Genomic DNA, 57,671 nt, shown 5'->3' with positions numbered 1-57,671 from the left:
GAGAAGCGTAGCCATGGGGAAAAAGAGCTCTAATTCCCTTGGTAAACTCAGAACAACATAAACAGCCGCAAGAATGACATCGTATTCGCCTTCACCCAGCTTACGAAGTTGCTCTACAAATTTAATCAGTGCACTTAAGCCGATAAGCACTGATAACGTGACAGAGATTGTGCCAACCAGCGTTCTGGCGATATACCAGTCGAGTATTTTAAACATCACTTCTTCCTCAACAGCCAGGCACGAAATTCAGTGCCGGTCTTTCTGTCACGGAATATCAGGCCAATACCGATAACCAGCATGATGCCATGCACCCACCAGAGCCCCAGCTGAATAGGCATCTTGCCATCGGCCAGTACCCGGCGGCTGGCCAGTAGCAACAGGAAGTATCCCAGATACAATAAAATGGCCGGAAACATTTTACCGAAGCGGCCCTGACGTGGATCAACCGCTGCCAGAGGCACCGCAATCAGGGTCAAAAAGGGAATCGACAGCGGTATAGCGAAACGCCATTGCAACTCGGCCCTGGCTTCAATAGAGTCATCGCCCCACAGTTCAGACGTTGGCAATACACTGACTTTTCGCCGCGGTTCCTCCGCTGGCTCATCAGCAATCTGAATCTGATACTGGTCAAACTCAACTTTTCGGTAATTCAGGGCTTTTTGTTCGCCCTCGTATTGCACACCGTCCTGCAATACCAGGCTTCGGGTACCATCGTCATTATTTTGAATATAACCTTCATCAGCATAAACCACCCGTACTTCGGAGGTTTCATCGTCAGGCTGATTCTGCGATAAAAAGACTCGATCTAATCGGTCATTCTGACCAATATCGTGAACAAAAATGACGGCTTTCTCATTGCCGGTTTGCTGGAAACGCCCCGGTATAAGCGCGGAAATACCCGCTTCATTTCTGGCCTTTTCCCGCAATAAATATTCACTTTCTGCCGCAGAGGGAGCCAGGTAGAGAGTAATAAAGCCGGTAATACACATAATAAACAGCGACAGAAACAGCATCACTCTGGCGATATACCATTCGCTGATCCCGCAGGCGCGCATAATGGTCATTTCGCTATCAACATAAAAACGGCCGTGAGCCAGCATTATCCCCAGATAGGCACTGATTGGCAGTACCAGTGAAGAAAGGATAGGGGCATACAGACCTAAGAATCCCAACACCAGTCCGGCCGGGATGTCACCATCAGACGCATCACCCAAAACGCGTACAAAGCGTAATGTGATGAAAATTGCCATTAGGATGAGGAATATCGCCAGCTGAGATTTCAGCGTTTCCTTAATCAGGTAGCGAAATATGAGCATGTCTGTCCTACTGGAATAATTGGATTTATAGTGAAAGAGCGCACAATTTTGAGTAAACTAACCGTTTTTACAAGTTTTACCTGTATTTGTGTTACCTGTTTGCGTGGATTTTGACCATAATTATGGTAACAAAGAAACCTCAGCCACTTTGCGCCATCGGTGATAACCCTGCAAGTTTGGCTAAGTATTAAAACATAAATACGGCGTAAATCGTTATGTGATTTTGTATTTGTGCAATCACATCATGAAGAAAAGCGAGGTGTCATCGTGGAGTTTAGTGTAAAAAGTGGTAGCCCTGAAAAACAACGTAGCGCATGTATCGTCGTCGGGGTGTTTGAGCCACGACGCCTGACAGCGGTAGCTGAGCAACTGGATGAAATCAGTGACGGCTATATCAGCAATTTGCTGCGCCGTGGCGACTTGGAAGGTAAAGCCGGCCAGATGTTGCTGTTGCACCATGTGCCTAATGTCCTTAGTGAACGAGTTCTATTGGTAGGCTGCGGTAAAGAGCGCGAACTGGACGAGCGTCAGTATAAGCAGATTATTGCCAAAACCATCAAAACGCTGAATGAAACCGGTTCAATGGAAGCGGTTTGCTTTTTAACCGAACTGCACGTCAAAGGGCGTGATACCTACTGGAAAGTCCGCCAGGCGGTAGAAGCAACGCAGGATTCTCTGTATACCTTTTTGCATCTTAAAACCAAAAAAGGCGAGCCGCGCAGACCGCTTCGTAAAATTGTTTTCAATGTACCTACACGTCGCGAACTGACAGTGGGTGAAAAGGCGGTTGAACATGGCCTGGCGATCAGTGCCGGGGCTAAAACGACGCGTGACGTCGCTAACATGCCACCCAATATCTGTAATCCTGCCTACTTGTGGGAGCAGGCGCAGAAGCTGGCAACAGACTATGACTCTGTGTCAGCAGAAGTGGTCGATGAAGCGCAAATGGCCGAGCTGGGCATGCAGGCGTATCTGGCTGTTGGCCGGGGCTCCGCCAACGAATCGATGATGAGTATCATCCATCATCGCGGTGGGCCGGCAGATCAATCTCCGATTGTTCTGGTGGGCAAAGGCTTAACCTTTGACTCAGGCGGTATATCCATCAAGCCCGGTGAGTCAATGGATGAAATGAAGTATGACATGGGTGGCGCAGCCGGTGTGCTGGGGACCATGCACACTATTGCAGAGATGAACCTGCCGCTTAATGTTATCGGTGTGCTGGCCGGGTGTGAAAACATGCCTGATGCCAATGCATATCGCCCCGGCGACATTCTGACCACCATGTCAGGCCAGACTGTTGAAGTGCTTAACACTGATGCCGAAGGGCGTCTGGTCTTGTGTGATGCACTGACCTATGTTGAGCGTTTTGAACCTGAACTGGTTATTGATATCGCCACGTTGACTGGTGCGTGTATTATCGCGCTGGGTCACCATGCTTCGGCGATTATGAGTCAGCACAATCCACTGGCGCACGAATTGTTAAACGCATCGGAGCAAAGCTCAGACCGTGCTTGGCGCCTGCCGCTGTGGGATGAGTATCAGGAATTGCTGGAAAGCCCGTTCGCAGATATGACAAACCTTGGCGGTCGTGCCGCAGGCTCTATTACCGCTGGCTGCTTCCTGTCACGATTCACGAAAAAATATACCTGGGCACACATGGATATTGCCGGTACTGCATGGCGCAGCGGCAAAAATAAAGGTGCCACAGGCCGACCCGTTCCGATGCTGACGCAGTTTCTTATGAATCGCGCTGGTATCAACGACGAGGACTAACGCGGCATGCCGCAGGTCACTTTTTATCAATTACCGGATGCTCAGCAGGCAGGTCAGGAAGTGGCCTGCTCGCTGATTGCTGATGCCTATGCATCCAAACAGCGCGTGGTCGTGCTTTGTCAGGACAAAGCACAGGCTGAAGCGCTGGATGATTTGCTCTGGCAGCTACCGGCCAAACGCTTTGTTCCCCATAATATGAGTGGCGAGGGGCCACCTTCCGGTACCCCTGTAGAAATTTGCTGGGCGCCGACGCAGATCAGTCGTCGGCACCTGCTGGTAAATTTAAGCAACGCGATGCCTGATGCCATCGGGCATTATCAGTACATTATCGACTTTGTACCCGGTGAAGAAGACGCCAAACAGGCGGCACGAGTCCGTTATAAGCAATTCCAGCAGGCTGGTTGTCAAATGAAATTCCAGTCTGCACAATCTTGAGAGTAAGTATGGATAAAACCTTCGAACCCAAATCCATTGAACAGCAATGTTATCAGTCGTGGGAATCTTCCGGCATGTTTAAAGCATCCGGAGAGGGCGAGCCTTATTGTATTTTGCTTCCGCCGCCGAATGTTACCGGTAGCCTGCACATGGGGCATGGTTTTCAGCAGACCATTATGGATGTGCTGACCCGCTATCACCGGATGAAAGGTGATAACACACTGTGGCAGGTGGGAACCGACCATGCTGGTATTGCTACACAAATGGTGGTGGAACGTCAGTTAAACGCTCAGGGCAAAACGCGCCACGATCTGGGCCGTGAAGAATTTGTAGAAAAAATCTGGGACTGGAAAGCGCAGAGCGGTGGCACAATTACCCAGCAGATGCGCCGTATGGGTACCTCCCCGGACTGGGACCGTGAAGTGTTTACCATGGACGACAACCTTTCTGAGGCTGTCACCGAAGTATTCGTTAAGCTGCATGAAGAGGGGCTTATTTACCGCGGCAAGCGCCTGGTAAACTGGGATCCGGTACTGCATACCGCTGTTTCAGACCTGGAAGTACTTAACGAAGAAGAAGCCGGTTTCATGTGGCATATGCGCTATCCGCTGGCTGATGGCAGTGGTGAGCTGGTGGTAGCCACAACGCGCCCTGAAACGATGTTGGGTGATACCGCGGTTGCCGTGCACCCTGAAGATGAGCGCTACGCTGATCTGGTCGGCAAAGAAATCAGGCTACCCATTACCGGACGACTGATTCCTATCATCGCAGATGATTATGTTGATCCTGAATTCGGTACGGGCTGCGTGAAAATTACACCCGCGCATGATTTCAACGATTATGAAATGGGTAAACGTCACGACTTGCCGATGATTAACGTCCTTACGCCGGATGCCAAAATCAACGATGAGGCACCGGAAGCGTATCGCGGAATGGACCGGTTTGATGCGCGTAAGCAAATCGTCTCCGATCTTGACGATGCCGGATTACTGGTAAAAATCGACGATCATAAGTTAAAAGTGCCACGGGGCGATCGCACAGGGGCGGTTATCGAACCGTTTTTGACCGATCAGTGGTATGTGGCGGTTGAGTCTCTGGCTAAGCCTGCTATTGATGCTGTTGAATCCGGTGAGATCCGTTTTGTCCCTGAAAACTGGAACAAAACTTATTACCAGTGGATGCACAATATTCAGGACTGGTGTATTTCACGTCAGTTGTGGTGGGGACACCGTATTCCTGCCTGGTACGATAATGAAGGTAATGTTTTTGTCGGGCGTGATGAAGCAGAAGTCCGTGCTAAGCATGGCCTGGATGACAGCGTGGCTCTGACGCAGGATGATGATGTGCTGGATACCTGGTTTTCTTCAGCGCTCTGGCCTTTCGCGACACTGGGATGGCCGAAGGAAACCCCGGAACTGGAAACCTTTTTGCCCTCGTCTGTGTTGGTGACAGGTTTTGACATCATCTTCTTCTGGGTGGCCAGAATGATCATGATGACGAAAAAATTTACCGGCAAGATACCGTTTAAAGACATTTATATCACAGGACTTATTCGTGATGAGAGCGGTGATAAAATGTCAAAATCAAAAGGGAACGTGCTTGATCCCATTGATTTGATTGACGGCATCGACTTAGAAGATCTGGTCAATAAGCGTACCTCTGGCATGATGCAGCCGCAACTGGCAGAGAAAATCGCGAAGCGCACCCGCCAGCAATTCCCTGACGGTATTCAGGCTTATGGCACCGATGCACTTCGCTTCACGTTTGCAGCGATGGCATCAACCAGCCGTGATATCAATTTTGACATGGGTCGTGTAGAAGGGTATCGCAACTTCTGTAATAAAATCTGGAACGCGTCACGCTTTGTGCTGATGAACACAGAAACAGAAGACACCGGGCGCGACGGTGGCGAAATGACGCTTAGCCTGGCTGATAACTGGATCCTCGCCAAGTTCCAGCAAACGCTTAAAGAGTTTGAACAGGCGCTGGCTGATTACCGTTTCGATATTGCGGCGCAAACTGCGTACGAGTTTACCTGGAATCAGTTCTGCGACTGGTATCTGGAGCTTACCAAGCCGGTGCTTAACAATGAAGCAAGTACCGACGCGCAAAAACGCGGAACACGCCATACGCTGATCAATATGCTTGAAAGCATGTTGCGTCTGTTGCACCCGTTTATGCCTTTTATCACAGAAGAAATCTGGCAGAAAGTTGCGCCATTGAGTGCGGTTAAAGGCGAAACACAAAGCATCATGGTTCAGCCTTTCCCGGTACAGGATACCGCATTACAGGATGAGCAGGTACTGGCAGATATTGAGTGGGTAAAACGCTTTATTGTCGGTATCCGTAATATCCGCGGCGAGATGGACATTTCTCCGAATAAGCCATTGCAAGCCAAGCTTCGCAATGTGTCTGACGAAGACAAGCGTCGAATTGACAGTGCGCGGGTGTTCATCGACAGACTAGCGCGCCTGGAGTCTATCGATATTCTGGCACAGGGCGAACAAGCGCCGCCGAGTGCAACAGCAATTGTCGGCGATATGGAAATTCTTATCCCGATGGCTGGCCTTATTGATAAGGATGCAGAGCTAACCCGATTGACCAAAGCCATTGATAAAACGGAAAAAGACTTATCACGCGTACAGGGCAAACTGGCGAATGAAAAGTTTGTCAGCAATGCACCTGATGCGGTTATTGAAAAAGAGCGCAGTAAATTAGATGAGGCTGAAAAACAGCTGTCTAAACTTAAAGAGCAATATCAAACGATAAGTGCGCTTTAAGTCATCAACGACTAAAAAAGCCCTGCAGATAGTCTCTGCAGGGCTTTTTTGTTAAGAGTCAGGGAATAAGTCAAAACGCGTAAGACGTCACAGCTAAGTCACCTTAGCGCCTGATAACGAGCCGTGTCAGTAACAGCGAGGTACGATTTACCGCTGGCCCGAAAACAAACGATATGATTGCAGCCGCCGGCCATGCCTTTAGCCATGCCTGCATCCAGCGCTGCAGGAATGCATCAACAAATCCCAGATTCAGATAAGTTACCCATGCTGACATCAGAAAACTAAGTACCAGGGACATCAAAAAAGAAAATATTATGCGCTGAGTCATGCCTGTCACAAACGGGTGAATACGAGTTGAGGTAGTGTAGCGAGCGCGCCAGTATGCGCCAACTGCTTTGCGAATAACGTGTTACATTGCAGGGTGACTGACAATGACGTTAGCGTAAAATCTCGCTTGATGCTAATTCACAAGGTAACTGGCAATGGCACTGGCCAGCACTTCGCGCTTGACCGGTTTGGTTATATAACTGCTCATTCCTGCTTCCAGTGCCTGATTTTTATCTTCCTGCATGGCGTTGGCGGACAACCCAATGATCGGAATCGTATCAAAGCTTTTTTTCGTAACAGGCGGGTGGCTTCATAACCATCCATAACCGGCATTTGCACATCCATAAGAACCAGATCGTATTGCGGCGAGTTTTCAAACTTAGTTACCGCCTGTTTACCATCTTCGGCAACATCGTAGCTCAGTCCCAGTGAGCTGAGCATTTCTCCGGTCACAACCTGATTGATCGCATTATCTTCGACTAACAAGATATGACCATCAATGGCCGGTGGCTCATCGCGCTGGGTTTCGTCGGGCGAGAGTGTGGTACTGATACCGGTAAGCTCGCCAATAAAGGCTTCTAACTGTATCGGCGTAAATGGATGGCAAAGCAAGCCGTGCGGCCAACAGAACATCATTTTTTCAATAAGCTTGCCGGGTAGCGTATTTACCACCAGACCGGTTTTTATACCGCGGTTAACGCATTCATCAAGTCGGGGTAGCAGCGCTTTGAAGGTGCTGAAATCCTCAATATCCACCACCATACAGGGCGGAGCGCCAATATCTTCAGACAGCGCTTCTAGAGGGCGGGGCTGACTTTTTACACGAAGAAGCTGACGGTATTCGTCAGGGAGCAGCGCGTGATTGGTGTAATACATACTACCGGTTGGCAAGGCGGGTGTGTGTGAAAGAATCCCGGGGAGCGGTTGTTCAACGGGCTTAAGGGGAATGGCAGCATTAAAGACCGAACCACATCCCGGCGTAGAGCTGACGGCAAGCTCGCCACCCATTAAATCAATAAGCTGTCTGACAATAGCCAGTCCCAGTCCGGATCCGCCATATTTTCGGTTGGTCGCTTCATCAGCCTGCGAGAACGGTGAAAATACGCGTTTTAACTGCTCGTCGCTCATGCCGATACCGGTATCTTTCACTTCAATATTCAGAGTGAAATGTTCGCTTTTGGGATGAAATTCGCCGTCGAAGCGAATGACGACCTCGCCCTGTTCGGTAAACTTGATAGCATTACTACAAAGGTTCATCAGAACTTGTGAAATACGTAATGCATCCCCGACAGCCTGAGAAGGTAAACCAGGAGAGACAATCAGGCGAATACTGAGATTTTTTTCCTGTGCTTTGAGCGTGACGACGGAAAGCAGGTTGTTAAACAGCGAGTGCATAGAAAAGCTGGTTTCTTCTAATTCCAGTTTGCCCGCTTCTATCTTTGAAAAATCAAGCACATCATTTATAACGCTCATCAGTACTTGACTGGAATAGGCCGCTTTATCAAGATACCTTTTAAGCACGGATGACATAGGTTGTTGCTGCGCCAGTTCAATAAGCCCGACAATACCGTTGAGGGGCGTTCGCAACTCATGGCTCATATTTGCCAGAAAAATACTCTTGGATGCCGTCGCGCGCTCTGCTTTTTCTTTTGAGGCGGCAAGCTCGTCATTAAGTGCCCGCTGACGTTTGTTGAGATCGCGGGCCTCATCAAGCAGGGCACGGGTTTGCTGGTTTTTGTTATTAAACACCTGGGCGGCATTTGCAAGCTGGCCAATCTCATCTTCTCGTTTGAGACCGGGAATTTCACTGATATTTTCATCCCGTGCAAGCCGGCGAAAAACGTCGGTCAGTGTTTTGACCGGACTTAGGATACGGTAAATCGTGTAGCCTGCAGCCGCGATTGCAAGCAGAATGGCCAGAAAGGAAGCAATATTGAGACTCTGCTGAGCCTGCAACGCCTGCTCTTGCGTGGTTGAGCTAATGGTCGCGTACTGGTTATTCACCTGCTTGACCAACTCGTTACTTAAATACAGAAACTCATTTGCCGAACCGGCCATCACGACATTTACCAGAAACAGGTTGCCCTGAATCAGCTGTGTCAGTGTCAGGAAGCGCGCGCGGGTGTCGTCCAGTGCGTCCAGCAGCGGCGATGCATCCTCGGATGCAGCCTGCTCAACCATATTTCTGGCTTTTGAAATAGCAGTGATAAAAGCCTGACGGTGGATACTATCTGGCTGAAGCCGGTATTCTAAGGCAGCACTGCGTGCCTGACTGAGCTGGAGCCTTATTGCGTTTTCCTGCGCGCCGGACAACGAGGCAGGAATCAGGCGACTGTCTTCAAACTGATTGAAAAGTGATGCGGTGCTTAATGTATCATCACGTCGGGCCCGGGCATCGACGACATCTTTAAAATTATTTTGATACGCCTGGAGATGATGCCGCATACTGTTAAGCATCTCTCTGGTTTGCTGCATGGGCAGTCTGGCCAGCCGGGAGGATTCCAGATTCTCCAGTTTTTGTTCAATCGCCTGCATCAACCGTTCGAAGCGGCTGACCGCTGAATCACTGGCCGTCTCTCGGAAAATCAGTACATTTCGCTGCAAGTCGAGAATGTCACGCTGCAATGCACGGACCTGGCCGATATCAGTGATGGCCTGACCCGATGCACTGACACCTTCAAATAATACTGCCTGGTTGGCCCGAGCGATGACCCCCTGGAGCAACAGCAGGATAACCAACGCTGCCAGAACCAAAATGATTTGAGCGCGGATGGATGAGAGTGAGAAAAGCGAAGTATGGATTTTCATGAGGTGAGGAATTCATACCATTTTTGCAGGCTATACTCGTACGTTGGCATAACAGTATTCCACACAGCAACATTGCTGAATCTGTCTGTGTAACTGCCGCCTGTGCGCTGCTGACCCTGTTTCACGCTTATGCGCCCATCTGTACCTTTAAGGTCGATAGCCGCTGGCTTGCCCCGATACCAGTAGTCCCATTCCGCGTCGCTCAGGTAATTGGCAGATCGCTCAGGGTTGCTGATGTAATAACCCTGGCGCGCGATAAATGCACCAGGCCAGCCAGACAGCCACCAGTTCATATATTCGTAAGCTGCATCTTTCTGGCGCCCTGCTGTGGCAGAGGATAAACACATTACCCCATGCCAACCGCGGTAACCTTCCTTTGGTGCTGCAAAGGTGACCGGCACATTGCTGGCATTCAATGCAGAGACTGCCGGTGAAAACATGCTTTCCACCACACATCGTTCGTTTTGCATAAATTGAACAGATTCTGGAACGGACGTCCAGAATCCGGCAAAATGCCCCAGCTGTTTTAATTCGATAAGCATACCAAACAGCTCATCCAGTTCCTGCTTGGTGATGGCACCGATATCATTAAAACGCATTAGCCCTTTGGCCTGTGCCGCCAGCGCCAAATCGAACAGGCCGATGGTCGGGTCGTTGACGATAGCCACTTTACCAGACACGCGGGAATCCAGCAGCCAGCCCCAGCTTTCCTGTTCCTGCATTAATCCGGTATCAATCAGACTGCGATTATAGCCAAAAGAGTCGACATTGTGGACATAAGGTAAAAAGCTGATTTGTCCTGTGGGCTCACTGCCCAGTGTACCGTTTTGCTGGACATTAATAATTTTATAGGGGGCGTCACCAGCCCCGAGACTGGCGTGGGGTTGCAGGCGACCGGTTTTAGTCAGCGCATTGATCTCATCCCAGTATGTCAGCCGGTTTACCTCTATTGGCGCTATGGCCTTGGCTTGCCACAGTACGTTGATACTGTTCGACCACTGCTCATAAAGATCGAAGCTTTGCGGATTCATCGAAGCCTTTTGTAAGACTGCAGCAGAACCTCCAGGTGAGAAATGCAGACGGATGCCGAGATCTTCCATCGCACGCTGGCGCAGTGCCTCCTGCAACGTAACATGTGTGCCCATGACTCTGACAAGTGGCTTCTCGCGACCAATTGCAAACGGCGCGATCCCTGCAGTAAAGGTGGAGGCCAGCGCACCCTTCAGAAATTTTCGACGGCCAGATGATAAAGTGGCGTTATCCATTTATTTTTTACGCAAACTCTTGGCATCCATACATTTATTCTGCCTTATATTTGGTAAATAAACCAAATATATCCGCTTACTTATACTAAAGCTTAAGTCTGGTACATCTTCTGATTATCGCAACTAGTAGCAAAAATAATCCGACCACCCCGATACTTCCGCCATGTCGCGAGGAATCATGATGCGCGTCATGATAAGGCTGATCATTTGAACGACTTTCCAGACTGACTAAAGCCAGATCAGCATCATCAAACGCGTCATGAATGGCAACGCGTTCATCATTATGAGCATCATATAATTCAATGCGGATGTCGTAGTCATAGGGCATAAAGCCGCTTACCAGTTCAATATCCAGGGTCAGATAGTCATCACTGTTTTCGCCGAAAATGGTGAAAACAGACGTCACATAGACTGACTTATATTCCACAGCATCACCCAGATAGATAACCGCATAGAGCTCATGCGCCTGGAAAAATGTGTCAGCGTCAAACGATAGTGAAAATGACGAATAGTAGCCATCGTAGTCTTCATCGGTATTTAATGTCAGCCAGCTGTCGTAAATCCAGAAATCCTGATTCACCACTGAATTATGCTGATCTACTTTTTGAGAAGCAAAAGCCGACGTTGAGCGAGCCGGTCCCGGTTTATGTTTTTTAGTATCAGGCGGCAGATTCTGTGACTGGCTGACTGTTACCATCACCGGCTCGGTGGTCTGCGTCTGTGATGCAGCAAAAGTCGGCATGCTTAATAGTGGCAGCAGAAAAAGCATCGTGCGTTTCATAATGTTGCTCTTCATTTTCAATCAGGGTTACAGGATGAATCACAGAAAATGAACAAAAGCTGAAGCGAAAGTGAACTAACAAGAAGAACTGATTTAACTGTAACCGCCCAGAGAGACTGTTTTTCAAAAAACAAGGCAGCAGTAACAGGTATCAATAGAAATAACGGTGGCCCGTTTTGGCGGGAGACGGAGCTTCCCGGGCACGAACCTGAGATGACGGTGCATTTTCGTTACATTAATAAAAGGGCATCACACGGTAGGGTTACGGGTTTACTTTGCATAAGGGGGGATGATCGGAATTAAAAAAAGGCCGCAAATGCAGCCTTTGTTATTACTCGTCAAAATCTTCATCCGAAAATGCATCGGATTCTTCGCCCCGGGGCATGAAATACGTGCCCCAGCCGTCGTACACTACATCGTGTTTATCGGCGATTTGAAGCAGGGCCTCCACATCTTTATCCAGAAACTCCCGTTGTAGTTTTCTTTCCACAATGGCGTCGAAGCAAAACGCTGTGCTGCCATCATCGAGATAAACCTCTTCGGCATCAGACACTTCAAAGCCAGCTTTAAACGCGTCGACCGCCGCTTTTTCAAGCTGGTCAAAGTCCTGGCCGGCAAAATGGTGCTCGATAGAGTAGTCGGCGTCGGCCTGACTACCATCTTCCAACAGGGCATCCACTGTTTCCTGATTGAAAGCGTGCCATTCAGCTAACTCATCAATTTGTTTCATAGTTCAAGCTCTCAGCTACGTATTTGTGGCGAGTTTACCGCTTTTTATCCAGCTCAGCGACTTCAGTATCCAGTTCTTGCTTTCTTTTTTCCATCGCAGTGCGAAAGTATTCCGCCCATTCTCTGACACTTTTGCTCTGATCCACAGAAATGGGGCCGGAAATGTCTATCAACACCGTGCCGTTATTCCAACGATTCCACTTCACCTTGTTGTGGAGTTCGCTCGCTGTGACCATAACCACTGGCTCGTTAACAGCCTGAGCCAGTCTGAATGCACCCGATTTAAACGGCAGCATGCCACGACCATAACTGCGCGTTCCTTCAGGAAAAACCCATACGGAGGTACGACGCTCTCTGATTTTTTTGCCCGCTAACATTAACGTATCGCGCGCTTTACCGGTATTTTTCCGATCAATCATAATATTGCCGGACAACCAGTAAATCTGACCAAAAATCGGGATCCATTTGAGACTCTTTTTACCCACAGTGACGACACCGGGCATTGCTGCTTTACAGATTGTAATAATGTCAAAGCTGTTTTGATGGTTTGCAATATACACATATGGCGTGTCGATGCGGTGTGACGCATCAATGCGCATTTTCAGCTTTAGACCTACGATGGGCGCCATCAGTGCATAAGCACTACCGGCAAAATGCACATTGTTGCGATTAAATGGTCTTAGTATACAAACGGCGAAAACCACTAAATTGATAAGAACGAAGGCAAGAAACAGCAAAAAAATTCTTAAAATTGCGAGCACTTAGGATCCTGTAAAAGCATTTGCGGCGCAGTATAAATTATTCGCCGCCAGATAGATGTCCGATCAGTATATTATCCTAAATTTAATCTAAAGAACTAAAGCGCATCGGGGTTCAAACCGATAGCCTATTATGCGAATTCGCGCTTTTTCATGTATGTGGTACTGATTTGATGCAAACTTTTGTTCCCGAAGACCTTGAAGACGATATCCTCACCGATTTAATGGAGGAAATTAACGAATTGTACGAAGCCAGTGAGCAAACACTGATTGAGCTTGAGCTGCGCCCCCAGGATAACGAGTTGCAGCGCGCGCTATTCCGGTCCATTCATACCATTAAAGGTGACCTGGGACTGGTAAACTTCACGCCGATGATTCCGCTACTCCAGCATGTTGAAGATCTTCTCGATTTTCTCAGAAAAGGCCAGGTGCAGTACACCAGTACGATGAGCGATCTGGTGCTGTTAACCATGGATCGCGTTAAAGTGTTCGTGCAGGATGTGATGAATCAGGGGAAAACGCAGTACGATGAGGATTTACATCATAAGCTGGTGTTGGCCGTGTCACGCATTAGACCGGATAATCAGGCGGATCATGAGCGTTTATTACACGAGGCGGTACTGCTACTAAACCCTGCACTTGACGCGCTGATTGGCAGTGATGCACAGCATCGTGCTGAATTTTTGCCGGAAGGGCAGGCATTGCCAGCCACGCTTTCCAATACCGGTATTCCCAAAGCAATGAGCGCTGAGCGTCAGATGGACATGTTGTTCTTTCGTGAGCTGATGAAAACCATCGAACATCGTTCAAACTACTGGGCAGGAAGAGGCGACCGTATTGCCAAGCTGGCGCTTTATATTAATCACAAGGCAGGCAGCCCGATTGACGATGATCAGCTTGCTGTGGCCTGTTATGTTCACGACTTTGGTATGGCTTTTATGCCATTACACCTGTTGAATAAGACAGAGCCGCTAAGTGATAACGAATTTAATCTGATGCGGTCTCATGTGTATAAAAGCTCACGCCTTTTGGAGCATCTCGAGCAGTGGGACCACGCCCGCAAGATTGTGATGCAGCATCACGAACGCCCTGATGGCAGTGGCTACCCATTAGGCCTGAAAGATGCTGATATTTGTGATGGTGCTAAGCTACTGGCAATTCTGGATACCTACGATGCCATGACCCACTCCCGGGCCCATAATAAATCCTCACGCATTCCGAAAAAGCAGGCAGTAATAGAAATGAACCGGCAAGTAAAAGGCCAGTTCAGCCCGGAATGGATGCGTCATTTTAATGCCGTCATGACTGCATTGCTGACTAAACAAGGTGCTTAGATGTGCGCTTTAGCTAACAGCAATGCTGCCTGCTCTATCACCTGACGGGCAATGACATTATCGCGCTGGTTGTGTCGGGTCAGTGCGAAAAACTGCTCCTGCAGCGCATCGGCCTGGCCAATCCATTTCACCTGATACTGTTGCTCAACATGCCGGGCGATACAGGAGGGCGCGCAGAATACGCCAAAGCCTTCTGCGCCAAATAGTTTAAGTAGTGCACTGTCATCAAATTCTGCGATCTGCTGGGGAAATATCTGACGATCTTCAAGCCATGCACTCAGCCCGTAAGCAATACCAGAGCGTACGCCCGGCATCAGCATGGGTGTATGGCTTAACGATTCGGGGAAGCCGGCTTTCAGGGTATCCGCGATATCAGGGCTGGCAAAAAAGCTGACCGCGCTGGTCCCCAGTGACTGACTGACGGCGCTTACTGCAGCGCCGGGCGCTACTCCCCGGTCGGCCAGAACAATATCAATCCGGTTAACAGCCATTTCGCTGAGCAGGTCATCAAATAAACCTTCTTTAAATACAAAGCGTACCTTAGGATTAGATAGCATTGTCTGGTGCATGAAGTCATAAGCAAGCACTTTGGGTATGGCATCGGTCAGGCCAACGGTATAGTGACTGACCGCATGCTCAGTGCCTGCATTAAGCATCTCTGCCAGCTGGTTTCCTTTTTTAAAAATGTCCTGTGCATGCTGATATACCTGTTTACCCAGCGCATTAAGCTGTAACCGCTTGCCGGATCGATCAAACAAACGTTGACCGCACTGTGACTCAAAGGTACTCAGCAATCCGCTGACTGTCTGCGGCGTAACATGCATGGCTTTGGCTGCACTGGCGATACTGCCAAGTTTTGCCGTCATGTAAAAATAATAAAGGTGGCGATAATTGAGCTGCAGCATAGCTAAGGTTTTTTCGATGTTATATCTCGATATTATCAGTTTTACGCTGATGATAAAGATCGCTACACTCTGTTTTCACTTTTTATCTGCGATGACGTAATGGCTAAACACATAGCGCTTAAATCTGTTAGAAAAAAACTGTTTGCTCTGTTAAAGCCAGACCGGCAATTTTTCACGGCTGCCATTGTCTACGGCGTGGCCATTGGTCTGCTCACACTGGCAGTCCCCCTGGCGGTTCAAACGCTGATCAACAGCGTGGTGAATACTGCCTCCGTGCAGGCTGTCGTCACGTTAGGTGTGGTGTTATTCATTATCTTGCTCATATCCGGTATTTTCAGTGCGCTTCGCATGCGGGTTATGGAGTTTTATGAGCGGAAAGTCTATTCGCGCCTGACATCACAGCTAAGTCTGAAAACCATCTTTGCCCCGCATCGCTTTTTTGAAGGCAGACGAAACGTGGCCATCACCCAGCGTTATTTCGACATAATGACGCTACAAAAAAATATCCCATCACTGATGATTGACGGCTTTGCGCTGGTGTTACAGATGCTGGTGGGATTCACACTGGTAAGTTTTTATCACCCGGCATTCTTTGCATTTAACCTCTTTATTTTGTTGATTATGCTAGGGATCTGGAAGTTGTGGGGCAAGGGCGCGAAGCGCTCTGCGGTGCAGTTATCGCAGGCCAAGTATGATTCAGCAAAATGGCTTAACGACATTGCGTCTGCCCACGAGTTTTTCAAATCAAGCCGTCACTTGGATTATGCATCGAACAATACTCAAAAGCATATTGAGGGCTATCTGAGCGCTCACCGACAGCATTTCCGGTTCACCTTTACCCAGGCCGTTATGTTTTTACTGCTTTACGCTGCAGCCAGTGCGTTGTTATTGGGTATCGGTGGATACCTGGTGGTGAACGGGCAGTTGTCACTGGGACAACTGGTCGCCGCAGAACTTATTATGTCGGCTGTATTCATCGGTATCTCTCGGTTCTCAATTTATCTGAAGCTTTATTATGAGCTTTACGGGGCGGCAGAAAAACTCAGTGGCGCGCTGGAAATGCCACAGGAAGACATGGATCAGACGCAGCAGGCCGTGCCGGCATCCTCGGCCGTGCGATTTGACCAGATAGGCCTGCAACATAACCACATTGCCTACTCACTATCCTGGTCAGTCTCTCCGGGACAAAAATGCTATGTGATGACCACACACGGATGGATGCAAAAGCAACTGCTCAGTTTTATCAAACGCCATGAAAAGCCGTTGCACGGCGTTATCTTTCTGGGCGAAAAAGCGTTACAGGATTACGATATCTTCGAGCTTCGCCAGAGCATTACAACCCTGGACAGGGCGCTTATGGTTGAGTGCACAGTCAAAGAGTATTTCCGCATGGCAGCCCCCGATGCTGGTAGTGGCGACATCTACTCGGCACTGCGCGAAACCGGGTTGTATGACACCATCGAAGGCCTTCCACAGGGACTGGATACCACCTTATCCGTCATGGGGAGCCCCCTGCAGCCCATTGAGTTGCTCTTGCTGAAGCTGGCAGCCACACTGTTATCTAAACCGCGCATTGTTCTGATAAATCAACACTTTGATGCGATACCCGCGGCAACCCGAACCCGGTTGCTGAAAGTCATTGAGGGGCTGGATGCCACGGTGCTGTATTTCACCAATGCGCCAGACTCCCGTTATTTTGATCGGACCGTTACCCTTGAGGAGATTGCGGACAGGGTGCGGTCACCAGGAAGCGGAGCTGAACATGCATCATAATGAGTCACGCTATCTTGAAAAAATATCGGCCCTGAGAAATGATTATTTGCCCAGTGCTTATCGCATCCTTTGCTGGGTCGTACTGGTCCTGGTGTTGGTTTGTGCATCCATTCTGTGGTTTACGCCATGGATCCAGACAGCTTACGGAACAGGTTATGTGGACTCTCTGGATCCGTCTGAGCGCACACAGGCTATCTCCGCGCTGGTGTCGGGACAAATTAAACAGTGGCATGTGAAAGAAGGGATGCCGGTGGAAAAAGGCCAGCCAATTGTCACGTTGATAGATGTTGATGAGGAGCTGGTTACCAAACTTCAGGGGCAATTGGATGCCGCTCAGGCCGTGCATGCTGCAAACCAAAGCGCGGTCGCCAACGCCCGCAACAACCTGACACGACAACAGGCATTGCTTGAAGCGGGGGTGGCGTCAACCAAAACTGTGGAGGCGGCACAGATAAAATTGCAGGAGCTTATCGCAAAAGCAGCCAAGTCCCAGTCGGATATCAACAAAGCCAGTGTTGCGCTGTCGCGTCAGCGCACTCAGACCAAAGTCGCCCCTTCTGACGGTGTCATTGTACATCTTAAGTCCGGCGGACCATCTACCTATGTCAAAGCCGGTGAGGTGCTGGGCGAGTTTATTCCTCAGGTGGTGCGTCGCACGGTGCGGGTGATGGTCAGCGGTATGGATGCTCCACTTATTGAAAAGGGTAGAAAAGCGCGACTTCAGTTTGAGGGGTGGCCGGTGTTTCAGTTTAGTGGCTGGCCTGATGCCGCCATTGGTACCTTTGGCGGCGAAGTCATTTACGTTGAGCCGGTTGCGGATAATACCGGTAACTTCACCGTTTGGATTGCTCCGGATCCGGACGGCACGCCCTGGCCGCAAGAGCAGGTCGTGCGTTACGGCAGCCGGGTGAAAGCGTGGATTTTACTTGAAGAGGTACGACTGGGTTACGAGCTGTGGCGTCAGCTGAATAATTTCCCGCCAAAACCGGTGGTGGCTAAAGACAGCACGCAGGGCGGTGGCAAATGAGGACGCTGGTGATGTGTCTTTGCTTGTCACTGTTCAGCGGTGTTGCTCATGCCTCATCACTCACCCTGACGCAACTTCTTGAGCATGTGATGGTGTCACACCCATATCTGCAGGTTCTGGAGCAGCAGGGACGCCAGCAACAGTATGCACTGGAGAATGCCGATGCCGCTTTTGACCCGTATATCGCGCAAAGCGCGGATAGCCGCTTGTCCGGTTATTACTCAGGCGATGTAGCGACCAGTGAATTTGCGCAGCCATTACGGGATATGAACGGTGAAATTTATACCCGATACCGTATTGCCGATGGCGATTTTCCTGTGTATGACGGCCAGTACGATACGCTGTCAGCAGGGGAAGCGTCTATTGGAGTCAAGCTGTCCTTGCTGAAAGGGCGCGACACCGATAAACGACGCACGGCACTACGCAATGCGCGGCTTGATATTGAACGCTGGGAAACCGATTATCTGTTGGGAGTCAATAAGCTACTTTACTCTGCCAGTATGACGTTTTTGGATTGGTATGAAAGCTATCTGAAAATTGAGCGGCTGGAAGAGCTGCGCAGAACCCTGGAAAAGCAGGAGGCCGCACTGGCAAAGAAAGTCGAGCAGGGGGATGAAGCCAGGGTCACTTTACAGGCTTTTGAGGCAAACTTACTCGAGATTGATCTGCTTCATGCGGCAGAGCAGCAAAAGTTGCAGTCATCAACCACCAAGCTGTATTACTACGTGCCGCCTCAGTGGATAGCGCGCTTTAAACCGGCGCTGGCAAACGACAGCTGGCCATTTCAGGTAAATCCTACCCGCCTTACCGATTTAAAAGGTCAGCTGTCGCGTCATCCGCTTGCCAATGATCTCTCGCTGGCGCTTGAGCAACAAAGAAATAAACAGCGACTGGCCAGCAATAACTTGTTGCCTAAACTGGATGTGAAAGCGGAACTGGCCAGAGACATGGGTACCGGCCCTGATTCACTGGCGCAGACAGATACAAAAGTTGGCCTGAGCTTTTCTTATCCGCTTGGCAACCGTCAGGCCAGAGCCAAAGAAGCCAGTGCGCAGGCCAAGTACAAAGAGCTGGAATTCAAATTGCTGGATACAGAACAAAAGTTGAATCAGCAATTTGAAACCGCCGTCGCGCAGTGGCAGCAAAGCACGAAGCTCAGCACGCTGAATGCGCAGGCGGCCACGCTGGCCGATCGGCTACAGGCAGTAGAAAAAACACGTTTTGATGCGGGGGATACGGATATATTCGTACTTAATGCCCGTCAAATCGCATTTATAAAAGCACAGCTAAAGTTGATTGCTGCAAAAATTGATGAGCGCCGGGCACAGCTTTCTCTTTATTATGCGGTGGGCGCACTTCCGGTTTCTGTGGCTACACAGGCAAATTAATCAGACTGGTGATGGGCCGAAGGGCTAAAGTTCAGCAAGCAGCCGTTGAAGAAGTCCGCTAACTGGTGCGCTTCAAACAAGTCGCCGGTGCCGGGCTGATCAGGCGCAAGTCCCGGAAATGCACCGTAACCTGCCAGCAGACAGTGCCAGGAGGTCGCGCCGAAATGCGTTGCCTGTGACTTATCACTCAGAAAGCGGGCAAGATCCTCGCGCCGGTACCAGGTATCAAGAATTTGCAGCAGGTTTTCTGAAAGGTGCCTGTTATTGCGGTTGTCCCGCCAGTAGTCACTATCGTTACGGGTATTTAGTTTATAATGGGCAACGATATAGTCTCGCACGTTGCTGAAGTGTTCAGCGATTTTCAGGTTAAACGCCACCTGGTGCTGTGAGGTAAAATGCCCACTGATGTAGGCATCGCAGAAAAATCGGATGGATAGCTGAATCAGATGCAATGCGGTAGCTTCCAGCGGTTCAATAAATCCCTGAGAAAGGCCAAGCGCCAGACAATTCCGATGCCAGTGCTGCTCTACCTGACCAACTTTCATCGATAAAAAGCGAGCAGGCGTGTCGTTGTCCAGCATTCCCAGATGCGAGCGCAGTTCGGTTTCAGCCTGATCATCGTTAATATACTGACTGCTATACACATAACCATTCCCGGTTCGGTTCTGCAGCGGAATGGACCATGCCCAGCCGGCGCTAAGTGCCGTTGCCTGCGTTTCTACCGGCGCGCTCGTATCGGCTGGCGTTGGCAGCACAACTGCACGGTCATTGAAAAGGTTTTCGCTAAATGACGAAAATCGCACACCGAGCGCTTTTTGTAGCAGCAAGCTGTTAAAGCCTGTGCAATCGACAAACAGTTCGGCCTCAATCTGATTGCCTTGCGTATCGGTAACCGCGCGAATATCCCCGTTGGGGTGTAATGCCACATCCTGAATGTCACACACAGTATGCTGTACACCCAGCGACAGGGCATGCTCTTTTAAAAATTCGCCGAGCAAACCGGCATCAAAATGGTACCCGTACTCCATACGGAACGGGAAGTTAGCCGGTGTTAGCGGGCTTCGCTTATGCTCGGCCAGATAGCTGTTAAACAGAAACGCATCCGGGCGGGTGGTGACATCCAATCCCAGCCGGCGGGTTTGTGAGTTGACGTAAAATGCACGCTCACTGAAGGTATCAAGCTGCGAGATAAACGGATGGCGATAGCTCGAATTACCCGATGCAGGGCTCCAGCCGTTGAACTGAATGGCCACTTTATAGGTTGCCTGACAGCGCGGCATCCACTGCGAGTCCTCGATCTCCAGGTCACGAAAAAATTGTTTCAGTGACGGCGTTGAGCCTTCGCCAACGCCTACTGTGGGTACCTTATCCGACTCAACCAGCGTGACGGTGACCGGGTGCTTACTGAAGTGGTGGGCGATCAGATTCGCCGCCATCCAGCCAGCGGTACCACCTCCTACAATGACGATGCGATGCGGCTGGCTCATTGTATCTGGGTAAACCTGGCTAAAAAGTCATCATGGGAGAGCATCTGGCCGAGTGGTTTTTGCTTGGCCTCATAAATCTTATTCATGATATCAAGTATTGCCTGATCGCTGTGAACATCGGCTGAAGGATGATAGTCCTGTGGCATAATGCCTTGTCCCATCATGACCTGCACCCAGGACGCATCGCGGAAAATGTCATTTTGTTCATTAAAAATAGTGGCGGTGTCGCGAAAAGCATTTATCTTTTGCTCAAGGCGAACCGGTAGCGATAAGCGCTGCATATCCTGCCAGAAGTCAGAATCATCCCGTTCGTTCAGATAGTAGTGAAGAATGATGAAATCACGGATGGTTTCAAACTCGTCTTTGGACTCTGTGTTGTACAGCGCTTCCATCGAGGGGGTTACCGCACCATTAGGGAACATTTTCAGCAGCCTGACTATGCCTGACTGAATCAGGTGAATACTGGTGGACTCGAGCGGCTCCAGAAAGCCGCTTGAAAGACCAATACCCACAACATTTTTATGCCACTGCTTGTGCGCACGTCCGGTTTTAAAGCTGATTTTTCTGGGCTCATCCAATGCATCGGTGTCGAGGTTACCCATTAGCATATTGGTCGCTTTTTCATCATCCATGTACGATGAACTGTAAACAAGACCATTGCCGTTGCGATGAGTAAGAGGGATCCGCCATTGCCAGCCGACTTCGCGCGCGATGCTGCGTGTGTAGGGGGCCGTTTGCGCATGAGGCTGTGAGGGCACGGCCAGGGCAGAGTCTGCGGCCAGCCAGTGCGACCAGTCCTCATATTCAACGCCTAACGCTTTTTGCAGCAACAGCGCCCGCATCCCGGTGCAATCAATAAAAAAGTCACCGTTTATCTGGCGTCCGTCGGTTAACTGCAGCGCTTTTACAAAGCCGGATTCATTATCAACCGCCACATGTTCGATGGTCCCTTCGGTACGCTTAACGCCAGCCTGTTCGGCCAGACGGCGCAGAAACTGGCCATATAACGTGGAGTCAAAATGGTACGCATAGCCCATGGTGTAAACAGGGTTTTCAGTCTGAATTTTATTGAACTTACCGGCTTTACAGCTAAGGTAGTTTAAATCGAAGTCCCATAATGATTTTTCAAGCCCTGCTTTTTTCGCCCGCAGCCAATAATGCTGAAAGCCACAAAAGCCTAGCGTAGCGCCCGGCGCGCCGAAGGTGTGAAAGTAGCTCTCGCCCTGTTTACGCCAGTTTTCAAACGCAATTGCCAGCTTTATTGTACCGTTGGTTTCTCTTAAAAATGCTTTTTCATCCAGACCGAGAAACTGGTTGAATGTCTGAATGGGAGGGATAGTGGCTTCACCAACGCCGATAGTACCGATGTCTTTTGATTCAATCAGCTCTATATCGACCTGTGCCTGAAGGACTTTTTTCAGCAAAGCCGCCGCCATCCATCCTGCTGTACCGCCGCCGGCGATAATGACTTTGCGAACGGATTGTTGCATGGGCTAATCCTTATAGTTCAAACAATTTACTAAAAGGCTGACTCTAGTGAAAAAATACATAAAAGCAACAGATTAATGAAGCGGCCCTGCCAGAGCAAAGCCGCTTCACGGAGGGTTAGTAGAAATTGTAGTTGAAGTTAAGCATATACGATGGGCCAAACTCGCGACGCAGCGTGACCAACCCGTTACCATCGCGGGTCTCTTCATCCTCGTCGGTCAGGTTAGTGCCCTGTAGCGACACGCGCAGACCTTTCAGGTAATCAATACCACTGTCTGCAAAATCGTAGCTGATTTGTGCATCGACCTGCGTGATCCCGTCGCGTGTTGCCTGTTCAATTTTGTTTGAACCGCCGCGCTGATAGGTCAGATACTCAGAACGATCCGTTGCTGCAACCCGAACTTCAAAACCACCTGTTTCATAGTAGGCAGTTAGTGAGTATACGCGATCCGATTGTCCCGGTATTGCCGTGCCATCACTTAGCTCAGCGTCAATGATCGTTGCTGAACCGGCGATACCAAAGCCCTCGAGCATATCTGCCAGCATCGACAACGGTATTTGTGCGGTGAACTCAGCGCCTTTCACCTCACCTTCAAGGCCATCTTCGAAGAACGAGAAGGTGCCCAGATCCGGCGGCATCAGATAAGTACCCGGCGCGTATTGAGTGCCATCCGGACCTACCAGCCCATCAGCGCCCACAGTGCGATCGTGGAATCCGGGAATGAAGTAATTTGCGCCATCATTGGTTGGATCGTTAGTAAAGTCGATAGTCTGATTACCGTCTCTGGTCCAGTTCACCAGGTCTTTATAGAACAGGGCCAGTGACACATAACCTTCGTCTTTAAAGTAATTTTCAAAAGACAAATCGAAGTTATTAGCCTCTAAGGGACGCAGTGTCGGGTTACCCTGGAATTTAGACCACGGGGAGCCGTACTCCGCCACCGCTTCAGGTGTATTGGGTATGGCAATGAGGTTGATGTTCTGATCGAACTTCACAAAACCTGAGGCTTTCATCTGATCGATACGCGCGCGGCTGATCGTTTTAGACGCAGCAAAGCGCACATACTGATTTTCCGCAATTTCAACATTGATATTCAGGCTGGGCAGAAAATGAGAGTAATCATCTGAAATGCTTTGAACGCAAGATTCATCTACCTGGCCATCACCATCAGCATCACACACTTTGAACTTAGCGCCGACGATGCCGATATAACCGGTAGAGCTTTGATCCGTCTGCACATACTGCGCACCCACGTTACCCGTCACAAAGAAACCGGCCAGATCAGTTTCAAAGTCAAACTTGGCAAACAGAGTCGTCACTTCTTCATTAACTTCAAACGTGTCTCCAAGACGATCCGGCTCCAGTAAGCCTGCATCATTAAGTGTGTACTCACCATCGTTGTAAGGGGCAAAGCCGTCGTATGCCACAACCTGACCAAATCCCGCCCAGCTCAAATCAGCAAGGCCGTTGTAGAGGTATTGTTCAGGAATCGCTTCTGATTGAGGATAAGAAGACGCTGTGGCAAAGAAGCCTTTGTTATCTTTACTCTTATAGCGGTCAGAGTAAGCGATACCAACGTTTACTTTACTGATAATTCCCCAGTCGACTAAACCAAAGGTTTCCAGTCGCGCTGTAGTAAGCTCTTCCTCGAAGTCGGCGAAGTTAAGAAAGCCGTCCTGAGCATTGATATAATTGTACGTTTCACCATCGGCGCGTTGTACATCGGTGGCAAACTGATCGGCAAGACTTGCCATACCACCACCCCAGGGTTGTGGACCAGCCAGCTGCAACATTGATGGATCGGCAAATGCGCCAAGACCATTAGAACCGGTAAATACAATGCCGTCCGGACTCATAACGAAGTCGCGGGAACGCGCTTCAGCCGGCGCCAGTGCAGCACCATTTCGCGCCAGACCAGCATAGGATTCACCACGCAGATCGCGCTTGGACGATTCGCTGTCCGCCACATCCAGTTCAACAGACCAGCTGTCGTTCAGGTGGTAGGTAAGATTAATGCCGTAGGTAGAAAGCTCACCGTCTTTTTGCGCCGGGTCAGTACGCAGCACCGGATTGGCGTTTATTTGTGTACCTGTGGAGTTAGCGCCGCTACCGCTCAGCGAGGCCGCATCCAGCTCAAAGGGTTCGATAAACCCACGAATAACGCCCGAGTCAGAATAATCGATATCCAGTACATCGACCACGATGTCCCAGTTGTCACCCGGACGCCACTGAACAATACCTGAAATCGTGTCACGCTCCAGTACGCGACTGATAGCCTGGGTATCAAGACCGAAGGGTAACAGCGCGCCATTATTGTCACCGTAGCCCCATACTCCGTACTTACGTTCGTTACGTGGTGATTCGGTTGAGGCAATAGCCAGCGCAACACCGAGAGTATCGTCGGCGAGCTTTTCTACGAAAGACAATGCATAGCGGTGACCTTCGTTATCGAATTCTGGGTTGTCAGAGTCATTGCCACCACGCTCCAGTGTACCTGTTAGCGTCAGGGTTTCCTGTGCTGCCAGCGGACGTACTGTCTGCAAGTCAACGGTACCACCAATCCCCTGAACCAGCAGAGACGCATCGGTGGTTTTGTAAATCGTTGCACCCGTCATTATCTCAGAAGGATAAAGATCGTATTCAACGCCACGGTTGTCGCCGATACCAATAAGCTCGCGACCATTTAACGAGGTGCCGGTGAAGTCTTCTTTAAAGCCGCGAACCGATATACCGGAGGTTCGCCCGCCAACACGCTCACCGGCAAGGCCAGGCAAGCGGGCAAGTGATTCTGCGATAGACGAGTCGGGGAGTTTACCGATGTCTTCAGCAGAAATGGCTTCAACGATGGATGTGTTATCCATTTTTACTGCCTGAGCACGAATTAACGAGCCCCTGATACCTTTTACCGCAATGACTTCAACATCTTCATCAGGATTTGACGTGAGTGTGTCCTGAGAAAAGGCGTGAGCGGAATACATGGCCGAACTGACAGCAATTGACAGTAAGGCTGGTTTAAATAGTTGTTTTCTCATCATTTTTTGCGTGCCCTGTTGCGTCTTATAGTTTGTAACATTCGTTACATAGCATTAACAATAGACACAATTTAAAGTTTGCTCAAGAAAAAAACAAGAAAAAACTTAATTGATTAAGTTGTATTATAAATGGGGGTTATGAAAGGTTTATGTGGTGGTTGTGTTTTTTTACTTAATAGATAAAGACGCGGGCGCAATTGTAAATCGAATTCGCCCGCATTTATGGGGGTTAAAGAGAAATATCCAGCTCTTTGAGTTTCCTGGTCAGAGTATTACGTCCCCAGCCCAGTCGGCGTGCCGCATCTTGCTTATGCCCATGAGTAAAATGTAAGGCACGTTCAAGCATTATTTTTTCAAACGTATGCATAGCATCATTCAAAATATCGAATTGTCCGGCATTGAGCTGGGCATCTGTCCATCTTGCCAGTAATTCAGGCCAGTCACCGGCGTTTTTACCTTCGGCGTCGCGGCTTCCCTCGTTATGGATCTCGGGAGGTAAATCGTGAGGAAGCACCTCTTGCCCACTGGCCATCACCGTCAGCCAGCGGCAGACATTTTCCAGTTGCCTGACGTTTCCGGGCCAGGGCAGACGCGCCATCAATTTTTCAGTTTCTTTGCTCAGGGTTTTGGTTTCCACATCAAGTTCAATGGCGGCCTGGCGAAGAAAATGCTTGGCCAGTAAACCGATATCTTCACGGCGCTCTGCCAATGAGGGAAGGTGGATACGAATCACGTTGAGACGGTGAAACAAATCTTCGCGGAACTTGCCCTGTGCTACGCGCTGCTCAAGGTTTTGGTGTGTCGCCGCAATAATGCGAACGTCTACGGTAACAGACTGATGACCGCCAACCCGATAAAACTGCCCGTCTGCCAGGACACGCAAAAGGCGGGTTTGCACATCCAGCGGCATATCTCCGATTTCGTCAAGAAAAAGCGTACCGCCGTTAGCTTGTTCAAACCGGCCCTGGCGAGCATTTTGAGCGCCTGTAAATGCGCCCTTTTCATGGCCAAATAACTCCGACTCCACCAGATCGGCGGGGATGGCTGCCATGTTCAGTGCAATGAACGGATTGGCTGCCCGCGGGCTATGGCGATGTAACGCCTGGGCCACCAGCTCCTTACCGGTTCCTGACTGACCATTGATTAATACACTGATCGATGAGCGGGAAAGTCGTCCAATGGCACGAAATACTTCCTGCATCGCCGGCGCCTCGCCGATAATCTCAGTAGCTGATTCGACGGGCGGCGCTTCCTGGTGCCGCTTTTGCTCTCTGGCGTGAGCTAACGCTCGCTGGGTAAGGGTGACCGCCTCGTCAATATCGAAAGGTTTGGGCAGGTACTCAAAAGCACCGCTTTGGTAGGCATTGACTGCGCTATCCAAATCGGAGTGTGCCGTCATTATGATGACCGGTATCATTGTATTTACGTCGTGCACTTCCTGAAGCAGTGCCATACCGTCCATCTGAGGCATACGAATATCTGAAATGACGACCTCAGGAGACTGGCCACTGTGCAGCTGGCGTAACAGATCTTCCGGGTTTTCAAAGCAGATACAGCTGATGTTGGCAGCCTGAAGGGCTTTTTGAATGACCCAGCGAATAGAGCTGTCGTCGTCTACAATCCAGACGGATTCACTGTTCATCAATTAACTCCTTTCGGTCTATAGGAAGATAGAGGGCAAATTCGGTATATCCGGCATGACTATCAACATCGATGCGTCCGCCATGGTGATTAATCAAAGTCTGTGCAATGGATAATCCCAGCCCGCTGCCATGTTTCTTACTGCTTACCATGGGGTAAAACAGCGTATCTTTTATTTCATCCGGAATGCCCGGACCGTTATCAGCGATGATAATTTTAGCAACCAGCGGGTGGCGCTTTCCCTGTATTGTCATCTGCCGTTCTACACGCGTCTGCAAACGAATGCGCGGGTTCTCGATTGCTGCCTCCGTCAGCGCCTGTACACTGTTACGCAGAATATTCAGTACGGCCTGCTGTATCATGTCCTGATCGACATGAATATCCGGAATGCTCGGATCATAGTCACGAATAATTGTGATGGGGTTGTCTGAGTCCATCCGCATCAGACTACGGACTTTCTCCAGCGCCTGATGGAGATTACTCCATTGTAAGCGGGGCAGGGCGTTAGGCCCAAGCAGCCGATCCACCAGATTGCGCAGCCGATCAGACTGTTCAATGATCATCTGCGTAAACTCTTTGAGCGCCTCACTGTTGAGCTCTTTTTCCAAAAGCTGGGCGGCGCCCCGGATACCGCCAAGCGGGTTTTTAATTTCATGTGCAAGACCGCGAACCAGCTCTCTGGCTGCATAGTGCTGGGCATTTTGCAGATTTTCACGGGAAATACGCTTTTGCTGGTCTATCTGGCGTACTTCGAATAACAGGCGCGCCCGAGACTCAATTTGCAGGTTCGTGACGGTCAGGTCAGCCATCACGAAGCGATTGTCTTTAAACACTAACCTGACTTCATTTTCGGTAAAGTCCTCGCCCCGGCGCATGGCCGCTTTTAAGCGGGACTGCTTGATCGCGCCGGGTAAGAAAAAATCGTAAAGCGGATGACCGTAAAGTTGCTTGGTGCCGGTTTCAAATAGCGCCTCACCAGCATGATTGGCGTAAACGATATTGAGCTGATCATCAACCATGACCAGTGCGGTATTCAGATTATCGAGCAGATTAAATGGCGCCTGAGCGAAGCCATGCATGATTGCAAATACTCCTTTGCACTATCCTGGTGCATTGTACACTGTCGTTTTAACAGCGCAATGTTGCCTATGCACCAAAACCTTCATCATGAAAGCCCGTTATGGCAGGGGGTTAAGCGCTACTGACTGTTTTGTGTGTTAATCAGCGCTGAGGCTTGGTGCATATAAAATGTTTGTTCGTTGCTCGATGCAAGAGTCTTGCCCGACTTGTCCAGTAGCTGAATACTAAAGGTATGCGTTCCACGATTAACACCGGTGAGTGAAAACTCGCCATTGGCGCTGGTTTTAACGATCTCGCCGTTCATCGTCAACTGATAGGGGCCTGACGATTTGGGTTGCGAAGATGCCCTGATGGTCATGGAGCCGCTATTGTCCCTGACGGTCGCCTCAGGCGCCGGGTGCGATACTGAGACCTGGTAATCGGGCGTCGGTTGTGCCTGTCGCTTCGCAGCATTGTCTTGAGGGGAAACTGGCTTGGGAGAACTAACGGGCAGGCTTTGTGCGACATTAGACGTCTTAGCTTCAAAGGTCACCGGCTCACTTTGCTTCGATGGTGTGTCCGTGTAAACCACCGTACCGTCTTCCTTTTCTATTTTATAGACCTCTTGTCCGTGCACGGTACCCAGCATTACGCTGATGCTTATTCCTGCCAAAAGCACTGATATTTTCATCGTTCACTCCTTTTCAGTTATAAACATAGTACGTATTCAGGCCTGAAAGAACACAGTTTAGTTAATAAATACGTATGATTTATTGCGTTAATAGTAACACCTTATCTGTCTGTAGCGGCGCTGTTGCTGGCAGCCTGTTCTGTTGCCCGGGATAGTGCGTTATGCACAAAAAAGCCCGCATGATGCGGGCTTTTGATAAGCGTGAAGATTTACACGCTGTAATACATATCGAACTCAACCGGGTGCGTTGTCATACGCAGTGTGGTGACTTCTTCAGACTTAAGATCGATGTAAGCATCGATCATATCGTCTGTCATAACACCACCGGCCTTAAGGAATTCACGGTCGTTGTCCAGCGCCTCAAGTGCCATTTCCAGCGAGCTTGCGACAGTTGGGATGTCTTTGGCTTCTTCAGCTGGCAGATCATACAGATCTTTATCCATGGCATCGCCAGGGTGAATCTTATTCTTGATGCCATCGATACCTGCCATCAACATCGCGGTGAACGCCAGATAAGGGTTACCAGTCGGGTCAGGGAAGCGAACTTCAATACGGCGTGCCTTATCACTTGTTACATAAGGTATACGGATTGACGCAGAACGGTTACGGGCTGAATAAGCCAGCATTACCGGCGCCTCAAACCCAGGTACCAGACGCTTGTACGAGTTTGTAGAAGCATTGGTAAAGGCATTGATTGCGCGGGCGTGCTTAATGATACCACCTACATAATACAGTGCTTCTTCTGACAGACCTGCATATTTATCGCCGGCAAAAATGTTCTTGCCGTCTTTAGAAATTGACTGGTGCACGTGCATACCAGAACCGTTGTCACCTACAAGTGGCTTAGGCATGAACGTCGCAGTCTGGCCGTAAGCATGCGCCACATTGTGTACAACATACTTGTAAATCTGAAGCTCATCCGCTTTTTTCACCAGTGTATTAAACTCACAGGCGATTTCGTTCTGACCTGCGGTAGCAACTTCGTGGTGGTGCGCCTCGATACGCAGACCCATTTCTTCCATGACCAGACACATTGCAGCACGTGTATCATGGGCAGAATCTACCGGTGGAACCGGGAAGTATCCGCCTTTCACGCCTGGACGGTGAGCCAGGTTACCGCCTTCAAAGTCTTCACCTGAGTTCCACTTCGCTTCAGATGAATCGATTTTGTAGAACGAGCCACTCATGTCTGTGTGGAAGCGAACATCATCAAAGAGAAAGAATTCTGGCTCCGGACCAAAGAAAGCCGTATCACCGATACCTGTTGATTTCAGGAATTCCTCGGCACGGCGAGCCACTGAACGCGGGTCACGCTCGTAACCTTCAAGCGTAGTAGGCTCAACGATGTCACAACGAATGTTGACCTGTGTCTCTTCAGCAAACGGGTCAAGCACAGCAGACGTTGAATCAGGCATCAGAATCATGTCTGACTCATTAATACCTTTCCAGCCGCTGATTGAAGACCCGTCGAACATCTTGCCTTCTTCAAAAAATTCGTCGTCGACCAGAGCTGCCGGAATAGATACGTGTTGCTCTTTACCTTTTGTATCAGTAAAACGTAAATCGACAAATTTCGCTTCACTTTCTTGAATCAGCTCTAATGCCTTTTCTATTGACATCGTGTCCTCCAGGTTTTGATGTATTAGCGCAGGAAAAACAATGTTTCCTGTCTTAAGTTAAAAACGTCGAAGCGATATTCATGCCATTTGTCGACATCCGCAAATTCGCGGGATAGACAAATGTTCACGGAAAAAACGGATGATTTAGTGCACCACTAAAGTGCAGTGACGCTTCTTTGTGGTGCAATATCATGACCGCTCGACTCACTCAGCGTGCGTTATGCTGGTGCGGCAACCACGCGTTCAACAGCGCACTAAGTGTTATTTTCTTCTCTACAGGCGTTCATACACCTGTTTTTCTCATTGAGATTACCTGAGTGATGGAAAATAAACGAAAAAACAGGCGAAAAGCCTTGAGAATTTCTGTACAATCCGCGCACATTTCATCTCTGCAAAATTTTTCACTTCCAAAACCGGTCCCTCTGGGTAGTACCGGGCAGGTAATACAGGCTCTATTTAATGAATACTTACGATATTTCAAAGTTACGCAACATCGCGATTATTGCGCACGTTGACCATGGTAAAACAACGTTGGTTGATAAGCTGTTGCAGCAGTCCGGTACATTAGAAAGCCGTGGCGAAGCAGAAGAACGCGTTATGGACTCGAATGATATCGAGAAAGAACGTGGCATTACCATTCTGGCGAAAAACACGGCCATCAACTGGAAAGACTACCACATTAATATCGTGGATACTCCCGGACACGCCGACTTCGGTGGTGAGGTAGAGCGTGTAATGTCGATGGCTGATTCTGTATTGCTATTGGTTGATGCGCAGGAAGGCCCAATGCCGCAAACACGCTTTGTAACGCAAAAAGCGTTTGCGCAGGGACTGAAGCCGATCGTCGTTATTAACAAGATTGATAAGCCAGGTGCACGTCCTGACTGGGTCATGGATCAGGTCTTCGATTTGTTCGACAACCTGGGTGCCACTGACGAGCAACTGGATTTCGATGTCGTTTACGCTTCTGCGATTAATGGTTGGGCGTCACTGGATGCCGATACTGTGGGTACAGATATGAACCCGCTGTTTGAAACCATCATTGAAAAGGTTAACGCGCCAAATACTGATCCGGAAGGCCCGTTCCAGATGCAGATTTCTCAGCTGGACTATAACTCATACGTTGGCGTTATCGGTGTTGGCCGTGTTAAGCGTGGTTCGGTTAAAACTAACCAGCAGGTCACGATCATCGATAAAGATGGCAAAACTCGCAACGGTAAAGTTGGGCAGGTACTGACGTATCTTGGTCTTCAGCGTTTTGAGGCGGAAGTGGCCAGTGCCGGTGACATTATTGCGGTAACGGGTCTGGGCGAGCTGAAAATCTCAGATACTATCTGTGATGTTAATAATGTAGAAGCACTGCCAGCACTGACAGTCGATGAACCTACAGTTACCATGACATTCCAGGTTAACACCTCGCCATTTTCTGGTCGCGAAGGTAAATATGTAACCTCACGGAATATTCTGGATCGTCTGAATGATGAGTTGGTTCACAACGTGGCCCTGCGTGTTGAAGAAACCGACAACCCGGATAAATTCCGCGTATCAGGACGTGGTGAGCTTCACCTGGGTATCCTGATTGAAAACATGCGTCGCGAAGGTTACGAACTGGCGGTATCACGCCCTGAAGTAATCTTAAAAGAAGACGAAAACGGCAATATCGAAGAGCCATTTGAAACACTGACCATCGACTGTGAAGACGAAGACCAGGGCTCAATCATGGAGCAACTTGGCTACCGTAAAGCCGAGCTGACTGATATGTCGCCTGACGGTAAAGGTCGTGTTCGTATGGACTTTATAATTCCAAGCCGTGGGTTGATTGGCTTCCAGACTGAGTTCATGACGCTGACCTCAGGCTCAGGGCTTATGTACCATGCGTTTGATCATTACGGCCCGCATAAAGGTGGCAAGATTGGTCAGCGTAAAAATGGTGTACTGATTGCCAACGCAGCAGGCAAGGCGTTGACAAACGCGCTGTTTAACCTGCAGGAGCGTGGTCGTCTGTTCATCGGGCACGGTGTTGAGGTTTACGAAGGCATGGTTATCGGTATTCACAGTCGTGAAAATGACCTGACCGTTAATGCGCTTAAAGGTAAGCAGCTGACAAATGTCCGGGCATCTGGTACTGATGAAGCGCAGACACTGGTTCCACCTGTGAGAATGTCGCTGGAGCAGGCGCTTGAGTTTATCGACGATGATGAACTGGTAGAAGTTACGCCTCAGAGCATCCGTATTCGTAAGCGTTTTCTGACAGAAAACGAGCGTAAACGTGCTTCGCGTGAAGCGAAAGGCTAATCAAAGCCTGTAGTTCGAAATGAAAAAACGCCGGCTTTATGCCGGCGTTTTTGTTTTTTGTATCCCCAATCTTTCAGAGTGGTTGGCATTTTGTGAAGATTTTCCTGCGGCTGAGGAAAAATCAATAACATAGGTCTATACTCTGGCAACCAGCGTTCTGTTGAGTTGTTATGTCCAGTCTGCCCGTCGTGATCATTGATGATGATCCTGTCACTGTTCAAATCATATCTGAAGCATTACACCAGTGCGGCAATATAGATGTTTACAGCTTTACCCGAAGTAAACAGGCACGTGACTTTCTGCTCAAACAGTCAGACGACTCCGTCGCGTTGATAATCAGTGATCAGTGTATGCCAGACTATGACGGCATTTCACTATTAACACTGTGGCGCAACAAAGGCATGCAGACGCCTTTTTTGTTGCTAACGGCTGATGCAACCCGTTCTACTGTTATCAGTGCCAGACAGCACGGCGTGACACAGTTTGTTGCTAAGCCCTTCGCGATAGCTGAGCTTCTGAATAAGGTTCATACACTGCTGCGCTAATCACTGCGTGTCGCGTCCATCTCATTCCTAAATCATCTAACGCTATACTGGATAGCATCATAAGGACTTGGTTACACTGCCTTAACAGTAATTATTAACCAAGGATTGCCAGTCGTGACCTATAGTTTTGATAATACCCCTTCCAGAGAAGGAACCTATTCGTTCAAATGGGAAAAATACAAAGGACAGGATATTATTCCGGCCTGGGTAGCCGATACCGAGTTTCGCTGTGCTGATCCTATATTGGAAGCACTGCAGGGCAGGGTGGAGCACGGTAATCTGGGCTATGTTCTGCCCGGACAGTATCAGCCTGCCATTGATGCCGTGGTGAGATGGCTTAAGGATAAACACGACTGGCAGATTGATCCACTCTGGTTGGTCTGGACACCCGGCGTAGTGCCTGCTTTCAACGCAACCTGCAAAGCATACTGTAATCCGGGCGATAAGGTCATGGTTCAGGTACCTAATTATCCGCCCTTACTGGCCGCACCGAAGCTTAACGGCCTGGAGCGAGTCAGCATCGATACCATCGAGAATGATGGTCGCGCCACGTTAGATCTGGCGCAACTCGCGCAGGCAGCCAGCGATCCGGCCTGTAAATTACTGATACTCTGTAATCCGATGAATCCGGTGGGCTCGGTACTTAACCAATCCGAACTTTCTGAGATAGCCCGTATTTGTAATGAAAATGACGTTGTATTGTGCTCGGATGAAATCCACTGCGACCTGATCCTTGATGAGGATAAAACGCATTTGCCTGCCGGGCGTGACGCAAAGCTTAAAGATAATAGTGTGACACTCATGGCGGCCAGTAAAACGTTTAATATTGCAGGGCTGGGCGCTTCTTTTGCCATCATTCCCGATGCTGGTCTGCGTCAGAAGTTTGTAAAGGCGGCGGCGGGCATCGTGCCATGGGTTAATCAGCTAGGGCTGTTGGCCACCGAAGCCGCATTTACCCGATGCGATGACTGGCATCAGGACCAACTGAATTATCTGCGTGAGAACCGCGCGCTTGTTTATAATCGAATCAATGCTATTGAGGGATTATCGATGCACCACCAGGAAGCGACATTTCTGGCGTGGGTGGATGCCTCTGGGCTGGGTGTAGAAAACGTGCAGCGCTGGGCCGAGAAAAAGGGCGTTGGCCCTTCTCCCGGCGCGGATTTTGGTGCACCGCAGCATTTTCGGATTAATTTTGGCTGTAGCCGGAAGATGCTGACCGACATTCTGGATCGACTGGCTTCAGAATAACGAAGCCAGCTTATAAAAGCCCAGACACACGACAAATCCAACCACAACAATGCCCAGCGCGTTACTGGGCATTTTATTTTTAAATTCACCCAGTGTTTTTCCCTTATTCATCACTACCAGCAAAAAGATTGCAACAATGGGTAATAATAAGCCATTGGCTGCCTGCGCAAATAAGATGGCCGCAAGTGGCTTAAATCCGGCTCCGGCGATCACCACACCTGTAGCAATGATCGTCATCCACACTCCCTTGAAAGCGCGGCTGTTCAGATCGGTAGACCAGTTGAGAGCGCCGCATACCGCGTAGCTGGCGGCCAAAGGTGCGGTTATCGAGCTGGTTAGCCCGGCAGCAAAGAGGCCGGCGGCGAAAAACCATTGTGCAGACTCTCCCAGCACAGGCTCCAGTTGTTTGCCCATGTTAGACGCATCCATTTGTGCTTGCTGACCAAAGAAAGCCAGCATGGCTGTTGCCATAACAACCAAGGTGATGAGACCACCAAAACCGATAGCAAAGATCGACTGCTTTCTGGATGCATCAATGGCTGCTGCCTTATCTTCACCTGCGTAATTCTGAGCTGTCAGGCTGGCATGTAAGAACAGGTTATAAGGAACAATGGTGGTGCCGATTAATGCCAGTATCATGGTGATGGCCTTGGCGTCCAGCCTGGGCGACAGTGCCTGGTCAAGCATGGCAGACCAGTCTGGGCTTGCAGCAAACAACGTAACAAAGAATACCAGCGCCATCGCAATCACCAGTATGACCAGCACCGACTCAATCATCTTGTATTTACCGCTGTACAGTAATGCAGCAGAAATTCCTCCCAGAATCATCGCCCAGTTTCCTGTACCTATCTGCAAAAAGGCATCCAGCCCAATGGCAGCACCGGTCAGATTGCCTGATTCATAGGCTGCGTTGCCAAGTCCTACTGCGGCGATGACCAGCGCAGAGAAAAATATTTTGAGCCCGCGATTGTCGCTGATATCTTTCAGTCCTGCCGCTAAGCCATTGCCGGTGGCAATACCCAGGCGCGCCGCCATGTCCTGTAACACCATGGTCGCAACAATAGAAAACAGCAGTGCCCACATCAGGTGAAACCCGAAGTTCGCACCCGCGATACTTGCCGTTGTTACCGTGCCCGGTCCAATGAATGCCGCAGCAATGATAAATCCGGATTTGTCTTTTGCCATAATAGGCCTGCCTGTATCAAGAACGGTGAATGTCAGCCTTTATTAAAACGCTGTCTGATTTTTGGGGCGCGAATGGTACGTAAATCGAACAGTCACGCCAAGAGGTAATAAAAACTTTTTTCTTATACTGGCATTTTTTAAAGGTATTTTCGTCAACTTTTAACGCGTTAGCGTAAACAGGTCAGCTGACATTAAACAAAATGTGCAAACCGGTGCATGAGAGGGTAGGCTAACGAAAAAACACGATGATGAGGTAAGTGTGACGCAATCCGCTGATGCTTTTGAAAAGTTATACAGTCAGCCGCGCTTATGCAGTGCAATCGCTCCACAGGCAGAATCAAGAGGACTGATGATAGCCGTGTGCGCTGCGCCTGAAATCCCGCTTCCCGAGCAGTGGATGCCCTGGTTTATCCGCCAGGACCCTGATGCGCCGCGGCTGTCTCAGACACAAATTGATGAACTGGCTCAACGGCTGATGTATTGTTTGCGCGATACGCTGAATCTGATGCGTCTGGAGGCACCGCTCATTCCGGATGCCTTGCTACACGACGAGCAACCCGGCAGCGCGTTGCAGCTTTGGCTTACTGGCCTGCTTCGCGGTCATCAGCATCTGGAGCAAACCTGGCAGAACGCGTGGAAGCGTGCGCAAGATAATCCTGCGCAGGATAGCGGTCTGGATAATGAGGATCCGGCCCGCCGTTTACGCCGGTGCCTGAAATTTTTTTCCACGTTGGCGGATATTGATACAGCAATGAAGATTCGGGACGCTGCGCAACAGGCACAGCTGCAGCAAAGTCTGCATACCCTGGTGAAGCAGCTACCGTCTATAGTGGATGAATATATAAAACTGGCCGGAGAACTCGCTGCGTTTTTACCCAATCAGTTTGAGATGTACGATGGCAAACTTGAAAAATGAAAGACCCATATCAGACGTGATTGGAAGTACGCTGAATCAGCGTTTTGCGAACGGAAGCGATATAGGTATCAAGCTCCTGTTTTGCTGACTCATAAGCGTGATTGCGCTCCACTGAATCCGGCTCCTGCATAAGCGCTTCAAATGCGTTATCGGTCTGGTGTAACAGTAATTTAAGACGCTCGTTATTAACATCCATGTAGACTCTCCGGCATAGCGACGATAGTTCCTTCTTATCGTTGAGGCTGATAGCGAAAAACTATTTATAGTTGAGATTATAATTCGTTGCAAGCGTCAAAAAGGTTTAACCACTGCCAAAATAATTACCGCCAACAACACTAAAACCGGCACTTCATTAATGATGCGATAAAATTTAGCGGAATGGGTATTTGCATCCCGGGCAAACTGTTTTACCAGCCGGTACAGATAAAAATGGTAGATATACAGCGCGGTTACGAGTGTCAGCTTGGCGTGCAGCCACCCTGATGCAGCCAGCCATTGCGTGTCATAAATGGTGATGAGCCAGATTCCAAATACGGCGGTGAGCAAGGCAAATGGCGTAACAAAAAACCATAGCCGCCGTTCCATTATCTTAAATTGTTCCTTAACGGCAGAGTCAGTAGTTTGCGCATGGTAAACAAACAGTCTGGGCAAATAGAAAATACCCGCAAACCAGGCCACCATAAAAAAGATATGCAGTGCTTTAAGCCAGAGGATCGTCATCGTTATTACCACTTATTATTAATGGGTGTTGCCCGTTAGTGTCATTATACGCACCTGCTTCGTCATGCTTCTTTTACAGGGTATGCTCTCAGATTTAGTACTGAGTACGCTGCAGAAAACTTTGCAGAATATTCCAGGTGATTACACCAACGATGTTATCAGGTTCAGAATCATAAATATAAACCGCACCATCGCGGGCATTTTTTAGTTTTTCATATACCTCATGCAGTGTGGACTGACTATTGAGCCCCTCTATCGAGCTATAATCAAGTGCCTGTGCATCGTGCTCCAGACTGACATCATACTCAATCAGTTTAAATTCAACCTCCCGCTCGTGCTGAATTTGCTGCAGGACTACCGAGGATGGATGTTCAGACAGATAGTCTTCGATTATGTCTTTAGGGGCGTCAATAAACAGTTTGTACTGTGTGGTCATGGCTGCCAGAACCCCGGTTTTTTCGAGGGCCTCACGAATAGATGTAATGGCATAGGGCAGATTCTGGTAATCCAGCTGGCGGATAAATATAGAGCGGTTGCCCAGAAACTGTGTTGAGGTGACGTAGGCCGGCACAATGACCAGCATTGCTGGCAGAATAATCTGCGGACTGTACGATAATTCCATCACTGCCGATAAAGCAGCCAGTGGCGCATGCAATGACGCCGTAAGCATACCGGCTACCCCTAGCAAAGCAAAGCTGCTGACATAATTCTGGGTATCGATAACCCCGCTTAACGGATACAGCAAGACTGCGCCGGCGAGCATACCAATAATGATAACAGGCCCCATAATGCCGCCAGGCACACCCAGGCCAATGGCAAACACCGCCAGTATAAATTTTGCTGCCAGTAGTGCCAGTAAAAAGAGGGTGTCGGGCTGTTCGGTAAAAATAACCTCAATACTTTCAAAGCTTGAGCCAGTAGCATCAGGCAACAGAATACTGATACCACCAGTAATTACCGCTGCCAGTATCAACCGCCAAATCATACTGAACGGACGAAACAGTGCCATCACCCGCATCAGCTGATTATTAAATAACGCAGCCAGCGCGCCCAGCACAATGCCCAGCAAAACCAGATACAGATACATCCATTGACTGAATACCGCAAAGGTCAGAAAAGAGAGCTCGTTAATCTCACCAAAGACCATCCTCGTCAGTACGGTGCCACAGGCGGCTGCCAGCATTACCGGTACAAAGATGTGAATTTTGTATTCACGCAGTACAACTTCCATGACAAAAATGACGGCGGCGAAGGGCGTATTAAAAGATGCCGATATGCCCGCCGCAATGCCGCATCCGGCCAGAATACGAATACTGTTATAAGGCAGACGCAGCCATTGACCTAAGTAGCTGCTGCCAGACGCGCCGATATGGACTGACGGGCCTTCCCGGCCAACCACAAAGCCGCCGGCAAGGGCGAACATGCCACCAAAAAACTGATTAATGGTGGTTCTGAATGGCACATACCCGTAGAACATCTTAACCCGGTGTATAACAAACGGGATTCCCATGCGATAATGTTTAAAACCGGTGAGAAATGCGACGAGCAAAATAAGGGCGACTGCCAGAAGAGGCAACAGAAACCGGCCCATCCACTGATGGGTAAACAGGTCGTTTAGCGTTTGCAGGGCGTGCAGGTGCAGCCACTCATAGCAAAGCCGGAACAAAATGATCAGGCCAGCAGCGATACTTCCACCACAAATACCTAACAGGCAGACTAAAACTGATGTTCGGGGGTGGGCAAGTTCCTGACGTAACCCGTTAAGCTGCATGTATTGACCGGCTGGAAGGAAGTAAATAAGAATGCAGATAGCTTATCACAGGCTTATTGATTTCCTAAGCTGATGATGTCTATAAATTTTCGTGTAGTGCCACATTTCTATGAAGAAAACTACGACTAATTTAGCCGGTCCATGGCGTGTGTTGATTGCGGCCGGTGTATTGATGCTCACATTCACAGTTGGAATGAAGTGGGGCGAGGTCGCCGATGAAAATCGCGCGCTGCTGCTTGAAAATGCACAATCTACCCTGATTTCGTTAAGACAGGAAAATGCGGACCTGATTCGCCAGTCGCACCAGCTGCAAACCCGTTTTGCCTTGCTTGAGATGGAGCACGCCTCATTACAGGATATGTATGGCCAGACGCTTAATGATTTGGCTGATTTGCAGGAAACCGTTGCGTTTTACCAGAGGGTGGTGGCGCCGGAAAAAGTGAATGATGGATTGGTGGTCGATGGTTTGGCCCTTGAAGCGGGTAAGGTAGCTGGCCAGTTTCGATTACAGTTTGTATTAATGCAGAATTTTGCCCGCCGTGCTGTGGTCAAAGGTAATATGCAGATTTGTATCGAAGGCCAGCAGGGCGGAGTGTCAAAAACGTTGTGTCCTGGTACGTCACATATTTTGCCGGAAGGGCCGCTCAAATACCGGTTTAAATTTTTTCAGGCGGTGACCGTGTCGATCACGTTGCCCGAAGGTTTTACACCGCAGGTACTTACTTTCGCTAGTGAGGTATTTCGGTACACCACTAAGCAACAGGATTTTGACTGGGTTGTGGATTGGACCGAGGCGCTGTCGGGCGCTGCGATAAGTAATGGCTAACGAATCAACAACATTGATTGCACCGGCCTGATGTAAGATAATTAACGCAATCCGGTCTTGCCGGATAGCGTATGCAAAGAGGTTTTTATGTCTGTAGAAGCAGCAATGCCCATCGAATTTTCCGATGCGGCAGCAATGAAAGTAAAAGAGCTGGTGAGCGAAGAAGAAAACCCTGAGCTTAAGCTTCGTGTTTATGTCACCGGTGGCGGCTGTTCAGGCTTTCAGTACGGTTTTACCTTTGACGAAAAGGTAAACGAAGGCGATATGACCATTGAAAAAGGGGATGTCACGCTGGTGGTTGATCCGATGAGCCTGCAATATCTGGTTGGCGGCATTGTCGATTATGTCGAAAATCTAGAGGGTGCTCGGTTTTTAGTCGAAAACCCGAACGCCACCACGACGTGTGGGTGTGGCGCAAGTTTCAGCATCTGAAGGCCAAGCTGTCGCAGGACCCCGGTCTCAACAGGCCGGGCGAGTAAAAGTGGTCTGCTCCATAACTGATCGCGTAAAGAATGAGCAAGTACGATTGGTCAGGAGTAATAATGAAGCTTTATGGTTCAACCACTTCGCCGTATGTGCGGCGGATCAGAGTATTACTATCACAAACTCCCCATGATTTTGTCAGCCTGAATATTTACGAAGGCGAGGACAGAGAAACGCTGGCCAGTAAAACGCCGGTCCTACGGGTTCCTTGCCTTGAAGATGATGGTCATCTCATTTTTGACTCCCGGGTCATCCACAATTATCTCACTGAAAAATTCCAGTATGCTGCGCTGAGCTGGGAGCAGGAAAATCAGCTCACCACCATCGATGCGGTGAATGATTCGCTGGTTATTCTATTCCAGATGAAACAGTCGGGCATTGAGGCTGACCGTGACGCGATGATTGTTCGTAATCAGCGTGAGCGAATTGATGCAAGTCTGCGGGCGCTTAATCAGCAGGTGGAAGATGGATACTTCGACAGCTGGCACTATCCGTCCATCTGTTTGTACACACTTATCGACTGGATTGAGTTTCGTCAGTTACACAGCCTTAAAGAAATGGATGCGCTAAAATCATTTCGAGAACGGCACACCGACAGAATCGAGCTGACTGCAACTGATCCGCGCAAGTAACGTATGAGACTCGTGCGCTGCCGCGCGGTCTTCCGATAAAGCGCCCCCTGAGGCGAACCACGCCATCAAGGGAGGGCGCTTAATAGCCTTTTTCAAAATTGAACACGTACTTAAGCGTCTCCCCGTTTAGGAATCGCTGTGCATTGTCATGAAACAGTGCCGCGATATCCTCCGGATCGGATTCAGCGGCTGTATGTTGCGTAACAATAATCTTTTCGTGATGCCAGAACGGATGATGGTCTGGCAGCGGCTCTTGCCTGAAAACATCCAGTACCGCGGCCCGAAGATGTTCATGATTGAGTGCTTCTGTTAACGCTTGCTCATCAATTGCGCTGCCACGTCCGGCATTTATTAATACACTGTTTTTGCCCATCGCGCTGAAAAGCGATGCATCAAAAAAGTTGTGGGTATCTGGTGTGTCCGGCAGTAAATTGATAATAAAATCACTGTTTCGGGCAAAAGCAATTTTTTGCGACGGTGCGTACATGTCATCGTATCCCGACTTAGGCGCTCCCGAGCGTGACAGGCCGATTACCCGCATCCCGAAGATGTTCGCTACCGGTAATAAACTGGTGGCAATTGATCCTGCGCCACAAATTCCCAGGGTTTTTCCGGCTAAGTACTGATAGTCAGGTTTATTCCACTTGTTATAGCCGTCATTTTTCTGAGCCTCGTAAAAGGCATGAATATTCCGGGAAAAATAAAGTAAATAGGCAAACACATATTCACGCATTTGTCGGCCAAAAACGTCTTTTACACCCGTCAGGACATAATTGCGTTTCTGCTGCTCAAGCAGTGGCGTGTTGCCGGCCCATCCTGACTGTATCCACTGAAGCCTGTCACAATCATTTACGATATCCGCGGCCAGACCGGGATCAGCAAGCATAACGCGAACCTGCTTCTGATCTATCGCTGATGGGTCATCGGTTGCCTGAATAATATTGAAAGCAGGTTGCTCATACTTTTCAAGCGCGGCTTTGTAAGCAGCGTGCTCTTTACTGAGGATCACGACATCCAGTGAGTGAGTATTTTCCGACATAGTAAAGTTATCTTTCCTTCCGGTTTTATCTGATTCACACCAACAGGTTTATTAAATGTTAACAAAGCGTTTAAATTTTGGTGTTTTCCATTATGAGTACGAACGATGTCACAAGAATTAGATCACGCGCGTTGTCTTTCTCCTCGCCGTAACACCACAAAGGCCACCTCTATTGAGGCACTTGTTGATGAACAGCTTGCCCATTTTGGTATTGATAAGCAATCTGATTACGGCCAGGCTCTGGCCAGCACCGCCAGTCACCTGTATCACGCTCAGTCCGATGTCTCCCGGTTGTGGGAAATTACTAATCAAACGTTAGCTGACCTGGATAAAGAAGATCGGGTAGCCTGGTTTAACGCAAAGAAATTTTTATCCTTTCAGTTAGCGAAAGTGCTGGATACCCTGCAAAACCCATTCAGAAAAACCTGGCAAAGCCTGTCTTCGGGCAATTCCAGTCAGCATCATTACCCGCTGTTTGATAATGTTACAGCCTTATTTTCAGCTACTCCTGTTGTGGTGCGCACTGCCACCTACGTTTACGCCTGTACCGAATGGGTGGATGATGCATTTCAGGGTAAAGAGTTTACCCACCAGATTTATTCACGCTTGCTGAACCCGACCAATATTTCACTGGCCAATGCGATTGTGGATATGGAAGCCGGACCATACAGCGCAGATTATCTTGCCTGGAACTTTAACTCCGGCATGGCTGCCATTGATGCCGTGCTGGCCAATGTACTGCAGCATGGCGATGTACTGGTGGTGTCACGCAATGTGTATGGTGGTGTTTATCAGTTACTGCACGACTACTACGCTCGTGAGAACCGCATGGATATCCAGATTGCCTGGTTTGACGGTTATACCACTGACGAGTTTGAAATCTTTTTCGATGAAACCAAAAAAGCCCATGCACAGCGACTGGATAACGGTGCCCGGATGCATGTTTACATAGAGTCGCCCTGTAACCCTCACGGCTACGTGCTTGATGTTCCGGGAATTTGTGATTATGCGCACCAGCACGACGCATTGGTGATGCTTGATTCTACGCTGGCAACCCCCGTTTTACATCAGCCTTTGCAGCATAAGGACATCAGCAGTCGCCCTGATTATCTGATTCATAGCTATACCAAAGATTTATGCGGTAGCGGAGCGACAACCGCCGGGGTGGTTATCGGACCGGGATACCGGATGTTCCAGCCCAAAGGCTCGAGCATGAACGGTGTTGACTGGTCGCAAACATTATTCTGGGATGTGTATTACATCAAAGGGGCGTTTCTGGACTCAGAAAAAGCCTTTGATGTGCTAAATGGCATGAAGACCCTGGAACCGCGCATTATGAACAAAGTGATTAATACGCAAGTGTTTACAGCCTTTTTGAATCATCACAAAGATATACGCGTCAACAGCCACGCTGTTGAAACCCACGCTAACGCAAAGCTCAAACAAAAGCAGCATAACCACGGCTGGCCATGTACTTTGTTTACTGTTGATATGGCGGGGGCTGGGCTTAGCCGCGAGATCTTTACGCGCTTTTTTGATGCACTTGAGCCCGCCTTCAGTCACCAGGTAAGTATCGGACAGAATAACACCATTGTGTTGTGCCCGGCACTTACTTCACATTCTGAGCTTAGTACCGAAGAGCAAAAGCGGGCCGGTATAGAATTAACTACCATGCGCATTGCCATGGGGACCGATAACGTGAAGCAGCTCATCGGTCACTTTATTCTGGCGGCCAGGCATTACATTGAGCCGGAATATCCGGGGTTTTGTGACAAATTCATGGCTGCTGACGAGGTTGATTCTCTGTACGAAAATACGGCCAGAGAGATCGCCGGTCAGTATTACGGCTCAGCGCCCACTATGGCGACTATTATGCAGGAGTAACCCGCCGGTAGTTCGGGCGATGTAATCGCAGCATTCGCCAGTAACGTATACACTTAATCTGATTAACAATAAATACATTACTGGCGACTATGCAGGAACTCTCCTTACATCATACGTTTAACATGCCGGTTAGCCGGCTCTATAACTGCTTTTGCAAAACAGAACTGCTGGTACAGTGGTTCGCAGGCTCGCACATGCGACTCAAAAAGATTGTGATGAATCTGCAAAAAGGGGCCGAGTTTGAAATGGAATTTGTGAACCATGATCACGAAACGGTCGAGAAATACAGCGGCCAGATTGCGGAAATTTTTGCCAATGAGGAAATTATCTTCACGCTAAAGGCGAATGATGAGCACGAAACCTCGGTGGATGTCCGGTTCGAGCAGGATGGTGATAATCATAGCGAGCTACATCTTACTCACAGTGGCTTGAGCTCACCGGCTATGCTGGAGAAAACGGCGAGGCTCTGGCACGAGCGTTTTGCGCGTCTGGAGAAGCTGCCGGAAATAAAACGCTAATCGGGCAGAAATAAGCCACCGAGTACTGCCGGCCGCGATGCCCCGGTCACACTCGACACACTGCCCTGGATGCGCGCAATGTTCGCATGCGCGAGCCAGGCAAAGGCTGCGCCCTCTACCCATTGCGGGTGGATACCCAGCGCCTTGGTGGTGCTAACAGATAATGGTGCCATCTGCGCCGACAGCATCTGCATCAAATGTTGATTAAAGGCCCCTCCGCCACAGATATAAACATGCTTTACATCGTCAAACGCGCCAATGGCGTGGCTAATACTCTGGGCTGTCAGCGCACACAGCGTAGCCTGAACATCCGTTTTTTCCACCGGCACAGCCATTTTTGCCAATATTGCATCGAGCCAGGCAAGATTAAAATATTCTCTGCCGGTACTCTTAGGCCCTGGCTGGTCAAAATAGGGGTCAGCCAACAGCGCTTTCAGCAAAGGCTCATTAACGGTTCCTGAGGCAGCCCAGCGACCGTCAGCATCGTAGTCAATTCCCTGATGACGGCGTATCCACGCGTCCATCAGCGTATTACCCGGACCGGTATCGAAGCCCAGCGGCGCAAGGTTGGTTCTGAGCACTGAAATATTGGCAATACCGCCAATGTTTACAATGACCGCAGGGCATTGCGAGCCAAACTGAAACTGATGAAATGCCGGTACCAGTGGTGCGCCCTGACCGCCAAGCGCAATATCCTTGCGACGAAAGTCGGCAACAACGGCAATATTTGTGCTTGCTGCCAGGGTGTTCGGATCGCCAAGCTGCAATGTGAAGGGCGGATCCACATCGGGATGATGACGTACGGTTTGTCCGTGGCTTCCCAACGCCGTAATATCAGCCGGCCTAAGATTATTGTTTTTAAGCAGAGTTTTCACCGCGTCGCGGTACAAAAAGGCAATTTCTCTGTCCGCCTGGCCAGCCAGAACGAGCTCGTTCTCACCCGGTGTACATAGTTGGTGCAGGATTTTAAGTAATGGGGCGGGGAAGGGCAGGGAAACCTGCGATAATGTCGTTAACTGTTGGTCTTGTATACGGCATAGGACGGCGTCCACGCCGTCCATACTGGTACCAGACATCAGCCCAATATACAGGCTCATGGTAGTTACTGCATCGCCAGCATAACCCGCTTATTGTTTTTAAGCTGGGCCAGACGATTATCTGCAATTTGCATAAATGCTTCACGTTGCGATGAGGCAATAGGTTCTGCTTTGGGCAACTCAACCGTACGTGGATTACGATGCACACCATCAACCAGGAATTCGTAATGCAGATGCGCGCCAGTCACCATACCAGTGCTGCCAAGATAGCCGATGACCTGCCCCTGCTTCACCGTTTCGCCGGTTTTTACCGCTTTACTCTTAAAGTGCAGATATTTGGTTACGTACTTTTCGCCATGCTGAACAAATACATAGTTACCGTTAAAGCGGTTATAGGATGCTTTGATCACCCGACCGTCACCCGCTGCCATAACCGGCGTGCCGGTAGCTGCTACGTAGTCCGTCCCATTGTGAGATTTCCACCGTTTCTGAACGGGGTGAAACCGCTTTTTGGTGAAGTTGGAACTGACATACTTGAAGTTAATAGGCGCACGTAAAAAGCTTTTACGCATGCTTCGGCCTTCCGGCGTATAGTAGTTACCGTCGGTATGCTGGATTGCGGTGAATGTTTCGCCCTGATTGACAAACTCTGCGGCCACGATATCACCGTAACCAACAAACTCACCGTCAATATACTGCTCTTCAAACACAATACTGAATGTATCGCCATGACGCAGTTCCATCGCAAAATCGATGTCCCAGCCGAAAATACCGGCCAGATTCATAATCTGGTTGTTACTCAGTCCGGCGGTTACCGCGGCTTTCCAGAAGCTGGTGTCGATATTGCCTTGCGCAAAATTGTAGCGAGTTTCTACTTCTTTGCTTTCCAGGTCAGCCTGCATCTTGCCGTTTGCATCAGTCGCTCTGATTACCAGTGTGTCTTTTGGGGATATCGCATAGCGAAGACCCGCAAACGCGCCCGTGCTGTCAGCTTTTAAGTGCAGTTTATCGCCAGGGACCAAGGTCACCAGTGTCTTAGCTAATTCGCCAGCCTGCGTGACATTGTAGGTGTCTCGGGCAGAAAAACCGGCACGCTTGAATATTTTCGCCAGCGTATCGCCTGAGCCCACCTGATAAAGATGCCAGCCGGTATCGTCTTCACTAAAATTGATGTCCGGTGAATCTGATACTGACAACTCAATAGGATAGCGCACACCGGCATCCAGAACGGTCGCGTCCTGATGACGGCTGGCCTCAACAGGCTCTGAAGGCAACAGAATCAAACTGCCCAGAAACAGACTGCCCAGAATCAGGCCAGTCCGATGCGGTCTGGGCAAATTGCGAAGTGTTTTATAAACCACGTTATCTTTCAATTTCATTCTCATCAAACTGCTCGACCCGAGAATATCGTGTAAAGCGCCTTGTTTCTACTTTGACTGGCTAATAATAGTGTTTTTTTTGCGCAGCGCCAGTCCCGAATCCTGATTTTGATGCGTAAACCTTTCAATGGTTCACTCACATGCGTAAAATGCTCGCCCTGATTTAACCGAACCTGACAAATGTGTGGAAAAACCGATGAGTGACTGGCAAACCGCTTTTGCTGAAATAAAAAGAGGCACAGACGAAATACTTCCCGAAGATGATCTGATTGAGAAGCTGAAATCGGGCAAAACGCTGACAATTAAAGCGGGTTTTGATCCTACTGCACCTGATTTGCACCTTGGTCACACTGTGCTAATCAACAAGCTGCGCGTGTTCCAGCAGTTTGGTCACAAAGTCGTTTTTCTGATCGGTGATTTCACCGGGCTTATTGGCGATCCTACAGGTAAAAATGTGACACGCAAGCCCCTGAGCAAAGAACAGGTATTGGAAAACGCGCAAACGTATCAGGAACAAGTGTTCAAAATTCTGGATCCTGAGCGCACTGAGATTCGGTTTAATTCTGAATGGATGGATGAGCTGGGCGCTGCTGGCATGATTAAGCTGGCCGCCAGCCAGACAGTAGCACGAATGCTGGAACGCGATGACTTTAAAAAGCGCTACAATAACGGCCAGGCGATTGCTATTCACGAGTTTCTGTATCCATTAGTGCAGGGCTGGGATTCTGTCGCATTAGAGGCAGACGTCGAACTGGGCGGTACAGACCAGCGATTTAACCTGCTGATGGGCCGTGAACTGCAAAAAGAAAACGGCCAGAAGCCTCAGACCACCGTCATGGTGCCGTTACTGGAAGGGTTGGACGGCGTTCAGAAAATGTCGAAATCGTTGAATAACTACATCGGTATTACTGATACGCCCAATGAAATGTTTGGCAAAATCATGTCGATATCCGATGACCTGATGTGGCGTTATTTTGAGCTACTCAGCTTCCGTCCGTTGGAAGAGTTAGCGGATCTTAAAGCCCAGGTCGAGCAGGGGGCAAACCCCAGAGATATCAAAATTCAACTGGCCAGAGAAATCATCGCGCGTTTTCACAGTGATGAGGCCGCTGAATCGGCCTATCAGGATTTTGTACAGCGTTTTCAGAAAAATGCTATTCCCGATGAAATGCCTGAGGTGTCTGTGGCACTGGAAGAAGGCGCTCTGGCGATTGGAAACCTGCTAAAGCAGGCTAATCTGGTCGGCTCAACGTCTGATGCGATCCGTATGATTAAACAGGGCGCGGTGAAAATTGATGGTGAGAAGGTCACCGATACCCGCTTGCAAATCACTGAACCGGGTGAGGCGGTTTATCAGGTTGGCAAACGGAAGTTTGCCAGAGTCACCGTCAGCGCTTAACGCTCAATCACGCGCGCCCAGCCATACAGGGCGCGTAACGCGCTGCGACGCAGGCCTGCAAAAGGAAAGCGTCGCAGCGGTGTGCTGTATAAAGGCAGGTTAAGATCAACGGGCTGGTTCATGGCCCGCTGCGCCAGACGCCGCCCGGCAAAATTGGCAAACGACACACCAGCACCACAATATCCCATGGCATAGCCAGTTTGTGTTCTGTTATCAAAATTAACCCTTGGCAGGTTATCCAGCGACACCGACACCCAGCCACTCCAGAAGTGGCTGATATCAATCCCGCGCAGTACGGGAAAGCTGGTCAGCATTGCGTCATAGAGTCTTGCTTTGCCGGCATGGGCCTGCCTGGCACTGACTTCGCCACGGCCGCCAAATAATAGCCGGTTATCGGGGAGCAGACGGTAATAATACTTCATCATGCGGGTATCCATCATAGACACCGGCCCATTAAAACCGATAGCGGCCAACTGCGTTTTGCTTAGCGGCTGTGTGACCAGAATGCTGGATTGCACCGGGAATTGTCGTTTGTTGACTGCCGGGTGCAACACTTTGCTGGTGTAAGCGTTACTGGCTATGAGCAGAGTACGCGCTGTTATGACACCCTGCGGCGTCTCAACCACATGATTGGACTCTCCGCGTGTAATTTTCAGTGCAGGCGTGGCACTGTAAATGGCAGCGCCTTTTGATTGTGCGGTGTGACTGAGGCCAAGAATCAGCTTGAGCGGATTGAGAGTGTGGCCAGGCTGGCGACTGGCACCATAAAACCCTTCGACCGCCAGGGCCTTTTTTAACTGATCCTGGCTTAATGATTCTATCTGCTGGTTGAAATTTGTTTTGAGATAGTCGGCCGACCGGCGTTGCTGAAGGGCATGCTTTGCCGTGTGTGCCAGTTTGTAATAAGGACCGGCAGCAAGGTCGCAATCAATACCGTAGGCGCTAATACGCGCCAGCAAATCGCTGACCGCACCATCATATTCATTCTGAATGCCTTTGGCGATATCGAGCCCGTAGCGCTTCTCCAGTGCTGACGGGCCCATTCTGCCACTTCCCGAGAGCACGAATCCGGCATTTCTGCCAGCGCATCCGTAGCCTGGTGAATGACTGTCGATAACGGTAACTGAGCCGGCCCGGCTTTCCGTAAGCGCAAGCGCAGCAGAAATGCCGGTATAGCCGGCGCCAATAACAAGAAAATCGGTTTCGATATCTTTATTAAGCGCAGTGCCTGAGGGCACTTCAACGGTGTCATGCCAGTAGGTTGGGGGTAACGATTCCTGCGGGTTTACAGCACTATCAATGAGTGGATCGTAACTCATGAAAATGTCAGCAACATCTCGGCGCCTTCACAATCGCAAATACCTTCACATACCGGACAATCATAGCCTTCATGAATAGCTTCATACCGCCACTTGTCCGGGTGTTTTTTGATAAGCACGCCACCGTTTTTACTGAAATATTTGAACGCACTGTTACCCGGACTGGCCAGCCAGATATGTGCCAGACCGGCCATTGCCCCCTGTTGGGATGCCGAGGCAATTGAGCGGCGTAGCATTTCGCTGCCTATTCCCAACCCCTGGCGATCAGGCGAAACGGTATTACACTTGAAGTAGCATACCTTATCAGCGGGCACTGACCACTGCTGGGGCGTGCACCACTTATCCGGCTGCCATTGAGAGTGGGCGTAGGTAAGGCGAAAACCGACCACTTCATCATTATCTATAGCGACCCAGCTTGCATTAATTTCATTGTGAAAGCTTTTGTCGTACATTTGCTGCAGACTTTCTTCAGTCAGATAATTGTCGCCATGAACGAAGTTACCTAATGTAACGACACCCTGAAAATGCGCAGGTGTAAGCGATTCGTACCGAATGTCAGTTGCTTGTTTACTCATTTGCTTTTTATTCCATCCAGATGAACATCCAGCGCCTCTACCGAAATCAGTATTTCTCTGACGGACATCCATAGTGAATACAGCAAACAAATCAGACTGAGTGCAAATATCCAGTTACCAACAACCTGGTATGTCAGGTAAATCGCGAGCATAGAAAGCACGCAGAGAAAAAAACTGACCACGCCCGCAATCTGCATGCGTTTGATAAATTGAATTCGCTGCCTGAGATTTTGAATCTGCGCTTCGGTATTATCATCCCACTTTTCCTTGGAAAAGTTACGTATGATACTGGCCAGCGTTAAAAAACGGTTGGTGTAAGCCAGCAATAATAATGAGATTGCCGGAAACAGCATAGCGGGCGTAGCGATATCAATAGTCATTTAAGTAAGTAACGGGCCGGAACAAAACGGCATTTTATCAAATAAGCGCCACTTTCTCGACAGATTACGTCGCCTTAAATGTTGTTACATCCGGTCGACGGGCAAGCCGGCAGCGTCCCAGCCCATCATATCGCCCTCCAGATGACTTACATCGGTGAACGAGCGGGCCTTCAATGTTTCCAGAGTGAGCATGGCACGGCGGCCTGAGCGGCAATAAACGATAATCCGCTGGTCCTTATCGTCGTCAAGTTGGCTGATATAAGACTCAATCTCATTATGGGGCATGTTTATGGCCCCGGGAATGTGTCCTTCTGCAAACTCTTCCGGTGAACGCACATCAATCAGCAACCATTCGTTGTTTTGCACTTTTTCCATTAATAAGGATGCCGTCTCTGACGAAACAGGTTTTACGGCGGTAGCCTGACCATCGCAACCTGTAATTGCGGCCAGCACAAAGAGCATCACAATGCAGGTTAATTGTCTGAGCATAAAAGTGTTCGCAAAACGTAAAGGGTAAAAGCTGGCGCTTAGTATAGGCAATAAGTCCGGGGTTTAACTATCAGTTTGATGAATTTGTTTGCATAAGCTACGCAGTTCAGGAATAAGGCGCAATGTAAACCGGCTGAATATATCAGGGTTGGCCGCTATAACCGGTGCCTGTAAAACATCGTTATGGGGTGACCAGAACTGTTGCTCCACGGAGATATTGCGAGATGTCGCCGCGATGAGCAAGTCAGGTTGCCGGCGAATGACCTCCTGAACGGATACCTGCGGATAATCAACGTGGGCATCGTTAAACAAGGTTTGTACACCACACTGGGCAAGCAGCTTGCTGGCCCAGGCATCAGGGCCAACGCTCATCAGCGGGGCGGTCCACATGTAATAAAATACAGTGATCGCGCTGACATTTTTGTATTGCCGGGCAAGATGTGAAAGCTGCGTATCAAAATTGTCGGCAAGTTCCCTCGCTCGTTCTGATACATGCAATACGCCTCCCAATTGTCGATACTCTTTACTGATATCTGCCGGTGTTAAAGGCTGAGACTCAAATACGGTAAAGCCCAGTTGTTTCAGGCGGGCAATATCCTGCGGTTTATTCCCACCGCGCCAGGCCAAAATAACATCAGGTTGTAGCTTCACTATCGCTTTAATGTTCACGCCGTTTGCATCTGCAACGCGCGGCAGTGCTTTGGCGGCGTCCGGATAATCACTGTAAGCACTGACGGCGAGCAGTTTATCTTGTTGCTCCAGACTATATACCCATTCTGTCAGGTGCGGAGCAAGTGTAACTATTGTTTGGTCAGAGTCAGTCGTTCTCGTCGGGGCAGCGTGAACCAGCGCAGCATGGCAAACTATCAGCAGGACACTCATAACCAGGATTCGAAACATCATGTCAAGCCAGCTTCCATAAAGATAATAACAACAGGACGCACATACTGATAAACAGCGTCATTGCGCGCAACACCGCACGGTAAGAATACGTCATATCAGAAAAGCGAACCTCCCGGCTGCCTCCCACTCGCAGATGACGATAAGTGATGCCATGATAAATGGCAGGCCCGCCCAGTTTGAACCCCATCGCACAGCCAAAGGCGGCAAGCAGGCGTGAGGTAAGATCGCCTGCAGAGCTTTTTACAAAGCCCTGCGCCGCCCGCACGGGATTGGTAACAATCGCGATAGTCAGCAAGCCGAAAATAAAAGCGGGGATTGCCATTAGCCGGGCTACCAGTCTTGCGGGCTTTGCAAACAATGCAAAACCGGGGCGCTTAGGATGCCACTGCCAACTGATTAGCACCAGCAGGCGATAGCAAAGCGCGGTGACCGGCCCGACGAAAATAAACCAGAACAACACACCGCAATACAGGTAATAAAAACGTAGCAATAAGGCTTCAATGCAGGCTTTCGCGATACCAATGTCTGACAGTCTGCTCGTGTCACGGGCCATAAACTGCGCTGCGCGATCACGGGCCAGCATTTTCTTGCGTCCGGCCAGGGCGCGAATGACCTGTTTGAAATACGTCCTGTCGTGACCGAAATCCAGTAGTGTGAGAAGAATAAGCGCTTCAAAAAACCACGGGTATTCAGCCAGACTGATTAAATTTGCCAATAGTATGGCAAATGGCAAGATTAATAGTGATGCGCCCAGCGTACCGGAGATCAAATGCTGGGAGCGCGGATCCCGGCCTTTAGGACAAACCCGTCCAGCCATGGTTTCTGACAGGTAACGGATGAGCGTTAAAGGATGATAGGCGCGGGGCCAGCGCCACAGAGCATCGAATAATGCGCTGATCACGACAATGATCAGCGTCTGTACCGCCACAGAATGAAGCGCCGATTCCATCGCCAGAGTAATCCTTATGCGAGCGCGGCCACCATGCCCATCACCAGCTTCGCTGAATTTTTGGCAGCGGTATCAAGATAATCCTGAAATGATATCGTAGATGTTTTACCTGCGATATCTGATAAAGAGCGAATGACCAAACAGGGCGTGCTTAACAGATGACACGTTTGTGCGATCGCTGCGCCTTCCATTTCACATGCCTTCATATCATCGTACGTTGCACGGATTTTATCCGCGGCTTCATCACTGCCGATGAAGGCGTCGCCGGTGCAAATCAGGCCGGTTTTATATGTAATACCCGCAATTTTTGCTGTGGCCGTTTGCGCTGCCTTTATCAGACGCTCGTCGCATTCATAAGCCTGCGGCATATCGCCGGCACATTGTCCTGGCGCATAACCAAAAAAGGTAAGGTCAACATCGTGATGTATCAGTGCCGAGCCGATAACGACATCTCCGATATTAAGATCCGTATCAAATCCACCGGCGGAGCCGGTATTTACCACAAAGTCGGGAGCGAACCGTTCAATTAGCGCGGTGGTAGCTACCGACGCCGCGACTTTACCGATTCCGCATTTGACCAACACAATGTCATGGCCATTCAACACACCCTGATAAAATGTCAGATGATGCCAGGTTTCAGTAGTAAGGTTCTCAAGTGATGATTTTAACAGGGCCACTTCCTGATCCATGGCACCCAGAATTCCAATTTTAGACATAATTGCAGGCTTTTGATGTTAATGCGTGAAAACAGACAATGCGGCGTATGGTAATACGAATCGGGGGAAACTGACAGTGCTGAAAAGAACGGGAAATCACATCTTGGGGGTGATATGACTTCCCTGAAAACTATGCTGCAGCGCGGCTGGAGCGTAACGGACGGGTAGGGCGCTTGGGCGTGGCAGGATTATGGCTTGGTACCTGCGCCAGTTTATTCTGTTTGCGACGATACGGGATCAGTTTTGTCTCAAGGCATTCTCTGATTTCTTCAACCGTATATCCCGATTTCACTTTAATACGCGCGTGGGGAATGCCGGCGGCATCCAGTGCTCCGGATACAAACCAGTCACGCTGCGATTTATAGCCGTCTTTACCGGCATTATTCACCAGGTCTACCGCCAGAATAGGTGTCATATCATCTTTATCACATAATATGAAATCCAGCTGGCGGGATGATGCTCGCGCGATGGCGGCACTGGCTTGTTTTTTCGATGTGCTTTGACGAACTGACAGAACGTCAGATAATCGTACGCGGCATAAAATACGAAACTCGCGACCCATAGACTGTTCAATCAGGTTAAGAAACGTATGTTCCACCGGAGTAAACAGCTGTTGTCTGCGCTTAAAGGGGAAAGCTACCCCGCCATCTGACAATTTTATGGCGCCTGCGGCAACCACAATCAGTAGCATCATTAGAATAATAGCCAGTTCCATAACAATTCCTCGACAAAGCATGTAAAAGCGTCGGTTTTCTGACGTTTACATTAAAAAAATCATCTTCAATCAAAGAATTGCAAAGGCAGTGCCATTTCAACAGAAAAGATTTCAATAAGCTGAAAGGATAAGGTTTAGAGAATCACAGGCGAACAGGGCAGAGCAGAAAAGGTGCTGGTGTTACCTTGCGGTTGGGGCGCATGTCAGGTAACACCAGGCAAGAAAGGTTATTGGCGGGCCAGAAGTGTATCAATAACTAAAAGGTCTATCTGAGAACCGTCATTGTCCGGGGAGACAACCACCCGAATATTGTTCTGCTGGGCAGCCAGCACAACACGACCATTAAACTGGCTTACCACATCCAGTTCAGGCATGGCTTGTTTGTACCAGTCAATAATTTGCTGATGCTCCATGGGGGTATGGAAGACCAGTGACGCTGGCATGTCGTCGTCGAAACGCTGACACTGAACGGCATCGCCAGGCATGGTAATAGAGTAAAAATCACCCGGGCAGGCCGCGACATCAGGCTGACTGGTTTCTGCCTGTGAGGTAAAAGACACTGCAAATAAAGCAGAGAGTGTTAACGCGCCTAAAAACTTCATACGACCCCGTTTTTGATTATTTTGTGTACCTGACTACTATAGGTTTGTGGTCAGAACCCATCAACTGATCTTACGGGGTATTAGGTATGCTATATGATATTAAGGTATTGCGAGGTCAGGCAGGGTAGAGACAAAAGTGGGGGAAAGAAAAGGTGCAGGCAGCCGTATCTGTGCTGCCTGCACTTATTATCAGACGCCGAGGTAATCCATGATACCACCGGCTGCCTTACGTCCCTCATCAATGGCTGTCACCACCAAATCAGAGCCACGCACCATGTCTCCACCGGCAAAAATCTTAGGATTGGCTGTTTGGAAGGCAAACTTGCCTTTTGATGGCGCGATCACGCGGCCTTTTTCATCCAGAATAATCCCGAAATCAGAAAACCAGTTCGCCGGACTGGGCTGAAAACCAAATGCAATGATTACCGCGTCGGCTTCCAGGACATGTTCTGAGCCTTCAACTTCCACCGGGCGGCGGCGGCCATTGACATCCGGCGGTCCCATTTCTGTTTTGACCAGCTTCACACCTTTGGCACGGCCATTTTCGTCAATGGCGATATCCATAGGTTGAAGGTTGAACTGAAATTCAACGCCTTCTTCACGGGCATTGACCACCTCACGACGAGAACCGGGCATGCTCTCTTCGTCACGTCGGTATGCACAGATGACTTTTTTGGCGCCCTGACGAATGGAGGTACGCACACAGTCCATGGTGGTATCGCCACCACCAAGCACCACGACCGTCTTGCCACTCATATCGATAAAATCAGCAGGATCTTTTTCAATACCCATCACACGGTTGGTATTTGCAATCAGAAATGGCAGTGCCTCATGGACGCCTTCAACATGTTCATGCTCAAAGCCGCCTTGCATGGATTTGTACGTCCCCATGCCAAGAAACACGGCATCGTACTGCTCCATCAACTCGTCAATAGAAATATCTTTACCGATTTCCGTATTAAGCACGAACTCAACACCCATATCGGTGAAAATTTCCCGACGCAGTTTTATTACGTCTTTTTCCAATTTAAAGGAAGGAATGCCAAATGTCAGCAGGCCGCCAATTTCCTCGTACTTATCGTACACGATGGGTTTAACGCCGTTACGGACCAGAATATCGGCACAGGCCAGCCCTGCAGGGCCCGCACCGATTACCGCAACTTTCTTATCGGTCCATTCGACATGAGACATGTCAGGCCGCCAGCCCATTTTAAAGGCGGTATCGGTGATGTATTTTTCGATACTGCCGATGGTGACCGCACCAAACTCATCATTCAGTGTACAGTCACCCTCACACAAGCGGTCCTGTGGGCAAACCCGGCCGCATACCTCAGGCAGACTGTTTGTCTTATGAGATAATTCGGCGGCTTCCATGATGCGGCCCTGATTTGCCAGGTCGAGCCACTGCGGAATGTAATTGTGTACCGGACACTTCCACTCACAATACGGGTTTCCGCAGTCCAGACAACGGTCAGCCTGACCTTCTGTCTGAGACTGGCTCAGCGGCTGGTAAATTTCAGCAAATTCAGACTTTCGCACCTGAATGGGCTTTTTGGGTGGGTCGATACGCTCAACGTCCACAAACTGATATACATTCTTAGCCATACGTCACACCTCCTACTGCGCCTGAATGCGAAGCTCATCACTGGAGCGGCTGATATGGCCCAGCAAATTCTTCACGTCACTGGTTTTGGGTTTAATCAACTTCACCTGCTTCAGCGTGTTGCTGAAGTCAGTCAGCAGATTCAGCGAATGCTCACTGCCGGTTTCTTCGTAATGTTGATTAATCAGCCCACGCAGATGTTCTACCAGAATGTTTTTATCCTCTACCGGCATGATTTCTACCAGCTCTTCATTCACCCGATCAGCCAGGTCGTTTTCCGTGTCAAGCAGGTAGGCAAACCCGCCTGTCATACCGGCGCCGAAGTTCACACCCACCTTGCCCAGTACAGCGACGATGCCGCCTGTCATATACTCGCAGCCGTTATCACCGCAACCTTCGACCACGGCAATCGCGCCGGAGTTACGCACACCAAAACGCTCACCCGCCCGGCCGGCAGCAAACAGCTTTCCGCCGGTGGCGCCATACAGACAGGTATTGCCCATAATTGCGCTATTGGGTGCATCAAAGGTTATTCCACGCGCCGGATAAATAACCAGCTTACCGCCAGTCATGCCTTTACCCACATAGTCGTTGGCATCACCTTCAATACGCATATGTAAGCCGCCGGCATTCCATACGCCAAAGCTCTGCCCTGCGGTGCCGGTAAACTGCACCTCAATTGGCGAGTCTTCCATATCCTGATTACCGTGGATCTTGGCAATTTCACCAGAGAGTAATGCACCTACAGAGCGATCGGTATTACGAATGCGGTAACTGAGCGAAAGTCCGCTGGCATTCTGCACTGCCTGCTGGCCATCTTCTAACAGCTGCGCATTCAACTCACCCTTATCCATTGGCGCGTTCGTCGTTTGCGAGTTGAACAGCCGCGTGTGTTCACCCGGATGGGGCATTTCAAGCAGCGGCGATAAATCCAGTCGATTTTGCTTGGCCGAAATGCCATCCAGTGTCTTTAACAGATCGGTGCGACCCACTAAATCATCAAACTTTTTCACGCCCATTGCGGCCATGATTTCTCTGACTTCCTGCGCAATGAACTTAAAGTAATTCATGACCATTTCCGGCAAGCCGATGAAATGCTCCTCGCGCAGTTTTTCATCCTGCG

The 57,671-nt window shown here is 49.5% G+C and carries 52 protein-coding genes (2 of these 52 running past the window's edge); 17 read left to right on the top strand and 35 right to left on the bottom strand.

What is annotated here, in order from left to right; all coding sequences use genetic code 11:
• Together lptG and lptF are read right to left on the bottom strand one after the other, a co-directional pair.
• Positions 1-216 carry the 5' portion of an LPS export ABC transporter permease LptG gene (gene lptG, locus HHX48_RS10795; protein WP_191024991.1) on the bottom strand. It extends 846 nt beyond the left edge of the window, so 216 of the gene's 1,062 nt are visible here — the first part of the coding sequence; the start codon lies at positions 214-216; its stop codon lies off the left edge, out of view.
• On the bottom strand, positions 216-1,316 hold the full coding sequence (lptF, locus tag HHX48_RS10790) for an LPS export ABC transporter permease LptF (RefSeq protein WP_191024989.1): 1,101 nt from the start codon (positions 1,314-1,316) through the stop codon (positions 216-218). The genes lptG and lptF overlap by 1 nt, the downstream gene beginning before the upstream one ends.
• Positions 1,317-1,583: 267 nt before the next feature.
• On the opposite strand from lptF, the gene pepA reads away from it, so the two are divergent.
• From pepA to HHX48_RS10775, 3 genes are read left to right on the top strand one after another with little or no spacing between them, the layout of a single operon-like run.
• Positions 1,584-3,089, top strand: a complete 1,506-nt coding sequence (gene pepA, locus HHX48_RS10785) for a leucyl aminopeptidase (protein WP_191024987.1) — start codon at positions 1,584-1,586, stop codon at positions 3,087-3,089.
• Between the two features lie 6 nt (positions 3,090-3,095).
• Positions 3,096-3,524: a DNA polymerase III subunit chi gene (locus HHX48_RS10780; protein ID WP_191024985.1), complete on the top strand. Its 429-nt coding sequence runs from the start codon at positions 3,096-3,098 to the stop codon at positions 3,522-3,524.
• A gap of 8 nt (positions 3,525-3,532) precedes the next feature.
• Positions 3,533-6,304, top strand: a complete 2,772-nt coding sequence (locus HHX48_RS10775) for a valine--tRNA ligase (RefSeq protein WP_191024983.1) — start codon at positions 3,533-3,535, stop codon at positions 6,302-6,304.
• Between the two features lie 103 nt (positions 6,305-6,407).
• Here HHX48_RS10775 and HHX48_RS10770 read toward each other — a convergent pair whose 3' ends face one another.
• The 7 genes from HHX48_RS10770 to HHX48_RS10745 all read right to left on the bottom strand — a co-directional run bounded on the left by HHX48_RS10770 (position 6,408) and on the right by HHX48_RS10745 (position 12,975).
• The gene (locus HHX48_RS10770; RefSeq protein WP_223858302.1) at positions 6,408-6,602 is read right to left on the bottom strand and encodes a DUF2798 domain-containing protein; all 195 of its coding nucleotides are present in this window, start codon (positions 6,600-6,602) and stop codon (positions 6,408-6,410) included.
• 162 nt (positions 6,603-6,764) lie between these two features.
• The gene (locus tag HHX48_RS18955; protein ID WP_263406939.1) at positions 6,765-6,875 is read right to left on the bottom strand and encodes a response regulator; all 111 of its coding nucleotides are present in this window, start codon (positions 6,873-6,875) and stop codon (positions 6,765-6,767) included.
• Positions 6,836-9,439, bottom strand: coding sequence for a hybrid sensor histidine kinase/response regulator (locus HHX48_RS10765; RefSeq protein WP_263406938.1), 2,604 nt, complete (start codon positions 9,437-9,439; stop codon positions 6,836-6,838). Before HHX48_RS10765 ends, HHX48_RS18955 begins: the two co-directional genes overlap by 40 nt.
• Complete coding sequence (locus HHX48_RS10760) at positions 9,436-10,704, bottom strand: ABC transporter substrate-binding protein (protein ID WP_191024980.1); 1,269 nt, start codon at positions 10,702-10,704, stop codon at positions 9,436-9,438. Before HHX48_RS10760 ends, HHX48_RS10765 begins: the two co-directional genes overlap by 4 nt.
• 85 nt (positions 10,705-10,789) lie before the next feature.
• Positions 10,790-11,485 (bottom strand): choice-of-anchor H family protein, encoded by a 696-nt coding sequence (locus HHX48_RS10755; RefSeq protein WP_191024978.1) that lies wholly within the window; start codon positions 11,483-11,485, stop codon positions 10,790-10,792.
• Positions 11,486-11,816: 331 nt separating this feature from the next.
• Positions 11,817-12,215, bottom strand: a complete 399-nt coding sequence (rraB, locus tag HHX48_RS10750; RefSeq protein WP_191024976.1) for a ribonuclease E inhibitor RraB — start codon at positions 12,213-12,215, stop codon at positions 11,817-11,819.
• Between the two features lie 34 nt (positions 12,216-12,249).
• Positions 12,250-12,975, bottom strand: coding sequence for a 1-acylglycerol-3-phosphate O-acyltransferase (locus HHX48_RS10745; protein ID WP_191024975.1), 726 nt, complete (start codon positions 12,973-12,975; stop codon positions 12,250-12,252).
• A gap of 170 nt (positions 12,976-13,145) precedes the next feature.
• On the opposite strand from HHX48_RS10745, the gene HHX48_RS10740 reads away from it, so the two are divergent.
• A complete protein-coding gene (locus HHX48_RS10740) occupies positions 13,146-14,306 on the top strand; it encodes an HD domain-containing phosphohydrolase (RefSeq protein ID WP_191024973.1) in 1,161 nt (386 codons plus the stop codon).
• On the opposite strand, the gene HHX48_RS10735 is transcribed toward HHX48_RS10740, so the two are convergent.
• Positions 14,303-15,211, bottom strand: a complete 909-nt coding sequence (locus tag HHX48_RS10735; protein ID WP_191024971.1) for a LysR family transcriptional regulator — start codon at positions 15,209-15,211, stop codon at positions 14,303-14,305. The genes HHX48_RS10740 and HHX48_RS10735 overlap by 4 nt on opposite strands.
• 99 nt (positions 15,212-15,310) lie before the next feature.
• Here HHX48_RS10735 and HHX48_RS10730 point away from each other — a divergent pair, with 99 nt between their 5' ends.
• The 3 genes from HHX48_RS10730 to HHX48_RS10720 are packed head-to-tail and all read left to right on the top strand — an operon-like array spanning position 15,311 to position 19,399.
• Positions 15,311-16,984 carry an ABC transporter transmembrane domain-containing protein gene (locus HHX48_RS10730; RefSeq protein ID WP_191024969.1) on the top strand — a complete coding sequence of 558 codons (1,674 nt, stop codon included), beginning with the start codon at positions 15,311-15,313 and terminating at the stop codon, positions 16,982-16,984.
• Positions 16,974-18,011 (top strand): efflux RND transporter periplasmic adaptor subunit, encoded by a 1,038-nt coding sequence (locus HHX48_RS10725; protein WP_191024967.1) that lies wholly within the window; start codon positions 16,974-16,976, stop codon positions 18,009-18,011. Before HHX48_RS10730 ends, HHX48_RS10725 begins: the two co-directional genes overlap by 11 nt.
• Positions 18,008-19,399, top strand: coding sequence for a TolC family protein (locus HHX48_RS10720; RefSeq protein ID WP_191024965.1), 1,392 nt, complete (start codon positions 18,008-18,010; stop codon positions 19,397-19,399). Before HHX48_RS10725 ends, HHX48_RS10720 begins: the two co-directional genes overlap by 4 nt.
• On the opposite strand, the gene HHX48_RS10715 is transcribed toward HHX48_RS10720, so the two are convergent.
• The 7 genes from HHX48_RS10715 to glnA form a co-directional block, all read right to left on the bottom strand.
• On the bottom strand, positions 19,396-20,886 hold the full coding sequence (locus tag HHX48_RS10715; RefSeq protein ID WP_191024964.1) for a tryptophan halogenase family protein: 1,491 nt from the start codon (positions 20,884-20,886) through the stop codon (positions 19,396-19,398). The genes HHX48_RS10720 and HHX48_RS10715 overlap by 4 nt on opposite strands.
• Positions 20,883-22,376 carry a tryptophan halogenase family protein gene (locus HHX48_RS10710; RefSeq protein ID WP_191024962.1) on the bottom strand — a complete coding sequence of 498 codons (1,494 nt, stop codon included), beginning with the start codon at positions 22,374-22,376 and terminating at the stop codon, positions 20,883-20,885. The genes HHX48_RS10715 and HHX48_RS10710 overlap by 4 nt, the downstream gene beginning before the upstream one ends.
• Positions 22,377-22,491: 115 nt before the next feature.
• Complete coding sequence (locus tag HHX48_RS10705; RefSeq protein WP_397541081.1) at positions 22,492-25,353, bottom strand: TonB-dependent receptor; 2,862 nt, start codon at positions 25,351-25,353, stop codon at positions 22,492-22,494.
• Between the two features lie 283 nt (positions 25,354-25,636).
• The gene (glnG, locus tag HHX48_RS10700) at positions 25,637-27,049 is read right to left on the bottom strand and encodes a nitrogen regulation protein NR(I) (RefSeq protein ID WP_191024958.1); all 1,413 of its coding nucleotides are present in this window, start codon (positions 27,047-27,049) and stop codon (positions 25,637-25,639) included.
• On the bottom strand, positions 27,039-28,127 hold the full coding sequence (gene glnL / locus HHX48_RS10695; protein ID WP_191024957.1) for a nitrogen regulation protein NR(II): 1,089 nt from the start codon (positions 28,125-28,127) through the stop codon (positions 27,039-27,041). Before glnL ends, glnG begins: the two co-directional genes overlap by 11 nt.
• A gap of 119 nt (positions 28,128-28,246) precedes the next feature.
• The gene (locus tag HHX48_RS10690) at positions 28,247-28,798 is read right to left on the bottom strand and encodes a DUF4124 domain-containing protein (protein ID WP_191024956.1); all 552 of its coding nucleotides are present in this window, start codon (positions 28,796-28,798) and stop codon (positions 28,247-28,249) included.
• Positions 28,799-29,007: 209 nt separating this feature from the next.
• Positions 29,008-30,417, bottom strand: coding sequence for a glutamate--ammonia ligase (gene glnA, locus HHX48_RS10685; RefSeq protein WP_191024955.1), 1,410 nt, complete (start codon positions 30,415-30,417; stop codon positions 29,008-29,010).
• Positions 30,418-30,876: 459 nt separating this feature from the next.
• Here glnA and typA point away from each other — a divergent pair, with 459 nt between their 5' ends.
• The 3 genes from typA (at position 30,877) to HHX48_RS10670 (ending at position 34,508) form a co-directional block, all read left to right on the top strand.
• Positions 30,877-32,712 carry a translational GTPase TypA gene (gene typA / locus HHX48_RS10680; RefSeq protein WP_191024954.1) on the top strand — a complete coding sequence of 612 codons (1,836 nt, stop codon included), beginning with the start codon at positions 30,877-30,879 and terminating at the stop codon, positions 32,710-32,712.
• A 170-nt stretch (positions 32,713-32,882) separates the two neighbouring features.
• Entirely contained in the window at positions 32,883-33,257 is a 375-nt protein-coding gene (locus HHX48_RS10675; protein WP_191024953.1) for a response regulator, read from the top strand.
• A 114-nt stretch (positions 33,258-33,371) separates the two neighbouring features.
• Complete coding sequence (locus HHX48_RS10670; RefSeq protein ID WP_191024952.1) at positions 33,372-34,508, top strand: MalY/PatB family protein; 1,137 nt, start codon at positions 33,372-33,374, stop codon at positions 34,506-34,508.
• Here the strand turns inward: HHX48_RS10670 and HHX48_RS10665 are convergent.
• The gene (locus tag HHX48_RS10665; protein ID WP_191024951.1) at positions 34,500-35,693 is read right to left on the bottom strand and encodes an Nramp family divalent metal transporter; all 1,194 of its coding nucleotides are present in this window, start codon (positions 35,691-35,693) and stop codon (positions 34,500-34,502) included. The two genes, HHX48_RS10670 and HHX48_RS10665, sit on opposite strands and share 9 nt — an antisense overlap.
• 259 nt (positions 35,694-35,952) lie before the next feature.
• Here HHX48_RS10665 and HHX48_RS10660 point away from each other — a divergent pair, with 259 nt between their 5' ends.
• A complete protein-coding gene (locus tag HHX48_RS10660) occupies positions 35,953-36,609 on the top strand; it encodes a UPF0149 family protein (protein WP_191024950.1) in 657 nt (218 codons plus the stop codon).
• A gap of 10 nt (positions 36,610-36,619) precedes the next feature.
• Here the strand turns inward: HHX48_RS10660 and HHX48_RS10655 are convergent, their stop codons facing one another.
• The 3 genes from HHX48_RS10655 to HHX48_RS10645 all read right to left on the bottom strand — a co-directional run bounded on the left by HHX48_RS10655 (position 36,620) and on the right by HHX48_RS10645 (position 39,100).
• On the bottom strand, positions 36,620-36,805 hold the full coding sequence (locus tag HHX48_RS10655; protein ID WP_191024949.1) for a hypothetical protein: 186 nt from the start codon (positions 36,803-36,805) through the stop codon (positions 36,620-36,622).
• A 95-nt stretch (positions 36,806-36,900) separates the two neighbouring features.
• Entirely contained in the window at positions 36,901-37,329 is a 429-nt protein-coding gene (gene hemJ, locus HHX48_RS10650; protein WP_191024948.1) for a protoporphyrinogen oxidase HemJ, read from the bottom strand.
• A 94-nt stretch (positions 37,330-37,423) separates the two neighbouring features.
• Positions 37,424-39,100: a chloride channel protein gene (locus HHX48_RS10645; protein ID WP_191024947.1), complete on the bottom strand. Its 1,677-nt coding sequence runs from the start codon at positions 39,098-39,100 to the stop codon at positions 37,424-37,426.
• A 109-nt stretch (positions 39,101-39,209) separates the two neighbouring features.
• Here HHX48_RS10645 and HHX48_RS10640 point away from each other — a divergent pair, with 109 nt between their 5' ends.
• From HHX48_RS10640 to HHX48_RS10630, 3 genes are all read left to right on the top strand, one after another.
• Entirely contained in the window at positions 39,210-39,926 is a 717-nt protein-coding gene (locus HHX48_RS10640) for a DUF6776 family protein (RefSeq protein WP_191024946.1), read from the top strand.
• A gap of 87 nt (positions 39,927-40,013) precedes the next feature.
• A complete protein-coding gene (erpA, locus tag HHX48_RS10635) occupies positions 40,014-40,358 on the top strand; it encodes an iron-sulfur cluster insertion protein ErpA (protein WP_139755431.1) in 345 nt (114 codons plus the stop codon).
• Positions 40,359-40,468: 110 nt separating this feature from the next.
• Positions 40,469-41,041, top strand: a complete 573-nt coding sequence (locus tag HHX48_RS10630) for a glutathione S-transferase family protein (protein WP_191024945.1) — start codon at positions 40,469-40,471, stop codon at positions 41,039-41,041.
• A 79-nt stretch (positions 41,042-41,120) separates the two neighbouring features.
• Here the strand turns inward: HHX48_RS10630 and HHX48_RS10625 are convergent, their stop codons facing one another.
• Positions 41,121-42,080 (bottom strand): D-2-hydroxyacid dehydrogenase, encoded by a 960-nt coding sequence (locus HHX48_RS10625; RefSeq protein ID WP_191024944.1) that lies wholly within the window; start codon positions 42,078-42,080, stop codon positions 41,121-41,123.
• Positions 42,081-42,185: 105 nt separating this feature from the next.
• Between HHX48_RS10625 and HHX48_RS10620 the strand changes: the two genes are divergently transcribed.
• Both HHX48_RS10620 and HHX48_RS10615 read left to right on the top strand, forming a co-directional pair.
• A complete protein-coding gene (locus tag HHX48_RS10620; protein ID WP_191024942.1) occupies positions 42,186-43,964 on the top strand; it encodes a trans-sulfuration enzyme family protein in 1,779 nt (592 codons plus the stop codon).
• Positions 43,965-44,053: 89 nt separating this feature from the next.
• Positions 44,054-44,482, top strand: a complete 429-nt coding sequence (locus HHX48_RS10615) for an SRPBCC family protein (protein ID WP_191024940.1) — start codon at positions 44,054-44,056, stop codon at positions 44,480-44,482.
• Here the strand turns inward: HHX48_RS10615 and HHX48_RS10610 are convergent.
• Together HHX48_RS10610 and HHX48_RS10605 are read right to left on the bottom strand one after the other, a co-directional pair.
• Entirely contained in the window at positions 44,479-45,579 is a 1,101-nt protein-coding gene (locus HHX48_RS10610; protein ID WP_191024938.1) for an anhydro-N-acetylmuramic acid kinase, read from the bottom strand. The two genes, HHX48_RS10615 and HHX48_RS10610, sit on opposite strands and share 4 nt — an antisense overlap.
• Positions 45,580-45,584: 5 nt before the next feature.
• Complete coding sequence (locus HHX48_RS10605) at positions 45,585-46,904, bottom strand: peptidoglycan DD-metalloendopeptidase family protein (RefSeq protein ID WP_191024937.1); 1,320 nt, start codon at positions 46,902-46,904, stop codon at positions 45,585-45,587.
• A gap of 190 nt (positions 46,905-47,094) precedes the next feature.
• Here HHX48_RS10605 and tyrS point away from each other — a divergent pair, with 190 nt between their 5' ends.
• The gene (tyrS, locus tag HHX48_RS10600) at positions 47,095-48,297 is read left to right on the top strand and encodes a tyrosine--tRNA ligase (RefSeq protein WP_191024935.1); all 1,203 of its coding nucleotides are present in this window, start codon (positions 47,095-47,097) and stop codon (positions 48,295-48,297) included.
• Here tyrS and HHX48_RS10595 read toward each other — a convergent pair.
• From HHX48_RS10595 to gltB, 11 genes are all read right to left on the bottom strand, one after another.
• Positions 48,294-49,616 (bottom strand): NAD(P)/FAD-dependent oxidoreductase, encoded by a 1,323-nt coding sequence (locus tag HHX48_RS10595; RefSeq protein ID WP_191024933.1) that lies wholly within the window; start codon positions 49,614-49,616, stop codon positions 48,294-48,296. The genes tyrS and HHX48_RS10595 overlap by 4 nt on opposite strands.
• Positions 49,613-50,191, bottom strand: a complete 579-nt coding sequence (locus HHX48_RS10590) for a GNAT family N-acetyltransferase (RefSeq protein ID WP_191024931.1) — start codon at positions 50,189-50,191, stop codon at positions 49,613-49,615. Before HHX48_RS10590 ends, HHX48_RS10595 begins: the two co-directional genes overlap by 4 nt.
• Complete coding sequence (locus HHX48_RS10585) at positions 50,188-50,571, bottom strand: DUF2721 domain-containing protein (protein WP_191024929.1); 384 nt, start codon at positions 50,569-50,571, stop codon at positions 50,188-50,190. Before HHX48_RS10585 ends, HHX48_RS10590 begins: the two co-directional genes overlap by 4 nt.
• 84 nt (positions 50,572-50,655) lie before the next feature.
• Positions 50,656-51,060, bottom strand: a complete 405-nt coding sequence (locus HHX48_RS10580; protein WP_191024927.1) for a rhodanese-like domain-containing protein — start codon at positions 51,058-51,060, stop codon at positions 50,656-50,658.
• Between the two features lie 63 nt (positions 51,061-51,123).
• Entirely contained in the window at positions 51,124-51,963 is an 840-nt protein-coding gene (locus HHX48_RS10575; protein ID WP_223858279.1) for a helical backbone metal receptor, read from the bottom strand.
• A gap of 1 nt (position 51,964) precedes the next feature.
• Positions 51,965-52,912 (bottom strand): cobalamin biosynthesis protein CobD/CbiB, encoded by a 948-nt coding sequence (locus HHX48_RS10570; protein WP_191024925.1) that lies wholly within the window; start codon positions 52,910-52,912, stop codon positions 51,965-51,967.
• 14 nt (positions 52,913-52,926) lie between these two features.
• Positions 52,927-53,628: a 5'-methylthioadenosine/adenosylhomocysteine nucleosidase gene (locus HHX48_RS10565; protein WP_191024923.1), complete on the bottom strand. Its 702-nt coding sequence runs from the start codon at positions 53,626-53,628 to the stop codon at positions 52,927-52,929.
• A 130-nt stretch (positions 53,629-53,758) separates the two neighbouring features.
• Positions 53,759-54,343, bottom strand: a complete 585-nt coding sequence (locus tag HHX48_RS10560; protein ID WP_191024921.1) for a DUF2726 domain-containing protein — start codon at positions 54,341-54,343, stop codon at positions 53,759-53,761.
• Between the two features lie 227 nt (positions 54,344-54,570).
• Positions 54,571-54,945 carry a hypothetical protein gene (locus HHX48_RS10555; RefSeq protein WP_191024919.1) on the bottom strand — a complete coding sequence of 125 codons (375 nt, stop codon included), beginning with the start codon at positions 54,943-54,945 and terminating at the stop codon, positions 54,571-54,573.
• A 189-nt stretch (positions 54,946-55,134) separates the two neighbouring features.
• Positions 55,135-56,550, bottom strand: coding sequence for an FAD-dependent oxidoreductase (locus HHX48_RS10550; protein WP_191024917.1), 1,416 nt, complete (start codon positions 56,548-56,550; stop codon positions 55,135-55,137).
• 12 nt (positions 56,551-56,562) lie between these two features.
• On the bottom strand, positions 56,563-57,671 hold the 3' end of the coding sequence (gene gltB, locus HHX48_RS10545) for a glutamate synthase large subunit (RefSeq protein ID WP_191024915.1). It continues 3,358 nt past the right edge of the window; only the last 1,109 of its 4,467 coding nucleotides appear in the window; its start codon lies off the right edge, out of view; its stop codon occupies positions 56,563-56,565.

Origin of the sequence: Salinimonas profundi, from assembly GCF_014750655.1 — a bacterium.
Classification (GTDB): Bacteria; Pseudomonadota; Gammaproteobacteria; order Enterobacterales; family Alteromonadaceae; genus Alteromonas; species Alteromonas profundi_A.
The sequence above is the reverse complement of the archived record's forward strand: the minus strand, read 5'-3'. Positions and strand labels throughout refer to the sequence as shown.

Excerpts from the sequence above, each read along its gene's own strand:
- rraB (WP_191024976.1), bottom strand. The coding sequence starts at position 12,215 with ATGAAACAAATTGATGAGTTAGCTGAATGGCACGCTTTCAATCAGGAA.
- HHX48_RS10570 (WP_191024925.1), bottom strand. The coding sequence starts at position 52,912 with ATGGAATCGGCGCTTCATTCTGTGGCGGTACAGACGCTGATCATTGTC.
- HHX48_RS10720 (WP_191024965.1), top strand. The coding sequence starts at position 18,008 with ATGAGGACGCTGGTGATGTGTCTTTGCTTGTCACTGTTCAGCGGTGTT.
- HHX48_RS10645 (WP_191024947.1), bottom strand. The coding sequence starts at position 39,100 with ATGCAGCTTAACGGGTTACGTCAGGAACTTGCCCACCCCCGAACATCA.
- HHX48_RS10715 (WP_191024964.1), bottom strand. The coding sequence starts at position 20,886 with ATGAGCCAGCCGCATCGCATCGTCATTGTAGGAGGTGGTACCGCTGGC.
- HHX48_RS10725 (WP_191024967.1), top strand. The coding sequence starts at position 16,974 with ATGCATCATAATGAGTCACGCTATCTTGAAAAAATATCGGCCCTGAGA.
- hemJ (WP_191024948.1), bottom strand. The coding sequence starts at position 37,329 with ATGACGATCCTCTGGCTTAAAGCACTGCATATCTTTTTTATGGTGGCC.
- HHX48_RS10765 (WP_263406938.1), bottom strand. The coding sequence starts at position 9,439 with ATGAAAATCCATACTTCGCTTTTCTCACTCTCATCCATCCGCGCTCAA.
- HHX48_RS10760 (WP_191024980.1), bottom strand. The coding sequence starts at position 10,704 with ATGGATAACGCCACTTTATCATCTGGCCGTCGAAAATTTCTGAAGGGT.
- HHX48_RS10625 (WP_191024944.1), bottom strand. The coding sequence starts at position 42,080 with ATGTCGGAAAATACTCACTCACTGGATGTCGTGATCCTCAGTAAAGAG.
- HHX48_RS10640 (WP_191024946.1), top strand. The coding sequence starts at position 39,210 with ATGAAGAAAACTACGACTAATTTAGCCGGTCCATGGCGTGTGTTGATT.
- HHX48_RS10565 (WP_191024923.1), bottom strand. The coding sequence starts at position 53,628 with ATGTCTAAAATTGGAATTCTGGGTGCCATGGATCAGGAAGTGGCCCTG.
- erpA (WP_139755431.1), top strand. The coding sequence starts at position 40,014 with ATGTCTGTAGAAGCAGCAATGCCCATCGAATTTTCCGATGCGGCAGCA.
- HHX48_RS10620 (WP_191024942.1), top strand. The coding sequence starts at position 42,186 with ATGTCACAAGAATTAGATCACGCGCGTTGTCTTTCTCCTCGCCGTAAC.
- glnG (WP_191024958.1), bottom strand. The coding sequence starts at position 27,049 with ATGAACAGTGAATCCGTCTGGATTGTAGACGACGACAGCTCTATTCGC.
- HHX48_RS10615 (WP_191024940.1), top strand. The coding sequence starts at position 44,054 with ATGCAGGAACTCTCCTTACATCATACGTTTAACATGCCGGTTAGCCGG.
- HHX48_RS10595 (WP_191024933.1), bottom strand. The coding sequence starts at position 49,616 with ATGAGTTACGATCCACTCATTGATAGTGCTGTAAACCCGCAGGAATCG.
- HHX48_RS10710 (WP_191024962.1), bottom strand. The coding sequence starts at position 22,376 with ATGCAACAATCCGTTCGCAAAGTCATTATCGCCGGCGGCGGTACAGCA.
- glnA (WP_191024955.1), bottom strand. The coding sequence starts at position 30,417 with ATGTCAATAGAAAAGGCATTAGAGCTGATTCAAGAAAGTGAAGCGAAA.
- HHX48_RS10610 (WP_191024938.1), bottom strand. The coding sequence starts at position 45,579 with ATGAGCCTGTATATTGGGCTGATGTCTGGTACCAGTATGGACGGCGTG.
- HHX48_RS10655 (WP_191024949.1), bottom strand. The coding sequence starts at position 36,805 with ATGGATGTTAATAACGAGCGTCTTAAATTACTGTTACACCAGACCGAT.
- HHX48_RS10690 (WP_191024956.1), bottom strand. The coding sequence starts at position 28,798 with ATGAAAATATCAGTGCTTTTGGCAGGAATAAGCATCAGCGTAATGCTG.
- HHX48_RS10605 (WP_191024937.1), bottom strand. The coding sequence starts at position 46,904 with ATGAGAATGAAATTGAAAGATAACGTGGTTTATAAAACACTTCGCAAT.
- HHX48_RS10755 (WP_191024978.1), bottom strand. The coding sequence starts at position 11,485 with ATGAAACGCACGATGCTTTTTCTGCTGCCACTATTAAGCATGCCGACT.
- HHX48_RS10580 (WP_191024927.1), bottom strand. The coding sequence starts at position 51,060 with ATGCTCAGACAATTAACCTGCATTGTGATGCTCTTTGTGCTGGCCGCA.
- HHX48_RS10775 (WP_191024983.1), top strand. The coding sequence starts at position 3,533 with ATGGATAAAACCTTCGAACCCAAATCCATTGAACAGCAATGTTATCAG.
- HHX48_RS10630 (WP_191024945.1), top strand. The coding sequence starts at position 40,469 with ATGAAGCTTTATGGTTCAACCACTTCGCCGTATGTGCGGCGGATCAGA.
- HHX48_RS10735 (WP_191024971.1), bottom strand. The coding sequence starts at position 15,211 with ATGCTGCAGCTCAATTATCGCCACCTTTATTATTTTTACATGACGGCA.
- HHX48_RS10705 (WP_397541081.1), bottom strand. The coding sequence starts at position 25,353 with ATGTATTCCGCTCACGCCTTTTCTCAGGACACACTCACGTCAAATCCT.
- HHX48_RS10675 (WP_191024953.1), top strand. The coding sequence starts at position 32,883 with ATGTCCAGTCTGCCCGTCGTGATCATTGATGATGATCCTGTCACTGTT.
- HHX48_RS10560 (WP_191024921.1), bottom strand. The coding sequence starts at position 54,343 with ATGGAACTGGCTATTATTCTAATGATGCTACTGATTGTGGTTGCCGCA.
- typA (WP_191024954.1), top strand. The coding sequence starts at position 30,877 with ATGAATACTTACGATATTTCAAAGTTACGCAACATCGCGATTATTGCG.
- HHX48_RS10780 (WP_191024985.1), top strand. The coding sequence starts at position 3,096 with ATGCCGCAGGTCACTTTTTATCAATTACCGGATGCTCAGCAGGCAGGT.
- HHX48_RS10550 (WP_191024917.1), bottom strand. The coding sequence starts at position 56,550 with ATGGCTAAGAATGTATATCAGTTTGTGGACGTTGAGCGTATCGACCCA.
- HHX48_RS18955 (WP_263406939.1), bottom strand. The coding sequence starts at position 6,875 with ATGCAGGAAGATAAAAATCAGGCACTGGAAGCAGGAATGAGCAGTTAT.
- HHX48_RS10585 (WP_191024929.1), bottom strand. The coding sequence starts at position 50,571 with ATGACTATTGATATCGCTACGCCCGCTATGCTGTTTCCGGCAATCTCA.
- HHX48_RS10730 (WP_191024969.1), top strand. The coding sequence starts at position 15,311 with ATGGCTAAACACATAGCGCTTAAATCTGTTAGAAAAAAACTGTTTGCT.
- HHX48_RS10555 (WP_191024919.1), bottom strand. The coding sequence starts at position 54,945 with ATGAAGTTTTTAGGCGCGTTAACACTCTCTGCTTTATTTGCAGTGTCT.
- tyrS (WP_191024935.1), top strand. The coding sequence starts at position 47,095 with ATGAGTGACTGGCAAACCGCTTTTGCTGAAATAAAAAGAGGCACAGAC.
- HHX48_RS10740 (WP_191024973.1), top strand. The coding sequence starts at position 13,146 with ATGCAAACTTTTGTTCCCGAAGACCTTGAAGACGATATCCTCACCGAT.
- lptF (WP_191024989.1), bottom strand. The coding sequence starts at position 1,316 with ATGCTCATATTTCGCTACCTGATTAAGGAAACGCTGAAATCTCAGCTG.
- HHX48_RS10665 (WP_191024951.1), bottom strand. The coding sequence starts at position 35,693 with ATGGCAAAAGACAAATCCGGATTTATCATTGCTGCGGCATTCATTGGA.
- HHX48_RS10770 (WP_223858302.1), bottom strand. The coding sequence starts at position 6,602 with ATGTCCCTGGTACTTAGTTTTCTGATGTCAGCATGGGTAACTTATCTG.
- HHX48_RS10590 (WP_191024931.1), bottom strand. The coding sequence starts at position 50,191 with ATGAGTAAACAAGCAACTGACATTCGGTACGAATCGCTTACACCTGCG.
- HHX48_RS10575 (WP_223858279.1), bottom strand. The coding sequence starts at position 51,963 with ATGATGTTTCGAATCCTGGTTATGAGTGTCCTGCTGATAGTTTGCCAT.
- glnL (WP_191024957.1), bottom strand. The coding sequence starts at position 28,127 with ATGCATGGCTTCGCTCAGGCGCCATTTAATCTGCTCGATAATCTGAAT.